Origin of the sequence: Shewanella marisflavi, assembly GCF_023283925.1 — a bacterium.
In the GTDB taxonomy this organism is placed as follows: domain Bacteria; phylum Pseudomonadota; class Gammaproteobacteria; order Enterobacterales; family Shewanellaceae; genus Shewanella; species Shewanella marisflavi.
In genome coordinates this window covers 1-57671 of record NZ_JAKIKX010000002.1, presented here as the reverse complement: position 1 = coordinate 57671, position 57671 = coordinate 1, and the positions used below count along the sequence as shown (strand labels likewise).

Annotated in this window: 52 protein-coding genes and 4 tRNA genes (1 of these 56 running past the window's edge); 24 read left to right on the top strand and 32 right to left on the bottom strand. The window is 49.1% G+C overall.

Annotation, left to right across the window (positions count from 1 at the left end; genetic code table 11):
* From crr to L2712_RS05085, 10 genes are all read left to right on the top strand, one after another.
* On the top strand, nt 1-317 hold the 3' portion of the coding sequence (crr, locus tag L2712_RS05130) for a PTS glucose transporter subunit IIA (RefSeq protein ID WP_033538384.1). The gene continues 193 nt to the left of window position 1, outside the view; only the last 317 of its 510 coding nucleotides appear in the window; its start codon lies off the left edge, out of view; it ends in the stop codon at nt 315-317.
* A 191-nt stretch (nt 318-508) separates the two neighbouring features.
* Entirely contained in the window at nt 509-850 is a 342-nt protein-coding gene (locus L2712_RS05125) for an ArsC family reductase (protein ID WP_487250777.1), read from the top strand.
* Entirely contained in the window at nt 850-1980 is a 1131-nt protein-coding gene (dapE, locus tag L2712_RS05120; RefSeq protein ID WP_088904705.1) for a succinyl-diaminopimelate desuccinylase, read from the top strand. Before L2712_RS05125 ends, dapE begins: the two co-directional genes overlap by 1 nt.
* Entirely contained in the window at nt 1974-2681 is a 708-nt protein-coding gene (locus L2712_RS05115; protein WP_248977092.1) for a M15 family metallopeptidase, read from the top strand. The genes dapE and L2712_RS05115 overlap by 7 nt, the downstream gene beginning before the upstream one ends.
* Nucleotides 2678-3511 carry an alpha/beta fold hydrolase gene (locus tag L2712_RS05110; protein ID WP_248977091.1) on the top strand — a complete coding sequence of 278 codons (834 nt, stop codon included), beginning with the start codon at nt 2678-2680 and terminating at the stop codon, nt 3509-3511. The genes L2712_RS05115 and L2712_RS05110 overlap by 4 nt, the downstream gene beginning before the upstream one ends.
* Nucleotides 3512-3617: 106 nt before the next feature.
* Complete coding sequence (gene can, locus L2712_RS05105) at nt 3618-4229, top strand: carbonate dehydratase (protein ID WP_248977090.1); 612 nt, start codon at nt 3618-3620, stop codon at nt 4227-4229.
* A 209-nt stretch (nt 4230-4438) separates the two neighbouring features.
* Nucleotides 4439-5626, top strand: a complete 1188-nt coding sequence (gene kdnA / locus L2712_RS05100; RefSeq protein ID WP_033538380.1) for an 8-amino-3,8-dideoxy-alpha-D-manno-octulosonate transaminase KdnA — start codon at nt 4439-4441, stop codon at nt 5624-5626.
* A gap of 89 nt (nt 5627-5715) precedes the next feature.
* A complete protein-coding gene (gene kdnB, locus L2712_RS05095; RefSeq protein WP_033538379.1) occupies nt 5716-6786 on the top strand; it encodes a 3-deoxy-alpha-D-manno-octulosonate 8-oxidase KdnB in 1071 nt (356 codons plus the stop codon).
* 87 nt (nt 6787-6873) lie between these two features.
* Nucleotides 6874-7611: an 8-amino-3,8-dideoxy-manno-octulosonate cytidylyltransferase KdsB gene (kdsB, locus tag L2712_RS05090; RefSeq protein ID WP_088904709.1), complete on the top strand. Its 738-nt coding sequence runs from the start codon at nt 6874-6876 to the stop codon at nt 7609-7611.
* Nucleotides 7612-7632: 21 nt separating this feature from the next.
* Nucleotides 7633-7875 carry a DUF2897 family protein gene (locus tag L2712_RS05085; protein WP_248977089.1) on the top strand — a complete coding sequence of 81 codons (243 nt, stop codon included), beginning with the start codon at nt 7633-7635 and terminating at the stop codon, nt 7873-7875.
* Nucleotides 7876-8022: 147 nt separating this feature from the next.
* Here the strand turns inward: L2712_RS05085 and L2712_RS05080 are convergent, their stop codons facing one another.
* The 6 genes from L2712_RS05080 to dapA form a co-directional block, all read right to left on the bottom strand.
* The gene (locus L2712_RS05080; RefSeq protein WP_248977088.1) at nt 8023-8340 is read right to left on the bottom strand and encodes a hypothetical protein; all 318 of its coding nucleotides are present in this window, start codon (nt 8338-8340) and stop codon (nt 8023-8025) included.
* 208 nt (nt 8341-8548) lie between these two features.
* Nucleotides 8549-11653: an efflux RND transporter permease subunit gene (locus L2712_RS05075; protein ID WP_248977087.1), complete on the bottom strand. Its 3105-nt coding sequence runs from the start codon at nt 11651-11653 to the stop codon at nt 8549-8551.
* Nucleotides 11650-12735 carry an efflux RND transporter periplasmic adaptor subunit gene (locus L2712_RS05070; RefSeq protein ID WP_033538375.1) on the bottom strand — a complete coding sequence of 362 codons (1086 nt, stop codon included), beginning with the start codon at nt 12733-12735 and terminating at the stop codon, nt 11650-11652. Before L2712_RS05070 ends, L2712_RS05075 begins: the two co-directional genes overlap by 4 nt.
* 163 nt (nt 12736-12898) lie before the next feature.
* Complete coding sequence (locus L2712_RS05065; protein WP_248977086.1) at nt 12899-15262, bottom strand: EAL domain-containing protein; 2364 nt, start codon at nt 15260-15262, stop codon at nt 12899-12901.
* A gap of 244 nt (nt 15263-15506) precedes the next feature.
* On the bottom strand, nt 15507-16628 hold the full coding sequence (bamC, locus tag L2712_RS05060) for an NlpB/DapX family lipoprotein (protein ID WP_033538373.1): 1122 nt from the start codon (nt 16626-16628) through the stop codon (nt 15507-15509).
* Nucleotides 16629-16632: 4 nt separating this feature from the next.
* Complete coding sequence (gene dapA, locus L2712_RS05055) at nt 16633-17517, bottom strand: 4-hydroxy-tetrahydrodipicolinate synthase (RefSeq protein WP_033538372.1); 885 nt, start codon at nt 17515-17517, stop codon at nt 16633-16635.
* 242 nt (nt 17518-17759) lie between these two features.
* Between dapA and L2712_RS05050 the strand changes: the two genes are divergently transcribed.
* Nucleotides 17760-18314, top strand: a complete 555-nt coding sequence (locus tag L2712_RS05050; RefSeq protein WP_033538371.1) for a glycine cleavage system transcriptional repressor — start codon at nt 17760-17762, stop codon at nt 18312-18314.
* Entirely contained in the window at nt 18311-18784 is a 474-nt protein-coding gene (gene bcp / locus L2712_RS05045; protein ID WP_088904716.1) for a thioredoxin-dependent thiol peroxidase, read from the top strand. The genes L2712_RS05050 and bcp overlap by 4 nt, the downstream gene beginning before the upstream one ends.
* Nucleotides 18785-18839: 55 nt before the next feature.
* On the opposite strand, the gene L2712_RS05040 is transcribed toward bcp, so the two are convergent.
* Nucleotides 18840-19451: a LysE/ArgO family amino acid transporter gene (locus L2712_RS05040; RefSeq protein ID WP_248977085.1), complete on the bottom strand. Its 612-nt coding sequence runs from the start codon at nt 19449-19451 to the stop codon at nt 18840-18842.
* Nucleotides 19452-19575: 124 nt separating this feature from the next.
* Between L2712_RS05040 and L2712_RS05035 the strand changes: the two genes are divergently transcribed.
* Nucleotides 19576-20463 (top strand): LysR family transcriptional regulator ArgP, encoded by an 888-nt coding sequence (locus tag L2712_RS05035; RefSeq protein ID WP_248977084.1) that lies wholly within the window; start codon nt 19576-19578, stop codon nt 20461-20463.
* A gap of 63 nt (nt 20464-20526) precedes the next feature.
* Here the strand turns inward: L2712_RS05035 and L2712_RS05030 are convergent, their stop codons facing one another.
* Nucleotides 20527-21612, bottom strand: coding sequence for an AI-2E family transporter (locus tag L2712_RS05030; RefSeq protein ID WP_088904718.1), 1086 nt, complete (start codon nt 21610-21612; stop codon nt 20527-20529).
* A gap of 112 nt (nt 21613-21724) precedes the next feature.
* Nucleotides 21725-21946, bottom strand: a complete 222-nt coding sequence (locus tag L2712_RS05025; RefSeq protein ID WP_033538367.1) for a sulfurtransferase TusA family protein — start codon at nt 21944-21946, stop codon at nt 21725-21727.
* A 181-nt stretch (nt 21947-22127) separates the two neighbouring features.
* Here L2712_RS05025 and bepA point away from each other — a divergent pair, with 181 nt between their 5' ends.
* The 3 genes from bepA to L2712_RS05010 all read left to right on the top strand — a co-directional run bounded on the left by bepA (nt 22128) and on the right by L2712_RS05010 (nt 24402).
* Entirely contained in the window at nt 22128-23585 is a 1458-nt protein-coding gene (gene bepA, locus L2712_RS05020) for a beta-barrel assembly-enhancing protease (protein ID WP_088904719.1), read from the top strand.
* Between the two features lie 85 nt (nt 23586-23670).
* Nucleotides 23671-24018: an arsenate reductase (glutaredoxin) gene (gene arsC / locus L2712_RS05015; RefSeq protein WP_033538365.1), complete on the top strand. Its 348-nt coding sequence runs from the start codon at nt 23671-23673 to the stop codon at nt 24016-24018.
* 12 nt (nt 24019-24030) lie between these two features.
* On the top strand, nt 24031-24402 hold the full coding sequence (locus L2712_RS05010) for a DUF2069 domain-containing protein (RefSeq protein WP_033538364.1): 372 nt from the start codon (nt 24031-24033) through the stop codon (nt 24400-24402).
* Between the two features lie 93 nt (nt 24403-24495).
* Here L2712_RS05010 and hda read toward each other — a convergent pair whose 3' ends face one another.
* Both hda and L2712_RS05000 read right to left on the bottom strand, forming a co-directional pair.
* Nucleotides 24496-25206 carry a DnaA inactivator Hda gene (gene hda / locus L2712_RS05005; protein ID WP_248977083.1) on the bottom strand — a complete coding sequence of 237 codons (711 nt, stop codon included), beginning with the start codon at nt 25204-25206 and terminating at the stop codon, nt 24496-24498.
* Nucleotides 25207-25272: 66 nt separating this feature from the next.
* Nucleotides 25273-26367: a DUF2066 domain-containing protein gene (locus L2712_RS05000; protein WP_248977082.1), complete on the bottom strand. Its 1095-nt coding sequence runs from the start codon at nt 26365-26367 to the stop codon at nt 25273-25275.
* A gap of 195 nt (nt 26368-26562) precedes the next feature.
* On the opposite strand from L2712_RS05000, the gene L2712_RS04995 reads away from it, so the two are divergent.
* Complete coding sequence (locus tag L2712_RS04995) at nt 26563-27792, top strand: uracil-xanthine permease family protein (protein WP_248977081.1); 1230 nt, start codon at nt 26563-26565, stop codon at nt 27790-27792.
* 74 nt (nt 27793-27866) lie between these two features.
* Here the strand turns inward: L2712_RS04995 and L2712_RS04990 are convergent, their stop codons facing one another.
* On the bottom strand, nt 27867-28217 hold the full coding sequence (locus L2712_RS04990) for a Grx4 family monothiol glutaredoxin (RefSeq protein WP_248977080.1): 351 nt from the start codon (nt 28215-28217) through the stop codon (nt 27867-27869).
* 231 nt (nt 28218-28448) lie between these two features.
* Here L2712_RS04990 and sodB point away from each other — a divergent pair, with 231 nt between their 5' ends.
* From sodB to L2712_RS04970, 4 genes are all read left to right on the top strand, one after another.
* Nucleotides 28449-29033: a superoxide dismutase [Fe] gene (gene sodB, locus L2712_RS04985; protein ID WP_088904723.1), complete on the top strand. Its 585-nt coding sequence runs from the start codon at nt 28449-28451 to the stop codon at nt 29031-29033.
* Nucleotides 29034-29342: 309 nt separating this feature from the next.
* A complete protein-coding gene (locus L2712_RS04980; protein WP_248977079.1) occupies nt 29343-31277 on the top strand; it encodes a PrkA family serine protein kinase in 1935 nt (644 codons plus the stop codon).
* A gap of 48 nt (nt 31278-31325) precedes the next feature.
* Nucleotides 31326-32594, top strand: coding sequence for a YeaH/YhbH family protein (locus L2712_RS04975; protein ID WP_248977078.1), 1269 nt, complete (start codon nt 31326-31328; stop codon nt 32592-32594).
* Nucleotides 32595-32602: 8 nt separating this feature from the next.
* A complete protein-coding gene (locus L2712_RS04970; RefSeq protein WP_248977077.1) occupies nt 32603-34123 on the top strand; it encodes a SpoVR family protein in 1521 nt (506 codons plus the stop codon).
* A gap of 60 nt (nt 34124-34183) precedes the next feature.
* Here L2712_RS04970 and rplY read toward each other — a convergent pair whose 3' ends face one another.
* From rplY to L2712_RS04895, 15 genes are all read right to left on the bottom strand, one after another.
* Nucleotides 34184-34471: a 50S ribosomal protein L25 gene (rplY, locus tag L2712_RS04965; protein ID WP_033538355.1), complete on the bottom strand. Its 288-nt coding sequence runs from the start codon at nt 34469-34471 to the stop codon at nt 34184-34186.
* A 133-nt stretch (nt 34472-34604) separates the two neighbouring features.
* Nucleotides 34605-35153 (bottom strand): peptidoglycan L,D-endopeptidase MepK, encoded by a 549-nt coding sequence (mepK, locus tag L2712_RS04960; RefSeq protein WP_033538354.1) that lies wholly within the window; start codon nt 35151-35153, stop codon nt 34605-34607.
* Between the two features lie 111 nt (nt 35154-35264).
* A complete protein-coding gene (locus L2712_RS04955; RefSeq protein ID WP_248977076.1) occupies nt 35265-36641 on the bottom strand; it encodes a L,D-transpeptidase family protein in 1377 nt (458 codons plus the stop codon).
* Between the two features lie 129 nt (nt 36642-36770).
* Nucleotides 36771-37337, bottom strand: coding sequence for a prepilin-type N-terminal cleavage/methylation domain-containing protein (locus tag L2712_RS04950; protein ID WP_248977075.1), 567 nt, complete (start codon nt 37335-37337; stop codon nt 36771-36773).
* A gap of 165 nt (nt 37338-37502) precedes the next feature.
* A tRNA-Leu gene (locus L2712_RS04945) sits at nt 37503-37589 on the bottom strand.
* 39 nt (nt 37590-37628) lie between these two features.
* Nucleotides 37629-37702: transfer RNA gene (locus L2712_RS04940), tRNA-Cys, on the bottom strand.
* Between the two features lie 12 nt (nt 37703-37714).
* Nucleotides 37715-37790 (bottom strand) — tRNA-Gly (locus tag L2712_RS04935).
* Between the two features lie 140 nt (nt 37791-37930).
* Nucleotides 37931-38488 (bottom strand): CDP-diacylglycerol--glycerol-3-phosphate 3-phosphatidyltransferase, encoded by a 558-nt coding sequence (gene pgsA, locus L2712_RS04930; RefSeq protein ID WP_033538351.1) that lies wholly within the window; start codon nt 38486-38488, stop codon nt 37931-37933.
* Between the two features lie 47 nt (nt 38489-38535).
* Nucleotides 38536-40365, bottom strand: a complete 1830-nt coding sequence (gene uvrC, locus L2712_RS04925; protein ID WP_248977074.1) for an excinuclease ABC subunit UvrC — start codon at nt 40363-40365, stop codon at nt 38536-38538.
* A gap of 29 nt (nt 40366-40394) precedes the next feature.
* Complete coding sequence (gene uvrY, locus L2712_RS04920; RefSeq protein WP_033538448.1) at nt 40395-41039, bottom strand: UvrY/SirA/GacA family response regulator transcription factor; 645 nt, start codon at nt 41037-41039, stop codon at nt 40395-40397.
* A gap of 267 nt (nt 41040-41306) precedes the next feature.
* The gene (gene prpF / locus L2712_RS04915; RefSeq protein WP_248977073.1) at nt 41307-42476 is read right to left on the bottom strand and encodes a 2-methylaconitate cis-trans isomerase PrpF; all 1170 of its coding nucleotides are present in this window, start codon (nt 42474-42476) and stop codon (nt 41307-41309) included.
* Nucleotides 42477-42533: 57 nt separating this feature from the next.
* Nucleotides 42534-45122 (bottom strand): Fe/S-dependent 2-methylisocitrate dehydratase AcnD, encoded by a 2589-nt coding sequence (gene acnD, locus L2712_RS04910; protein ID WP_198387034.1) that lies wholly within the window; start codon nt 45120-45122, stop codon nt 42534-42536.
* An 85-nt stretch (nt 45123-45207) separates the two neighbouring features.
* The gene (gene prpC, locus L2712_RS04905; protein ID WP_033538347.1) at nt 45208-46332 is read right to left on the bottom strand and encodes a bifunctional 2-methylcitrate synthase/citrate synthase; all 1125 of its coding nucleotides are present in this window, start codon (nt 46330-46332) and stop codon (nt 45208-45210) included.
* Nucleotides 46333-46436: 104 nt separating this feature from the next.
* Complete coding sequence (gene prpB / locus L2712_RS04900) at nt 46437-47315, bottom strand: methylisocitrate lyase (protein WP_088904730.1); 879 nt, start codon at nt 47313-47315, stop codon at nt 46437-46439.
* Nucleotides 47316-47327: 12 nt separating this feature from the next.
* A complete protein-coding gene (locus L2712_RS04895; RefSeq protein WP_033538345.1) occupies nt 47328-47996 on the bottom strand; it encodes a GntR family transcriptional regulator in 669 nt (222 codons plus the stop codon).
* A gap of 387 nt (nt 47997-48383) precedes the next feature.
* Here L2712_RS04895 and L2712_RS04890 point away from each other — a divergent pair, with 387 nt between their 5' ends.
* Nucleotides 48384-50093, top strand: coding sequence for a S16 family serine protease (locus L2712_RS04890; protein WP_248977072.1), 1710 nt, complete (start codon nt 48384-48386; stop codon nt 50091-50093).
* A 67-nt stretch (nt 50094-50160) separates the two neighbouring features.
* On the top strand, nt 50161-50676 hold the full coding sequence (gene fabA, locus L2712_RS04885; protein ID WP_033538343.1) for a bifunctional 3-hydroxydecanoyl-ACP dehydratase/trans-2-decenoyl-ACP isomerase: 516 nt from the start codon (nt 50161-50163) through the stop codon (nt 50674-50676).
* 57 nt (nt 50677-50733) lie between these two features.
* Here the strand turns inward: fabA and rmf are convergent, their stop codons facing one another.
* The 5 genes from rmf to rlmKL form a co-directional block, all read right to left on the bottom strand.
* Nucleotides 50734-50910, bottom strand: a complete 177-nt coding sequence (gene rmf, locus L2712_RS04880) for a ribosome modulation factor (protein ID WP_011865614.1) — start codon at nt 50908-50910, stop codon at nt 50734-50736.
* 185 nt (nt 50911-51095) lie between these two features.
* Nucleotides 51096-52949 carry a DUF3466 family protein gene (locus L2712_RS04875; RefSeq protein WP_248977071.1) on the bottom strand — a complete coding sequence of 618 codons (1854 nt, stop codon included), beginning with the start codon at nt 52947-52949 and terminating at the stop codon, nt 51096-51098.
* 24 nt (nt 52950-52973) lie between these two features.
* The gene (locus L2712_RS04870) at nt 52974-54893 is read right to left on the bottom strand and encodes an ABC transporter ATP-binding protein (protein WP_033538341.1); all 1920 of its coding nucleotides are present in this window, start codon (nt 54891-54893) and stop codon (nt 52974-52976) included.
* 1 nt (nt 54894) lies between these two features.
* Nucleotides 54895-55131, bottom strand: a complete 237-nt coding sequence (locus L2712_RS04865) for a glutaredoxin family protein (RefSeq protein ID WP_033538340.1) — start codon at nt 55129-55131, stop codon at nt 54895-54897.
* Nucleotides 55124-57259, bottom strand: coding sequence for a bifunctional 23S rRNA (guanine(2069)-N(7))-methyltransferase RlmK/23S rRNA (guanine(2445)-N(2))-methyltransferase RlmL (rlmKL, locus tag L2712_RS04860; protein ID WP_088904735.1), 2136 nt, complete (start codon nt 57257-57259; stop codon nt 55124-55126). The genes L2712_RS04865 and rlmKL overlap by 8 nt, the downstream gene beginning before the upstream one ends.
* Before the next feature lie 307 nt (nt 57260-57566).
* Here rlmKL and L2712_RS04855 point away from each other — a divergent pair.
* A tRNA-Met gene (locus tag L2712_RS04855) sits at nt 57567-57643 on the top strand.
* Nucleotides 57644-57671 lie beyond the last annotated feature (28 nt).

Sequence of the window (57671 nt, the reverse complement as noted above, 5' to 3'; positions counted from 1 at the left end):
ATGGCACCATAGGCAAGATATTTGAGACCAACCACGCCTTCAGTATCGAGTCGCCCCAAGGGCTAGAACTTTTCGTGCATTTTGGTGTTGGTACGGTCGAACTCAGAGGTAATGGCTTTACTCGCCTTGCCGAGGAAGGCCAGCAGGTAAAAGTCGGTGAACCCATCTTAGAGTTTGATCTCGAGTACCTAAAGGCCCATGTGGAAAGCCTGCTAACCCCAGTCGTGCTGGCAAACATGGAAGATATTCAGGGACTAGATAAGCGTCACGGCAGCATCGAAGCCGGTAAAGATGTTATCTTCTCGGTTCAGCTATAACCCTTTCATCAGTTACCGGCGCTTAGCCTTGCTATCGCCGGATCACTTATACCCTTGAGTGATTTTTTTTCAAATAACCACTCATCCCATAACCGTCACTTGAGACAGGCTCGACTCGGTGCCACAATGACGGCAAAGTGATGTTGGCCTTTGGCGTACAGCGAAACGGCCCAAACAAGGAGAATCAGATTGTGACCCTATACGGCATTAAAAATTGCGACACAGTAAAAAAGGCACTCAAATGGCTTGAAGCCAATCAACAGAGCGTGACCTTCCACGATTTTCGTGTCGATGGATTAACTCAGCAGCAGATTGAGTCATGGACTGAGCAAGTCGGCTGGGAAAGCCTGTTTAATAAGCGCAGCACCAGTTTTCGTAATCTAAGTGACGCAGAAAAGGCCGATATCGACCAAACCAAAGCAATCGATCTCATGCTCACCTATCCCACTCTCATCAAACGTCCTGTGCTGGAACATCAAGGCAAGGTGAGTGTCGGTTTTAAACCGGCGCAATATGAGGAGATCTTCCGCTAATGAGTCAGGATGTCCTTACACTGGCACAAGACCTTATTGCCAGAGCCTCAGTAACGCCCCTCGATGAAGGGTGTCAACCTTTAATGGCTGATCGACTTAAGGCAAAAGGGTTCAACATAGAATCTATGGTGTTTGAAGACACCACCAACATGTGGGCACGACGTGGCGATCAGGGCCCGGTGTTCTGCTTTGCCGGTCACACAGATGTAGTGCCAGTTGGCGATCTTAATCGCTGGCATACACCACCATTCGATCCCGTGGTGATCGACGGTTACCTTCATGGGCGTGGCGCTGCCGATATGAAAGGCTCTCTTGCTGCCATGGTGGTGGCCACAGAGCGATTTGTCGATAAACATCCTGATCACAAGGGCTCTATCGCCTTTCTGATCACCAGCGATGAGGAAGGTCCTTTCATCAATGGTACGACCCGAGTGATAGACACCTTAGAAGCGCGCAATGAGAAGATCACCTGGTCGCTGGTCGGTGAACCCTCCTCCACCCATAAGCTGGGGGATATCGTTAAAAATGGTCGCCGCGGCAGTCTGACAGGCAACCTGACGGTCAAAGGCATACAGGGACATGTTGCCTATCCACACCTGGCCGACAACCCTATCCATAAGGCCGCGCCAGCCCTTGATGAACTGGCGAAAATGAAGTGGGACAATGGTAATGAGTTTTTCCCGCCTACCAGTTTTCAGATAGCCAATATCAATGGTGGTACCGGTGCCTCTAACGTGATCCCGGGCAACCTAGAGGTGATGTTTAACTTCCGTTATTCCACAGAGGTTACCGCCGAGATCTTAATTCAACGTGTGCTGAATATCCTCGATGCCCACGGACTGGATTATGAGATCAGCTGGATTTTCAACGGCCTGCCTTTTCTCACCGATGCAGGCCCGCTGCTCGATGCCACTCGCGATGCGATCAAGGAGATCACAGGCACTGACACAGACCCTCAAACCTCAGGCGGCACCTCAGATGGACGCTTTATTGCCCCAACAGGCGCCCAGGTTATTGAGTTAGGCCCAGTCAATGCTACCATCCACAAGGTCAATGAGTGCGTTAAGGTTGATGATATCGAACAACTTGCCCTCGTTTATGAACGCATCTTGGAAAAACTGCTTTGTTAAGTGACAAACTTTATGGCGAAGGTGAATTGCCCCTGAACGATTATCAGGGGCATAGACTCGCCCCGGAGTGCGCCGAGCAGTTTGCTAAGATGCAGGCCGCGGCGGCCAAAGACAATATCGCCATCGCCATCTGCTCTAGCTACCGCGACTTTGAGCGTCAACTTGGGATCTGGAACGCTAAAGCCAGTGGCCAGCGCCCGGTACTCAATCACCAGTCCCAGCCCATTGCCATCGACGCCCTGAGCGAGGCTCAACTTGTTGACGCCATTCTCTGCTGGTCGGCGCTGCCTGGCATGTCACGCCATCACTGGGGCACAGATCTGGATCTATTCGACGCCAATACCATTACCCGTGAGAAGCTACAGCTCATCGCCAGCGAATATGACCCCCAAGGCCCTTGCCACAAACTGAATCTCTGGCTTAAGCAGTACGCAGCAGACTTTGGTTTCTATTTGCCCTATCAAGCAGGCCTGAGTGGCGTTAGCCCAGAGCCTTGGCACCTGAGCTATTTTCCACTTGCGGATCAATACCTCAAAGCCTTCGACAAAAAAAAGCTTGAGGCACAACTGCAAAAGGCACCTATTCTTCTTAAAACTGCTATTCTCGCTCGCCTTGACGAGCTGGTAGCCCAATACGTGTATTATGTAGCCCCCTCTCCTCATGGGTTCAATGCAAGCACACTGACGAGTGATCATCAATGAATTTAGAAACTTACCGACACAGTTTTACCCTAAAAGGCCAGCAGATGAGTTATCTGGATATCGGCCAAGGGCCGGTACTCCTGCTTGGCCACAGCTATTTGTGGGACAGCGCCATGTGGGCGCCGCAAATCGCCCACCTTAGTCAGCACTACCGCTGTATCGTGCCTGAACTTTGGGGCCATGGAGCGTCGGATCCCCTGCCAAGCGACTGCCGTTCTCTTAAACATCTTGCCGAGCATTATCTGGCGCTAATGGACAATCTGAGCATTGATGAGTTTTCAATCTTGGGGTTGTCGGTTGGCGGTATGTGGGGCGCAGAGCTGACCCTGATGGCGCCGCGCCGCGTAAAGACACTGGTGATGATGGGCTGTTTCCTCGGTTTTGAGCCTGAGGTTAGCCGAGCGAAATACTATGGCATTTTAGATACCATGGTGGCCGCAAAACACCTACCCACGCCACTCATCGAACAGGTAGCACCGCTATTTTTCGCCGACGATGTTGAGGCCAAACAACCCGCACTTATCGACGGCTTTAAGGCCTCACTGGCAAGCCTGCCACCGGAGCGACTCGACAGCATAGCGCGCCTGGGTCGCATTATCTTTGGTCGCCGGGATATCATGGAAGAAGCCGAGCAACTCACCCTGCCCGTACTGATTATGACAGGGACTCAGGATAAACCCAGACCTGTGCTGGAATCCTATTTGATGCACGATGCCATCGACGGCAGTGAATTTTTGCATATTCCTGATGCCGGCCATATTTCGACCTTAGAGCAGAGCGACTGGATTAATCAGCAATTAAGTAGTTTTTTTGCAAAACATTTGCGCTAACTCACAACACTGACTGACAAGCGATACTGAGTAGACCAGCAGGGAAAAATTTTGGTGCTAGAATGCGTTCCTGCAAAATCTTCTTCATAGACATGATTTTAACTAAATGAAATTACTTAAACCTTTGTTCGACAACAATCGCCGCTGGGCCAACCGCATCCTGGAGGAGAACCCTAACTTCTTCCAACAGCTCGCCCAGCAGCAAAACCCCGAGTATTTGTGGATAGGCTGTTCGGACAGTCGGGTACCTTCAAACCAGATCATCGATCTTATGCCCGGTGAGGTTTTTGTACATCGCAACATCGCCAATATGGTGATTCATACCGATCTTAACTGTCTGTCAGTGCTGCAGTATGCGGTGGAAGTGCTCAAAGTGAAACATATCATGGTGGTGGGCCACTATGGTTGCGGTGGCATTAAGGCCTCGATGGGCAATGAGAGACTCGGGCTTATCGACAACTGGCTGGGTCACATTCGTGATATCCACCGCTTGCATTCAAAGGAACTTGCCAAACTGGATGAGAAAGCCCGCTTCGATCGCCTGTGCGAACTGAATGTGGTTGAGCAGGTGCACAATGTCGCCAGTACCTCCATCGTGCTAGATGCCTGGGAACGAGGCCAGGATGTATCAGTACACGGCTGGATCTACAGTGTCGAAAACGGCCTACTCACAGATCTTGATGCCACCCTAGATATCGATTCTTTAGGTAAGCGTTAACCCGCTTTTGCTCCTAAAGCTCGTCTGCTTGGCGCATGATGGTTAAATCATGCGCTATCTTAAGTTCCCCTCGAACAAAAGCAAAAAAAAGCCGCTAAATTCAGTAAATATTCCTTAATAAACATCGCAGTTTTACACCCATCGCGTTTATAATTCGCATTGATTTATTTTTCGCGCCGCGGGCGCAGCGAATGCTAAGGAACTATTCCATGCCTGGTTTTGAATTATTTGGTCCTGAAGAGAAACAGGAAGTTGCTGACGTAATGGAAAACGGTTTTACCTTCCGTTACAACTTTGATCACATGCGTAATGACCGCTGGAAGACGCGTGAGATGGAGCAACTGCTCTGCGAGAAGATGAATGTCAAACACGCCCACCTGCTCTCTAGCGGTACCGCTGCGTTGCAAACGGCGATGGCCGCTGCAGGCATTGGTGCTGGCGATGAAGTGATCGTGCCTCCTTTTACCTTCGTCGCCTCTGTCGAAGCTGTCTTCATGGCTGGCGCCATTCCTGTGTTCGCTGAGATCGATGAAACCTTGTGTCTGTCGCCTGAAGGTATCGAAGCCGCCATCACACCTCGCACTAAAGCAATCAACCTGGTTCATATGTGTGGTTCTATGGCCAAGATGGATGAGATCAAGGCCATCTGTGAAAAGCATAACTTAGTGCTGCTCGAAGATGCCTGTCAGGCGATCGGCGGTAGCTACAAGGGTCAGGCTCTTGGCACTATCGGTGATGTAGGATGCTACTCGTTTGACTCGGTCAAGACCATCACCTGTGGTGAAGGCGGCGCGGTAATTACCAACAACGACACCATCTATGACCATGCCCACATGTTCTCAGATCATGGCCACGATCATGTTGGTAACGATCGTGGTGCCGAGGGTCACCCTATCATGGGTCTGAACTTCCGCATCTCTGAGATGAACTCAGCTATGGGTCTTGCCCAACTGCGTAAGCTAGACACCATTATCGAGATCCAGCGTAAGAACAAAAAGCTGTTAAAAGATGCCATGGCAGAGCTGCCAGAAGTCAGCTTCCGCGAGATCCCAGATCCTGAAGGCGACTCAGCAGGCTTCCTAAGCTTTATGCTACCAACTGAAGAACGTACCCAAGAGATCAGCAAAAAACTGGCTGAAAATGGCGTTGACGGCTGCTTCTACTGGTATGTAAACAATTGGCACTACCTGTCAAATTGGAAGCACATTCAAGAGCTTAAGTCACCAGCTGCTCTACCGATCACATTAATCGAAGACAAGCCTGATTATACTCAGGTGTCCGTGCCTAAGTCAGACGCCATCATGAGCCGCACCATTTCGATGCTGATCAAGCTGTCTTGGAGCGAAGAAGAGATCGCCCAGCGCATCGAAAACATTAAGCGTGCTTTTGCGGCCTAAGTCTCAAGTCACTCATTTTACCTGTCGCGTCGGCCACACGCCGCGCGACGTTACTTTTTACAGTAGAAGTCTCAACGGAGAATGTTGTAATGAGTTTTAAAAATTTCAAATGCGTACCAAAAATGATTTTTGGTCGTGGCTCTTTCGCTCAGCTAGATACCGTCCTGAGTGAAGAACGTCAGCAAGCAGACGATTTCGTGGTGTTCCTGGTTGATGATGTTCACCAAGATAAGCCGCTTGCCAAGCGCGTTCCAGCCCAACCCCATGATCTGGTGATTTACGTCAATGTGGACGAAGAGCCAACCACAGAGCAGGTTGACTCGTTAACCGAACAAGTACAAGCCTTTGCTGGCAAGCTACCTGTTAGCGTAGTCGGTTTAGGTGGCGGTTCTACCATGGACCTTGCTAAAGCCGTTTCTTTGATGCTGACCAACCCAGGCGGAAGCGCTATGTACCAAGGCTGGGATCTGATCAAGAACCCTGCAGTACACCACATTGGAATCCCAACCGTTTCGGGTACCGGCGCCGAGGCGTCTCGCACCGCGGTACTATGTGGCCCAGTTCGTAAGCTAGGTTTAAACTCAGATTATACTGTGTTTGACCAAATCATCATGGACTCTGAGCTGATTGCCGGCGTACCGACTGACCAATGGTTCTACACAGGTATGGACTGCTACATCCACTGTGTTGAGTCACTGCAAGGTACTTTCTTAAATGAGTTTGCCAAGGCCTTCGCCGAAAAGTCTATGGATCTATGCCGTGAAGTCTTCTTGGACGATCACCCAGAGAAAGATGACAAGCTGATGATGGCCTCTTACATGGGCGGCATGAGCATAGCTTATAGCCAAGTCGGTGCATGCCATGCGGTCTCTTACGGTCTGGGTTATGTACTGGGTTACCATCACGGTATCGGTAACTGCCTAGCCTTCGATGTGCTGGAAGAGTTCTACCCTGAGGGCGTTGCCGAGTTCCGTCAGATGATGGACAAGCACAACATCACTCTGCCAAAGAACATCTGTAAAGATCTGCCAGATGAAACTATCGCTAAGATGGTTGCCGTTACGAAGAGCATGGGACCACTATGGGCCAATGTGTACGGCGAAGGCTGGGAAGAGAAAGTTACCGACGAGATGTTGACTAAACTGTTCCGTCGTATCTAATCTGTAAGCTCAAGGAGTAAGGGGCTCTCAATGAGCCCCTTCTCTATATATACACTGTGCGAAACTGTAAATGGTAGGTATATCCAAATGAATGTGACTCTGTTAATCCCAGCTCGCTATGGTTCAAGCCGATTTCCCGGGAAGCCACTGGCGCCGATTAACGGTAAACCCATGATCCAGCACGTATACGAACGTGCGGCACTGGCAAAAGGCTTAACTGCCATTTATGTGGCAACCGACGATCTGCGTATTAAAGAGGCGGTCGAAGCCTTCGGTGGTAAGGTGGTGATGACAGATGAGAACGCCGCATCAGGCACCGACAGGATTGAGGATGCTATCACGCAACTGGGTTTGGCCGATGATGATCTGGTGATCAACCTTCAGGGCGATCAACCGCTGATCGATCCTATCTCCATCGAACAGATCATTACCCTGTTTGAGCGCCACCCTGGCGAATTCGCCATGGCAACCCTAGGCTATGAGATCACCGAAGAGCATGAGCTTAACGACCCTAAACACGTCAAGATGGTGTTCGACAACCAGTTTAACGCGCTTTATTTCTCACGGGCACGAATTCCTTTCGGTCGCGATACCCAGGATTACCCTGTGTATAAGCACCTTGGCGTCTATGCTTACACCCGTGAGTTTGTTCGCATCTTCAATAAATTACCACTAGGTCGCCTGGAAGATCTCGAAAAGTTGGAGCAATTACGCGCCTTAGAACACGGTTATAAGATCAAGGTCGCGATCAGCGCCTTCGACTCTCCAGAGGTGGATACTCCAGAAGATATTCGCATCTGCGAAGCCCGCCTGGCGGTCGACTAACTAACGTCTGGGAGATAGCGGATGTCGAGTCTCGAAGTTTGGCTCATAATCATCTTGGTACTTGGTGTCATCGCCAGCAACTTGGCGGTGCTCAAATACAGTAATAAGTTTAAGTTGCCGCCATTTGGTAAACCTAAACCAGAAGACAAGAGTGCTAAGCAGCAAAGCGTGCCAAAACCTGAGGACGCTTCTCATCCGGATGGGAAGCAGACAGACCCTAAGCATCGGGATGACGCCGCTGATACGGATAAACGCGACAAATAGCTAGGATAATTAAGCGCAGCCAATAAGATGAGCGATAATCGACTTTCCAAAAAAGATAAAGGCTTACCAAGGTAAGCCTTTTTTATCACTGTGAAACCAAACATTGGCGCTTGTGGTTACCCATGTAGCCAGATGTTATCATCCGTATTAGCTCGTGAGACTCTCGACCCAAGTTTCGGGGTTCGCCACAATAAACTGGTATTTGTCACCATTACTCAGACTCACCTGGATCCCATCTGGCGTAATAGGCAAGATCCCCGCGCCCTTACCCCAACAGGTCTCCACCTTAACTATCTCTTTGAGCGGTAAATGATAAGGACCATAGAGGCCGTCGGCACTAAAAGACTTAAAATCGAGGGTTTCTCGATTTAGGCTCAAACGTCCATCGACTCGAATGGCATTCTTCTGTAGCGTCGCCGGGCTCGATGTTACCTGTCGCTGTTCAGTCTCAATTGATAATCTCATTGCATATCTCCCTGCTGCAACTAAGTGTCACTCTACTCTACTATAGCCTGTACACCTTGTTAATAAGCCTTTGGTTGACAGAGGCTTTGTCACATCTATACGATGCCGTCGTCTATCGATGCTTAGGTGTTGGTGAAATTAAACACCTGAAGTCAAACTCCTAGACGATAGCGATAAAAAGGCCAATCTTGCGATTGGCCTTTAAGAACTAGTTGCGCATATCCTGTTTTAACTCCTCTTCGAGGCGCTGACTTACCGCCTCTGGGGAACCTGTATTACGGGCGATTAAGCCATAAGCGACAGGGATCACCAAGAGTGTAAAAAAGGTCGCCAGTATGATACCCGACAGCACCACTACCCCGATCACAAAACGAGTTTCTGCGCCGGCGCCCTGAGCCATAACCAAAGGTATGGCCCCCGCTGCCGTCGTGATCCCCGTCATCAGGATAGGACGCAGACGCTGGCTGGCCGCCTGAATGATCGCCTTGTCGAACTCGAGTCCTTTATCCCTTAATTGGTTAGCAAATTCGACAATCAAGATACCATTTTTAGCTGCAAGGCCCACCAACATGATAATCCCTATCTGGCTATAGATATTTAGGCTCTGCCCAGTTAACCAAAGGCCAATCAGTGCGCCCAGCGTCGCCAACGGCACGGTCAACATGATCACCATAGGGTGAATGTAGCTCTCAAATTGCGCCGCCAATACCAAGAAGACAATCCCCAAGGCTAACAGGAAAACGAAATACATGGAGCTACCCGATTCCTGATAATCGAGCGACTGACCCTTATAGCTGATCACCGCTTCGGCTGGCAGATAGGTGTAAGCCAGATCGTTGAGGTAGTTAAGTGCCTCGCCCAAACTATATCCATCGGCTAAGTTGGCTTCTATGGTGATCGCCCGCATACGGTTGTAGCGATTCAGCTGGCTGGCGTCGGCAAACTCCTCAACAGAGACAAGGTTTGCCAGCGGGATCAACTCGCGACTACGGTCAGAGCGAACATAGATGTTACTCAGATCGCTGGCGGTATTTTGATTATCCCGGTTACCCTCGATGATCACGTCATACTCTTCACCATCGCGCATGAAGGTGGTCACCAGACGCGAACCCAGCATAGACTCCAAGGTTCGGCCGATGTGAGAGATAGATACCCCGAGATCCGCCGCTCTATCCTTATCGATCACCACCCTGAGCTGTGGCTTGGTTTCTTGATAGTCATGATCTAAACCGACAAGGTTAGGGTTTTCCTTAGCCTTCTCCAGCAAGATATCACGCCATTTGGCGATCTCTTCATAGCTTGGGCCGCCCAGAACGAACTGCACAGGTTTTCCCACACCTCGGCCGAAGGCCTGGCGCATGACAGGGAATGCTCTCACCCCAGCCAGATCAGACAGGCGACCGCGTATATCGCCTATGATCTCAAAAGCACTGCGACGTGTTGCCCAGTCTTCGAGCACGATAATGGCCATACCATTAGAGAAGTTGGCGCTGCGACCAAAACCACGTGGTGCACGAATCAGCAGTCGCTTAATCTCACCACTCTCTACCAGCGGCATCAGGCGTGCTTCAATCTCATCCATATAAGGCGTGATATATTCAAAACTCGCCCCCTGCGGACCGTTAACGATCAGGAACATAGAGCCCCTATCTTCCCTCGGTGCAAACTCCTGAGGTACCTTAGTCATCAGGTAGCCACTGAGACCTAACGCAATAACCACCAGAGAACTGACGATAAAGGGATGGGTCATGGCGCGCTTTAAGGTCGCCTGATAACCATTTGACAGCCAGTCCATCCCTGCATCGATTTTGCGCACCAACCAAGGGTCTTGCCCTGCCGGTTTAAGCAACTTAGAACACATCATGGGGCTTAGGGTCAGCGCCACTAAGCTTGAGAAGATCACCGCGGCGCTCATCGCTACCGCAAACTCTTTAAAGAGCTTGCCCAGATCCCCTTCAAGGAAAGTGATCGGCATAAATACGGCCACGAGGACTAGCGTCGTTGCCACTACGGCAAACGCCACTTCGCGGGACCCCAAGTACGCGGCCTTGAGGGGTGAGTCGCCCTCTTCGATACGTCTGTGAATGTTCTCCAGCACTACGATGGCATCATCCACCACCATACCGATGGCTAAGATCATCGCCAGCAGAGTCAACAGGTTAATGGTATAACCCAAGGCATAGAGGACGATAAAGGTGGCCATTAAGGACACAGGCACAGTTAACGCCGGGATCAACATAGCGCGCACACTGCCAAGGAACAGATAGATCACGATTATCACCAGGAACATGGCGATAAACAGTGTCTGATACACCTCCTTGATAGAGGCCTCGATAAACACAGAGCTGTCGTAAGAGCGTTTGATCTCCATCCCAGCAGGTAATGTGGGGTTGATCTTATCGACCAGTGCATTAGCGACGCGGGCCACTTCCAAGGTATTAGAGGTAGATTGCTTGGAGATCCCCAGACCAATCATAGCCTCACGGTTACCACGGAAGGTGATACGTTCCTCTTCTGAGCCAATCTCTACCCTGGCCACATCGCCAAGTTTGATAAGATAGCCATCTTCCCCTTCAGCCAGTACCAGATTGCTAAAGTCTTCTTCCGTCTTAAAGGTGCGCTCCAAACGCACGGTGAAATGACGGTCTTTCGACTCTACCGAACCGGCCGGCAGCTCGACGTTTTCTGATCTCAGTACAGATTCAATATCCGACACTGTCAGGTTACGAGCTGCCAAGGCTTGACGGTCTATCCAGATCCGCATGGCGTAAACCTTGCCGCCGCCGATACGGATGTTTGCCACGCCGTCGATCACCGAGAATCTGTCGACTAAATAACGGCGGGCATAATCGGTGAGCTGCAAGGTACTCATCTGATCTGAGACCAGGTTGAGCCACATGATCACCTCATCACCACCATTAGCCTTTTGCACCTCTGGTGGATCGGCCTCTTCTGGCAGGTTGTTGAGTAGCCCTGAGATCCTGTCTCGCACATCGTTAGCCGCCGCTTCAATATCGCGGCCCACATCGAACTCTAAGGTTACAGAGGAGCGACCATCGCTACTCGAAGAGTTGATGTTACGGATCCCCTCAACACCACTGATCCTGTCCTCTACCAATTGAGTAATACGACTCTCTACCACGGCCGCACTGGCGCCGCGGTAGTTTGTTTGCACCGACACTATCGGCGGATCGATATTGGGATATTCCCTTAAGGGCAGTTTATCAAAAGAAACCAGACCAAAAGCGATCAATAACATGCTGATGACGGACGCAAAAACCGGTCGTTTTACCGACAAATCCGTCAAGATCATACTAGGGGCTCCACCTTAGCTTGTTGACTAAAACTAAAATTTTCGCTGAACTGCACCTTAACGGTATCGCCTGGACGCACTTTAAGAATACCGCGCACCATCACCTGCTCACCCACGTTTACGCCGCCGACAATCTCGACCCAACCGCGTTTACGCAAGCCGATTTGTACCTGACGACGCTCGACCACATTCTCATCATTAACCAAGTAGACGAAATGATTCTTCTGTATCGGAATAATCGCCGCTTCAGGAATAATGAGCGCATCTCGGCTCTGCTTAATAAGCTTCACCTTCATCAACATACCCGGCAATAGACGTAGATCCTTGTTAGCGATCTCAGCGCGTACCATCACCGCGCGGGTGATGGGATTAACGCGGCTGTCGACCGACACAACCTTGCCGGTAAAGAGTTCACCCTCAAAAGCCACAGCGCTGGCTTCAACCGATTTGCCTATGGCCAAGGACTGTAAGAAACGCTCAGGCACCGAGAAGTCGAGCTTGATGGTGGAGATATCATCCAGGGTGGTGATCACAGTACCAGGTGTCACTAGGCTTCCCTGGCTCACTTGCCGTAGACCCAAGCGTCCCGAAAATGGCGCTCGGATCCGTCTGTCCTTAAGGGATGACTCCGCCTGCTCCAGCTCTGCCTTAGCGGTGTCGATAAGGGTTTGCAGCCTGTCACGCTCCAGGGCGGCAACGGTCTGGCTGGTCACCAAAGAACTAATACGAGCCAGTTCGCGCTCATGATCTTTCATCTTAACTTTGGCGACTGTCACTCTGGCGATCTGCTCTCTATCTTGCAAACGCACCAGCAATTGGCCCTTTTCCACCAGTTGACCGTCTTCAAAATTTAACTCGGTGACCATGTCAGTCACCTTAGGCGTCACAGTGATAGACTCATTCGCCTTGCCCGTACCCAGGGCTTCGACTTCGTCGCGAATAGGCTGCATCTCAGCCTTAGCAACCACGACATTTGGCGTCGGCCTGGCACGTGGTTTAGTTGTAGATTCCGTCTGTTGATTGAAATAGTAGGTGGCGGCGCCTGCCGCTAAAAGTATTGAGATTATTATCGTTTTTTTCATCAATCTTCCGAATGAATACACATTATGTTAACGGTAGTTTACCTAGTAATCTAAGTGCTTCAAGGCGTTTTACTTTTGCTTACAAACTTAACGCTTGGTTTACACTCAGGGCGATTTTCCAACACCAGAGAGGATTCCCTATTCCTCGTCACACTCGCACATATCATCTATAAAAGGGTGACTCTTTCAGCATAAGCAATAGGTTTTCTGCGCTCATAGAGGGATTCATAAACTGTCCCTGACCATAGTCGCAACCTAAGCTCTGCATCGTTTGATACTGCTCTTGTGTTTCAATTCCTTGCGCTACGGTTTCAATATTGAGTGTATTGGCCAGGTTAATAATGGTTTCAAATATCACCTTGTTGTCATAAGCCATCACCATGGGACTAATCAGGCTGCGCGCAATCTTTAGGCGATCGAAGCGGAAACGCTGCAGATAATGAAGGCTTGCATGGCTTGCGCCAACATCATCCAAACTAACTTGAATGCCAAGGCGTTTCGCTCTGGCTATCAGCGCCGACACTTCCCCCATCTCGGTGGCTAGACTCGGTTCAGCCACTTCTATTGCTAACAAGCTTGCAAGCTTAACCCCCAGCTCGCCTTGCCCTTCTAAACTGTCGAGCAAATAGCGCCCATCACAGGCAATATTCTGACTGATCCTAAAACCCTGCGGAAAAGCGTCATGGTGATCTTGCAGCAGCGCCAGTAATTGTTTCGCCACATAGTTATCTAACGAATCTAACCCTTCCTGGTGCCTCAGTTGAGGCAATAATCGCTTTGCCGAGATAATTCCAAGTGTAGGATGTCGCCAACGCAGCAGCGCCTCGGCGCCAAACAGTTTTCCATCCTTAAAGCGATACAGGGGCTGAAACTCCAAATAAAGTTCACCGTTTGCAATTGCCTCCATGAAGGCTTCTGCCAATTGCTCCTCATCACAACTCTCCTGCTCCGTGTCAAACTGACACATTTGCGCCCGCCCCTGCAACTTAGCACTTAGCAGCGCCTGGTCGGCCTGGCGCATCAGCGACGATTCACTCTGGTGCGGAGAAAAACAGGTCACCATCCCCAAACTAAACGAGAGAGAAATAGAGATCCCCCCCAAATCATGCACCTCCATCATCTGCTGGCGCAGCGCCTCAACCCTGTCATAGCATTCAGAGGGAGAGCTAATGCCTTCGAGCAGCAACGCAAACTGGTCTCCCCCAAGGCGGCTGAGGGTATCATGGGCTTGCAATGCCCCTCTGACGCGATTAGCAACCAACTTAAGCAACTCATCACCAATTTGATGGCCGTAAGCATCATTTACCGCTTTAAAATGATCGATATCGAAGAACACCAGGCCGAAGCCAAGGGGCGCATTTTCTTCTGGCTGAGTGATAGTACGTAACGCCTGGCCTAAACGATCAATGAATAAACTGCGATTAGGCAACTTGGTTAAACTGTCCTGCAGGGCTAATTCGGTTAGACGAGACTTAAGCTGCATTCTGGCGATGGCGTTACAGATATGTTTAGCGACAAAAACCAATAACTGCAGATCCTCTTCACGATAACGGTAATCACCATGATAACTCTGCACCACAACAATGCCGCGACAGGAATCACTGTCAAAAGGAACACCCAGCCAGGCAAGGGGGAGCGCGCCGTTGATCACTATATCCCCATCACTCACCATCTGCTTAAGCCTGTTTTCATCTGCCAACAAGGGCTTATTTTTCAGCAGCACATACCCTGTGATACCGAGTTCCCCCGGCGACATGGCGAACTGGGCATCTTGAGGCACCTCATCATACTCATCCACATGATAGGGGAAATGTAAGAAGTGACCATCATCGCTCATTAGCGCGACATAGAAATTGTCCGCCAAAATAAGCCGAGAGATACATTGATGTAGCTTGCTATAGAAGTGTTTAATCGAATCTGTCTCAAAGATGATCTCGGCGATCGCAAACAGGGTATCCTGGATCTTACTGGTGTACTCCAGCGCCTCTATCCGCTTTTGCAAGCTAACCAGATTATTCGCTCGATGGATCTTCAGCGCCGTGATAGTCGCCAGTGCAAATAAAATATGCTCATGCTGCGCCGTGTAGAAATTCTTCTTGGGATGCTCAGTGTCTATTACTCCTATTACCTCACCGTCTACCAGCATGGGCACGGCTAACTCAGATAACCTTGGGGCATCATCGACAATATAATTAGGGAATTGGCGAGTGTCGGCGACGATCAGAGGCTGCTTTGTCTTGGCCACAGTGCCGACAACGCCCTCGCCGATTTTGAGCTCTATGGGCGCGAGGATCTCGTGAGCTGTGGGGTTTTTCGCACCGAAGGTGGCCTTTTGCACCAGCAATCCACGCTCTTGATCCAATAGATAGACCACCACATCATCGAACCCAAGTTGTGACACCACGTTTTGTGCCAAATGCCATAGGATCTCTTCCACGCCACTCAGTGAAAGCATGTCGATGGCAAATTCACTAATCACCTTTAAATACTTAGCTTCGACATCCTGCAGTTGAACCTTAGATCCCATGCCTACTCCGGCGCTATTGTGGTATCAGACTAATGAATGACAATCTCAATAACTATATGGCATAGATGGCTGACCCGCCATTTTCGCCACTACCAAAGAGGTAGTTGTTTCGTCTAACGACTCACTATGTTTCTGTCTTAACGGATCAGGTTTTCCGCAATCTTGGCTTCCTTCGGCCAACAGCCTTTTCAGGCCCAAAAAAAAGAGGCCTAAGGCCTCTTTTCTAGTTTATATCTGCAATGGATTATCTGACTTTTCGATCTTCGTTCATCAGCTCTGCTAAACCGCTATAAACGGCCTCGACCACCTCGTTAGATACAGGCTCATCTTCTTTATCTTTTAGATAGATGCGTGTCTTACTCACATCTACTTTATCTTGCTCAATTTGCAAGCGATAAGAACCCTCTTCTATCGGCAGCTTCTTCTCGCTCCACAGTGAGCTCCAGAAACCTGAATCATCATTGACATTGATATAGTAAAGCCCCTTGTTATTGTCCATGTCGACAATTTCAAAGCCCATCTCTGGCAGTACCAGGCGTAATCGCTCCCAAGTACGGCTGAAACTAGCATCGGCTAACCAGTAACTTATCTCGGCTGTCTCAGCATCGCTCGTTTCTGACGCCTTCACCATCTCAACATCTATGCCCAGGCTATCACGTAAGCGTTTGGCCTTAATCGCCTTAGCACGCTTAATGCTCATGTAGGCGATGGTGCTGTTAAGCATATCAACGGTGTAACGACGCTTATCTTCACCAGTTAGCAAGATATCCTGCGCCTTACCATCGAAGCTCTCTTCGTGATCAATTAATTCGATAGCAAGATTACCATTACGGCCATGAGGACGCACATTTACGCTGAATCGATAGCGTTGACGCACAGAGTAAACCTCATCGGCGCCCCACATAGAGGTCTCAATAACTTCTTGATTTTCTATCCAATCAGTCTCGATGATGCCACTTTCTCTGTCTTCTTTTACCAGCTTGATATTATGCTGATTAAAATATTCATCCAAGATACCAAAAATTTCAGTGCGCAGATCGATATCATTGTCGATAGACTCGACCACGATCTTAATGCTGTCACTGGATTCTTCTACATGGGTACCTTCTGCCATAGGCAATACTTGCAGCGGCGGACGAATATCCAGCTTCTTACCCACCAGGTTTTTATCAGCCTTGCGACCGACCTGTGGGATCTCGTATTCGGTATTGTACTTAGGCTCATTCAATCCCGCCGGGATCACCAGCTTAGGCTGTACAGTCACGTTAGCATAGTCGTCATCGCCATTGGCCTGGCGTCTGTCGATAGGTGTACTGCAAGCCGTTACGGCGGCAACCAGTAAGATTGGGGTTACTTGCTTTAGCATTTAATTATTGAACCTCTATTCGGGCATTTTTCATCGCTTCTAGCAACAGACCATGATATTCATCAGAAAGTTCCGTTAACGGCAAGCGAATATGTCCTTGGCTAATCAACCCCATACGATGAGCGGCCCATTTAACCGGAATGGGATTGGCTTCGCAAAACAGTGCTTTGAACAGATCTTTCATCGGTGCCTCTGCCTGCAGAGCAGCGTCAACATCACCTTTTAGCGCAGCATCACACATTAACTTAAACTGCTTAGGCACTATGTTGTTAGCCACCGAAATAACCCCATTACCACCTAAGGTTAGAAATTCCCGCGCCGTAGCATCATCACCGCTGTAAAGCATAAAGTCGTCACCACAAAGCTGACGCAGCTTAGCGACACGACTCAGGTCGCCGGTGGCTTCCTTAACACCAATGATATTGGGCACTTCAACCAACTGAGCTACGGTTTCTGGCAGCATATCGACTGCAGTACGTCCGGGCACATTGTAAAGAATTTGCGGAATATCAGTAGACGCCGCTACCGCACGATAATGAGCGATAAGCCCCTTAGGCGTGGGTTTGTTGTAGTAAGGCGTTACACCTAACATGGCCGCAACCCCAAGGTTGGCTTGAGCCTTGGTCAGTTCGATCGCTTCTGCGGTCGCATTGGCACCGTTACCGCCGATAACGGGTACCCTTCCTGCGGCAAATTTAACCGTGTGGGCAACCACCTCTATATGTTCTGAAATAGGTAAAGTGGCAGACTCGCCAGTCGTACCAACGGCAACAATGGCGTCAGTACCTTGCTCAATATGGTATTCAACCAGCTTCTCGAGACTGGCGTAATCGACAGAGCCATCACTATTCATGGGAGTGATTAAGGCTACGATGCTTCCGTTTATCATGTGATTTCCCCAAGGATTCAGGACTGGCTATGGTACTGATGCTAACAGGTAAAAACAAGCATAAGTATCCCAAGATCATTGAGAATGATAACAGCAGGCGCTGTAGGTCAATTGTTTGACTCTTTATCACGACAGGGATCTCAAAACTGATAACATGTGTTAGCATAACCCTCCTTAAAAACGACGAATTATTCAATCGACGTTTATTTGTACAACGAGTTACCAATCAACGGGGGAGTTTCATGTCCAATCATCTGGTCGTTACCGCACTGGGTTCAGATCGTCCTGGTATCGTCAGTAAATTTGCCAGACTCGCAAGCGAATGTGACTGCGATATTGTCGATAGCCGAATGGCTCTCTTTGGTGGCGAGTTTACACTGATCATGATGATTTCGGGCGCCTGGGCATCGATCACTAAGATGGAAGCCAGCTTGCCAGCCCTGAGTGTAGAACTCGGCCTGCTGACTGTTATGAAGCGTTGTTCACAACACACGCCGCCTAACTATATCTCTCGTCTCGAAGTCACCTTCAACGGTAAAGACCAACGCGGCACCATGAATCGAATCACCCAGTTCCTGGCGGATCGTTCGCTCGATCTTGCCGCCGTTCGCTCCCACGCCGAAGAAACGCCAGATGGCGAGCCTGTGCAGAATGTGTTCCTCACTATCAATGTGCCAGAAAAGGTCGATATCGAAAAACTCGAACAAAATATCGCCTCTCTCGCCGAAGAGATGAACCTAAGCTGCCATATCGAACGTATGCAGGGTATCGAAACACAACCTAAGGATGATCTATGAAGACCTTAATGAAAGGCGATGTCGCGCCAAACTTTACCTTGCACAATCAAAATGATCAGGCCATCAGTTTGGCAGATGCCCTTAAACAGGGCCCTGTGCTTGTCTATTTTTACCCCAAGGCACTCACCCCTGGCTGCACCGTTCAGGCCTGTGGCCTGCGAGATACCAAGCCTGAGCTAGACAACCTTAAGGTAACCGTATTTGGGATTAGCCCAGATCCTGTTGCTAAACTTGGCCGTTTCGCTGACAAGCATGAACTTAACTTTAGCCTGCTCAGCGATGAGGATCACGCTGTCGCCGACGCCTTTGGCGTTTGGGGAGAAAAGAAGTTTATGGGTAAAATCTACGATGGAATTCACCGTCTTAGTTTCCTCATCGGACAAGATGGCAAGGTGGCCCATGTATTTGATAAGTTTAAGACCAAAGATCACCATGAAGTAGTGTTGAACTATATTCAACAAAACAGTTAATCATTGACTTACGAAAATCAAAAAAGCCGGCGATGCCGGCTTTTTTTAGATTAAATTATTTGATGTATGGCCATAATAACGCCGCCGCTATGCTCCACATGGTGAGACAGATAAAACGATCCAGGTAACACCATGCCTTAGGTTGTTTAAATAGCGGACTTAAATATCTCGCCCCCAGGCTCAGACCGAAAAACCACACAAATGACGCCAGCACCGCACCGGCTCCAAACAGTTGCCTATCCTCTTGCTCAAACTGAGTACTGATACTACCCAGCAGCACCACGGTATCTAAATAGAGATGAGGATTAAGCAAGCTTATACCGAGCGTCGTTAAAATCGCCGCCCTCAGAGTATCTGCTCCTTGCGTTGCCTCCGTATCCAGTCCCTGGGCATGAAACGAAGATCGTAAAGCCCGGGCTCCATAAGCCAGTAAGAAAATGGCGCCGCCAATGCTAGCGATATCCTTAATTAACGGAAATGCCAGGATAAGGTGGCCCAGACCAGCAACCCCGGCGGTGATCATCACCGCATCAATAAAAGAACACAGGGCTGCAATAGGCAGCGAATGCGACTGCTTTAACCCTTGTTTCAACACAAAGGCATTTTGTGCCCCCACGGCGATAATTAAGCTGCTGCCAACGCCAATCCCCTGAATAAAGGCTTGCACTTTTTACACTCCATCAATTTGTCACTGCTCAATGGCGGCAAGCATAGCCAGTCTGGATAAATAAACACAGCTAATAATTTTAATGTATCATTAGCAACGCTTATTAAACCTATTGAGATCATTTATGCTGGATTATGCTCATTTAAAAGCCCTGAGTGTGGTGATCACCGAAGGGGGATTCGAACGCGCCGCCAAGGTACTCTTCATTACCCAATCTGCGGTATCACAACGAATCAAGGCTCTGGAAGAGCGTGTGGGACAAACCTTGCTGATCCGCAGTAATCCGGTGCAGGCAACCCCCATGGGTAAACGTCTGCTGCGCCACTATGCTCAGGTGAGTCTGCTTGAGAGTGAGCTTAGCGCCGAGATAGATGCCGACGATCCGTCCCTGCCCACAGTGGTTAAGATAGCCGTAAATGCCGATAGCCTGGCCACCTGGTTTCTACCCGCCATTGCCGAACTGTTTAAGCGCCACCGTTGGTTGTTAGAGTTGATCGTCGACGACGAATCCTATACCCATCACTTGCTTAAAAGCGGTGAAGCCGTAGGCTGTGTCACCACTACAGAGGCACCGCTAGCGGGCTGCTCCAGCGAATACCTGGGACAAATGGAGTATCAATGTGTTGCCACCCAAGCGTTTATCCAGCGTTACTTTGCCGATGGCGTGACCCCACAGAGTCTGCGACAGGCACCGGCGGTGGTGTTTTCCACTAAAGACAAGTTACATGAGAAGTTTCTCGGCGAATTTTTCGCCATCGAGCCAGAGCAGTGGCGCGAACATCAAATTCCCTCATCTGAGAGTTTTCTTGAGGCCATCATACAAGGCATGGGTTATGGTTTGGTCGGCCACCTGCAGGCTGAGCCTTTGCTACAAAGCGGGGCTCTGAAGGTTATAGCGCCAAATTGCGCCATGAGCGTGCCCCTTTTCTGGCAGCACTGGAACATCAAGGCCAAACAAACCACGCTCGTCTATCGCGCCTTAGCGGCTACCGCTAAACAAGCCTTAAAGTAAAAGGGAACCTAAGATACAAAAAGGGAGCCAACTGGCTCCCTCTTAGGTCTAGTCAATCGGCGACTAACTGGCTGTCTGCTCAGTATTCTGGTCACCTTTATCGACCTTAGGCCAGGCATTGACCACAGCCTTTACCAGGGAGGCGAGCGGAATCGCAAAAAAGACGCCCCATACCCCCCAAAGACCACCAAATATCAATACCGCAGCGATAATAAACACAGGGTGCAGATCCACCGCATCGGAGAAGAGGATAGGCACTAAGAGGTTGCCATCAAGCGCCTGAATGATGCCATACCCCAACATCAGGTAACCAAACTCAGGACTCAGGCCCCACTGAAAAAAGGCCACCAGCGCAATAGGCAGAGTTACCAAGGTCGCGCCCACATAAGGGATGAGTACAGAAAATCCCGTTAACACGCCAAGCAGGGCTGCATAACGCAGGTCCATCACCGCAAAGAAGATATAACTGGCCGCGCCGATGATCACTATCTCAATCACCTTGCCGCGAATATAGTTAAAGATCTGCTGATTCATCTCTACCCATACCTTACGAGCCAATTGACGGTTGGAAGGAATAAAGCGCTTACTGCCTTTTATCAGCTCATCTTTATCTTTTAAGAAGAAAAACACCAATAGCGGCACTAGAATCGCGTACACCATAAGCACCAACAGAGAGGCCGAGTAGCCGAGGAGTTGTTTGCCCAGATCAAAAATATGTTGGGTATCAAGCAGCTTTTTAATCTCACCAACCGAGGCATCAAGCTGTTCTACACTTAAAAACTGTGGGTAGCGCTCGACAAAACCTTTGAGTGTAATAAAACCTTTATCCAGCATGGTGGGTAGGTCTGTCACCAAGGCGACCCCCTGCTTCCAGATACTAGGCACCAGCCCGAAGGTAATAAGCAACATCACTCCCACAAACAGCACCAATACCAAAGAGGCTCCCGTCGTGCGGTTTATTCCTATTCTCACCATTTGTGCCACGGGCCATTCAAGCAAAAAAGCCAACACTAATGCCACTAGCAGCGGCGCCAATAAGCCCCCCGCAAAATAGATGGTCAAGGCGATCCCTAGCAAAATAAGTACTAAGGTCACTGCCTGGGGATCGCTAAATCGCTCTTTATACCAATTGGTAATTATCGAAAACATCTACACTTCCTAATTAGAAACCACTGCAAACAGAGCCTTATCTAGCCTCTGTTGTTAAATGACGCCATAAAAAACGGTTTAACTTACATTCATGCCTATCATCCAAATGAGATTAGGCGCCTTTCTTGATAGATAACACTAAAGCTTGTGCATCATTTTGTATCTCGGCAAATTGCCACTGGGCCTTCACCAGATACCTGGGCACATCTTGCCGTGAGCCTGCATCAGCCAAGGAAACCTTGAGTTCACCTTCATCTGGCAACTGTTTCAACGCCATCTTTAGCTTAACTAAGGCTAAGGGACATCGGTAGTGGGTTAAGTCAATAAAAGTCATAATGATCTTGCTAAAGGCAAACTCGCGCTATTATCCTAAGTCTCCAGTGAAACCACAAGCTAACAATCTCGACATGCTGTACTGACTCGCTAGTGTCAGATTTTGCCAGCAAGCTGAACTAATTAGTGGCTTTGGGCTCCAATAATCAAAGTAAGTTACATATTAACCGCTAAGGATAAGTTTGAGTAAAGTAAACAAAGCAAAATCCCTGGTTGCCGGTGCACTGTCAATGGCGCTTTTTTTTAACCCGCCCTTAGGTTTTGCCAACAATGACCTCCCAGATCTTGGCACGGCAGCGGTTAATACCTTCAGTTTGGAAAAAGAGAGCAGTTATGGTGACGCTTATATGCGGGTGATCCGCTCCTCGGCGCCCATGCTAAACGATCCTGTATTAAATCAATATCTCACCGAACTGGGTAACAGACTGGTGGCTCACGCCACAGGGGTGAAGACCCCCTTCTATTTTTTCATGCTGCGTAATGATGAGATCAACGCCTTCGCCTTCTTCGGTGGACATGTTGGCGTACATACGGGACTATTTCTCAATGCCGACAACGAAAGCCAACTAGCTTCGGTGTTGGGACACGAAATCACCCACGTTACTCAAAGGCACTTAGCGCGATCGATAGAGGCGCAGCAGAAAAGTTCACCCGCCACCATTGCGGGTTTATTAGGGGCGATACTGCTCACTATCGCCGCACCTCAAGTCGGTATGGCCGCCATGGCCACCACTCAAGCCTTAGCAACCCAAGCGCAAATTAACTATACCCGTCTGCATGAAAAAGAAGCCGACCGCATCGGCATGCAGATCTTGGTGGATGCCGGTTTCGATCCTAACGGTGCGTCAGATTTCTTTGCCAAACTCGCGACCCGATACCGCTTTACCACTAAACCACCTCAAATGTTATTGACTCACCCTCTCCCCGAGTCTCGTATCGCCGAAGCCAGAAACCGTGCCGCTCAGTATCCCCACAGATATATCGCCGATAATCTGGACTTCCAACTCGCCAAGGCCCGTATTCAGGTGCGCTTCTCCAGCTACAGTGAAGAGGCCGCACTTGCCTTATTTAAGGGGCAATTGAGGAAGAACAGCTATCAGTTTAAAGAGGCGGCGCAATATGGCCTCGCCCTCGCCTTACTTCGCGCCGATAAGGCCGAGGAGTCTGAGAAGATCATTGATGAGCTTCTGACGAACGACCCTCACAATCTCTTCTATATCGATACCAAGACAGATCTGCTACTTGAAAGGGAGCAGCACCAGCAAGCGATTGATCTATTAACTCAGGAACGCAAGTTAAAACCCACTTCGCAGGTGATTAATATCAACCTGGCCAATGCACTGATTGAAGCGAATCAAGCTCGCAAGGCTATTCCCTTGCTGGAGGATATGATCTTCCTCGACAAACAAAATCAGTTGCCACTGCTACTGCTCAGTGATGCTTATAAGCAAACGGGTAATCGCGCCATGGAACATTTTGTTAAAGCCGAGTCTATGGCCTTGGCCGCCGACTACGACGGCGCGATCGATCAACTCAACTTTGCCTATCGTTTATCCGAACAAAACCCGCTGCAACTGGCAAAAATTGAGGCCAGAATTCGCCAATTTAAACAGTCCAAGAAGGCACTTGATCTACTTTAGCCCAGGAGGGTGAGCCAACTCCCTGTGACTCGGCTCACCTTTTCAAGTAGAATATCGGCAAATTTCTCTAACGGACCGAACAGTCATGACGCAAGTAAGCATTATTCATAACCCTCGTTGTTCAAAAAGCCGTCAAACCCTGGCACTACTCGAAGAACAAGGCTGCGACATCCAAGTCATCGAATACCTAAAAACCCCCCTGACTAAGGTTGAGATCCGCAGCATCTTGGATAAGTTAGCGATCTCCCCACGGGAATTGATGCGTACCAAAGAAGAGGAATACAAAGCTCAAAACCTGGCGACAGTCGAAGAGGACGAGGCGCTTATCCAAGCCATGGTCGATACCCCTAAGCTGATTGAACGTCCTATCGTACTGGCCAATGACAAAGCGGCCATCGGCAGACCGCCTGAAAGCGTGCTGGCTATCCTATAGGTGCCTCCTGATATGAGTTCAAAGACACTGTTTCAGATCAGCCGCGCCGCTTATGTTGCACTGCTTTTACTTATGATCGCTTGGTTTGGCAACCAGGGCCTCACCGGACAATACTCCTTAATCTTTAGCCTACTGTGGATCTTGCCACTGTTAGCACCGCTTAAGGGGATCTTAACCGGCAAGCCATATACCTATGCCTGGGCCAGCTTTATCATCTGTCTCTATATGCTGCATGGCTTAACCTTGCTCTATGTCACTGAGACCGCCCGTTTGTTTGCCGTGGTAGAGGTGCTGCTCCTGAGCCTGCTGATGGTCACTCTGCCCTTCTACGCCCGTATTCGTGGCCGTGAGTTAGGCTTGGGCCTTAAGAAACGTCAAAAATAGCAGGTAGCAAATAACACAGTAATACAGACAGCAAAAAGGCACCTTAAGGTGCCTTTCTTATGCCTGATGAACAGCAACATTTTACTGCTGCAGTTATAACCTAAGCATCTCTTTAACAAAGGGGATGGTTAACTTACGCTGATGAACTAAAGAGGCTTTATCCAAGCGGTCGAGTACATCAAACAGGGTGCGTAGATCTCTGGCTAAGCGGTTCAGCAAAAAGCGCCCCACATCTTCTGGTAACTGCAGGCCTCTCATCGCGGCACGCCTTTGCAAGGCAGCCAATTTCTCTTCATCGGCCATAGATTGCAGTTGATAGGTGAGCCCCCACTGCATGCGCGATACCAGATCTGGCAAGGCAAAACCACTCTCATTGGCCGAGGCGCTGGCGCTGACCACTAGGGCGCAACTCTTCTGCTCTGCGACTCGGTTATACAAATCAAATAGGGCTTCTTCCCACAGCGGATGGCCGGCAATGGCATCGATATCGTCAATACAGACAAGATCCACCTGCTCCAAGCCTTCTAAAAGCTCAGTAGAGATACTGGCATGTATCCCCAACGGCAGATAGAAACTGTTGCGATTAAGCTCATTGGCTCTGGCACAGGTAGCATGCATTAAATGGGTGCGGCCCGACTTAACCGGTCCCCAGAGGTATACCGCATTATTGGCGCTCCCTTCGGCACACCCCTGCAGGCTCTGGATTAGCTCGTCATTACCTGCCGCCGGATAATAACTGTTAAAGGTTTCATCGTCGGGCAGATAAACAGGTAAAGATAGCTGTAACGGTGAATGGGGTGACACGTATTCTCAATCTCGATGTAATTAGTACTATGCATGGGCAAGCAAACAATGGCCGCCCAGCTTACATTAACGGCCTTGCCAGATATACTCCTGAGGCGGAGTCTGTGACGATGATAACGGATCTAACATTGGCTCAGCATTCAACTTATCCTGGCTATGGATCCTTGGCTCTAGGCTAATGAGACGATAAAGATCTTCCTCACTACCAAAAAGTTGCAATGAAAACTCCGCGGTGATCCCTTGCAAACGAGTCAGGGAAACAGACTTCACAGCACTGAGCTGGCGCAGATAGCTTTCAATATCCAGCAACTGCTGGCGGTCAGTAATGTCGATAAAGGTCACCTGTGTAGTGTTAGCCTCACCGCTATCGGCAATGGCATAACGCTCAACATAATACTGGCTAATGGCCTCAAAGATAGCGCTTAACGCGGCACCGACATCCACCACTTGAGCCGTTTGAGTGACCAATGGATTGAACAGAGGCTGTTCGCTACTGGCCGGATATAAGGTTAAGTTATAACTGAACTGACCGTCTGGAGTGCTATCAAGAGAGACCATCGCAAAATAATCGCTGTGATAACGCTGACTGGCCTTAGCGACCTGATCGGCAAACATGCCTCTGACATCATTTACACTAATGGCCATTGAATCATCCAGATCCATAATAGGCAGCATCATAGGTAAACCTCGAGCCTGGGAAAAATCGGCTATCGAGGCGCGGTTTTCTGACAGGGAGGAGTCATTTAACAGTTCACGCTGACCGTCATTTTCTTGTGCCAACCAAAGCAAGGTCAACGGACGCTGCTTACCCCATACTGGGAGCTGGGCTTGCCTTAACAGATTGATGATCTTGGTATGATCAAACGATGCTTGCAGATATTGCTGGCCTTCCCGTTCTTGATAACCAAATTGACGTATATAGGCGGTAGGCTCGGCAATAGCTTGTTGAACCAGGGGGGCGTCGAGGGCCTCTCTATTACCGGTATTCTTCAATACCACATCTTGCATCGCCTGTTTTAAGGCTTGATTTTTCTCTTGCTGGCTGCGATCGGCAACCTTAACCGCACTCTTGTCGAGCTCGGCCACTTCAACCGCAGACGCCTTCAGACTCGATGCACACACAAGGGCAAAGATCACGACAGAAATAAGACTCTTAAACATCCGTATCTATTCTATTGACGAACACAATGGCGGGAGTGTAACACATAAGCCTTAGCCATGCCTGTGTTCGATAAGGGTCAAAAAGGCTTTTTTTGCCTCTTTGGCAAAGGCTCGCCGCAGAATGTGATCAAGATATGTGCAAACATCTTAGCAAAACGATAACATTGAACGGTTTAGCCTAAAAAGAGAATAACAATGAAACGTTTAGCAATTCCCCTACAGGGCGCACAAATGCTATTTGTCGCCTTTGGCGCACTGGTATTGATGCCGCTTCTTACCGGACTCGACACCAATGTTGCCCTGTTTACCGCAGGTATAGGTACCCTGCTATTTCAACTGGTCACAAAGCGTCAAATCCCCATCTTCCTTGCCTCCTCGTTCGCCTTTATCGCTCCTATCCTCTACGGCGTACAAACCTGGGGGATTCCAGCCACTATGGGCGGATTAATGGCGGCAGGCTGTGTCTATTTGATATTAGCCAGTCTGGTGAAATTAAGAGGTGACAGCTTTATTAAGCGCCTGTTGCCCCCTGTAGTTGTTGGCCCGGTGATCATAGTTATCGGTCTGGGTCTGGCCCCCGTAGCCGTTAACATGGCCTTAGGAAAGAGTGGTGACGGCTCGCTGGTTTTGGTGGATCCAGAACATGCCCTAATCATCTCTTTAGCATCACTGCTGACCACCATCGCCGTGGCAATCTTTGCTAAAGGCATAGTCAAACTCATGCCAATTTTAGCTGGAATCATAGTCGGTTACGGCCTAAGCCTCTTCTTCGGAGTGGTGGACTTCTCTCCAGTTGCCCAGGCAAGTTGGTTGGCCATGCCTAACTTTGTTGCCCCCGAATTTAACTGGCACGCGATCGCCTTCATGATCCCGGTCGCTATTGCTCCAGCGGTAGAGCACATCGGCGATATTCTGGCTATATCTAACGTGACAGGCAAAGACTACATGAAAAAGCCCGGTCTGCACCGTACCCTAAGCGGTGACGGCATTGCAACTATCGCTGCATCAGCCTTAGGTGGACCGCCAAACACGACCTACTCTGAAGTGACTGGCGCCGTTACCCTAACGAAATCCTTTAATCCTGTGATCATGACCTGGACCGCGATTACCGCCATCTTACTGGCCTTTATTGGTAAGCTTGGTGCCCTGATGCAAACCATTCCAGTTCCTGTGATGGGTGGGATCATGTGTTTGCTGTTTGGTTCAATCGCCGCAGTTGGTCTGAACTCCTTGATCAAAAATCATGTTGATCTCAGCGAGCCAAGAAACCTTTGCATCGTTGGTGTCACTCTGGTCTTTGGCATTGGTGGCATGGCATTTGGTATTGGTTCATTCAGCCTCACAGGTATCAGCCTTTGCGGGATTGTGGCCATTACCATGAACCTCCTGCTTCCTCAGAGTAAGCCACAACAAGAAGTAGCCTAACCTTTTGCTTTAGACACAAAAAAGCCCTTCTTAAGAAGGGCTTTTATCTATCGCTTGGTTAGGCCTGAGGCTGATTAAGCTTCGCCTTCTTCGCTCGCGTATTTCGCGGCGGTATCGGCGATCAAGGTTTGTAACTCACCCTTTTGATACATTTCAGTCAGGATATCACAACCGCCAATCAGCTCGCCTTCAACCCACAGTTGTGGGAAAGTTGGCCAGTTAGCATACTTAGGCAGCTCGGCACGGATATCTGGATGCTGCAAAATATCAACATAGGCAAATTGTGTACCGCAGTTGATCATGATCTGCGCCACTTGTGAAGAAAATCCGCAGCTAGGTAGCTTAGGAGAACCTTTCATGTAGAGGATGATAGGATTTTCAGCGATTTGCTGTTTGATTTTTTCTACAGTTTCGTTTGTGTCCATCTTCTTTCCTAAATTTTGCAGCAAAGCTACGTCAACAAATTTAGCCTATTGTACGCTAGGTTCTATCATAACAAAAACCTACTTTTTTCAGGGATATTGGTTAAGTTAGATTACCGATTGAATTAATCTAAAAAATCAACCAAACAATGATTCACATCACAATTTTATCAGGTAGAATGTGCCCTTGTGAGCAAACCTAAAAAGACAATTGAATGTCAATGGAGAAAAAACATGGCTTTTGAATTACCAGCACTGCCTTATGCGAAGAACGCACTCGAGCCCCATATTTCCCAAGAAACCATCGAGTACCACTATGGTAAGCATCACAACACCTATGTAGTGAAACTAAATGGTCTTGTTGAAGGCACTGAACTTGCCGAGAAGAGCCTAGAAGAGATCATCAAGACTTCTACTGGCGGCATCTTCAACAATGCAGCTCAAATCTGGAACCACACTTTCTACTGGAACTGTCTGTCACCTAATGGCGGCGGCGCAGCCACTGGCGATATCGCTGCTGCAATCGATGCCGCTTTCGGTTCATTCGATGCATTCAAGGCTCAGTTCACTGACGCAGCTGTTAATAACTTCGGTAGCGCTTGGACTTGGTTAGTTAAGAAGGCTGACGGTAGCGTTGCAATCGTGAACACCAGCAATGCTGCAACGCCTCTGACAGAAGAAGGCGTTACACCTCTGCTGACTGTAGACGTATGGGAACATGCCTACTACATCGATTACCGTAACGTTCGTCCAGACTACATGGCAGCGTTCTGGAACCTGGTTAACTGGGATTTCGTAAACAGCAACTTCGCTGGTTAATCCTCATTAACTACCTTAATTAAGGAGCCTTAGGCTCCTTTTTTTATGGGATTTTATCTATCGGTCTAACCCGGTTTCACTAAAGCTCCCTCAAGCACTCTTCATGCCTTATGACTAAGCCTTGTTATCTAAAGCAATCCACTGTCACCTGCTCACTACAGTTGCAACAATTGCATTTGCAATGATTTGTCATTGTTTTTATTGTACTTTTTTGATACCCAGATCTCATATTGCGACTATTATAAGTAGTAGGTCACTGATTTTCAGTTGTCCCTAAAGACATATCGTTGGCTTTTCAGGGGGTGGAACATGGGCATTTTCGAGCATTACCAACAGCGCTATGAAAAAAAACTAGACGAAGAGTATTCACTGCAAGAGTTTCTGTCTATTTGTAAAGAAGACAGGATCGCTTACGCCTCAGCTGCAGAGCGTCTATTAACCGCGATCGGTGAACCAGAGGTAGTAGACACATCGAAAGATCCGGTATTGAGCCGCATCTTCTCTAATCGGCTAATCTCCCGCTACCCTGCCTTTAAAGACTTCTATGGCATGGAAGACGCTATCGAGCAGATAGTCGCCTACCTCAAGCATTCTGCTCAGGGGTTGGAAGAGTCCAAACAGATCCTCTACCTGCTTGGGCCTGTAGGTGGTGGTAAATCCTCTTTGGCTGAGAAGCTAAAGTTTCTGATGCAAAAGGTGCCCATCTATGTCCTCAGTGCCAACGGTCAACGTAGCCCAGTCAATGACCATCCATTTTGCCTGTTCAATCCCGAGGAAGATGGCGAGTTACTTAAGAGCGAATATAATATTCCTGAGCGTTACCTGAAGACCATCATGTCCCCTTGGGCAGTTAAGCGTCTGCATGAGTTTGGCGGAGACATCTCCAAATTCAAGGTGGTTAAAGTCTTCCCTGCCATTCTGGATCAGATAGGTATCGCCAAGACAGAGCCTGGTGATGAAAACAATCAGGATATCTCCTCCTTGGTGGGTAAAGTCGATATTCGTCAACTAGAACACTTCGCCCAGCATGATGCTGACGCCTACTCCTATTCTGGCGCCCTTTGCCGCGCTAACCAAGGTTTGATGGAGTTTGTCGAGATGTTTAAGGCGCCCATTAAGGTGCTACACCCGCTACTCACGGCCACCCAAGAAGGTAACTATAACGGTACCGAAGGTTTATCCGCCCTCCCCTTTAACGGCATTATTTTGGCTCACTCCAACGAATCGGAATGGACCACATTTAGAAACAATAAGACTAACGAAGCCTTCCTTGATCGTGTCTATATCGTCAAGGTGCCATACTGTCTCAGGGTCTCTGAAGAGATCCAGATCTATGAGAAACTGCTAACCAACTCAGAGCTATCCCAGGCGCCCTGTGCCCCTTACACCTTAGAAACACTGGCACAGTTCAGCGTGTTGTCGCGCATCAAGGCGCCAGAAAACTCATCGATTTACTCTAAGATGCGCGTCTATGATGGCGAGAGCCTCAAAGATACCGATCCTAAGGCGAAATCCTATCAGGAGTATCGAGACTACGCCGGTGTCGATGAGGGAATGCAGGGGCTGTCCACCCGATTTGCCTTTAAGATCCTCTCTAAAGTGTTCAACTTCGATCACAGTGAAATCGCCGCTAACCCTGTGCATCTCTTCTATGTGTTGGAACGGCAGATTGAGCAAGAGCAGTTCCCGCCCGAAACTGCCGAGCGCTATCTGGAGTTTCTCAAAGGTTATCTAACACCTAAATATATTGAATTTATCGGTAAGGAGATCCAAACCGCCTACTTAGAATCTTACTCTGAATATGGTCAGAATATTTTCGACCGCTATGTCACCTATGCCGACTTCTGGATCCAAGATCAGGAGTACCGGGATCCTGAAACCGGCCAACTGTTCGACCGCGCGGCCCTAAATGCCGAGCTGGAAAAGATCGAGAAGCCTGCCGGGATCAGCAACCCTAAAGACTTCAGAAATGAGATAGTCAATTTCGTGCTGCGGGCGAGAGCTAACAATGAAGGGTCCAACCCACTTTGGACCAGCTATGAAAAGCTGCGTACCGTCATCGAGAAGAAGATGTTCTCTAATACCGAAGATCTTCTCCCTGTCATCTCCTTCAATACCAAGACATCTACAGATGATCAGCGTAAACACGATGACTTCGTTAACCGTATGATGGAGAAAGGCTACACCAAGAAACAGGTAAGACTCTTGTCTGAGTGGTATCTACGGGTTCGTAAATCATCTTGATCACCCGTAAACGGGGAGCTTGCTCCCCGCTAGTCTTGGGAGGTGCGCATGGCTAATTTTATAGACAGAAGATTGAATACTAAGGGAAAGAGTACAGTCAATCGTCAACGATTCATTAACCGATATAAGCAGCAGATCAAAAAGGCCGTCAGCGATGCCGTTACTCGCCGCAGTGTCACCGACATAGATAAAGGCGAGAAGATCAGCATTCCGACCAAGGACATTAGCGAACCTTCGTTCCATCAAGGCCAAGGGGGGATGCGTGAGCGCGTGCATCCTGGAAACGATCAATTCTCCCGTGGTGATAAAGTGGAACGCTCTCCCCAAGGTGGTGGGCAAGGCAGCGGTCAGGGAGATGCTTCAGATTCTGGTGAAGGTCAGGACGATTTCGTATTTCAAATCTCGAAAGATGAATATTTGGAACTGCTTTTTGAAGATCTTGAACTGCCAAATCTGCAACGCAATCGACTCAATAAACTAGTGGAGTATCAAACCTATCGCGCAGGTTTTACCAATGATGGGGTTCCCGCAAACATCAACATAGTGCGTTCGCTACGCTCGTCATTGGCTCGACGTATCGCCATGTCCTCGTCGAAAAAGGCCCTGCTGGCTGAGTTGAAAGCCGAACTTGAATTACTGGAGCAAACACCGGGTTCCCAGGCAGAAAAGATCATCGCGCTGAAAGAGCAAATAGCAGAACTTGAAGCCAAGATCGCCAAGGTACCCTTTATCGATACCTTTGACCTACGTTACAACAATTTTGCCAAACGCGAGGTTCCCTCAAGCCAGGCAGTCATGTTCTGCCTCATGGATGTTTCAGGCTCCATGGATCAAGCCACCAAAGATATGGCTAAACGCTTCTATATCTTGCTCTATCTGTTTCTTACCCGTACCTATAAAAATTTGGAGGTGGTCTATATCAGACATCATACCCAAGCTAAAGAGGTAGACGAGCACGAGTTTTTCTACTCTCAGGAAACCGGCGGCACCATAGTCTCCAGCGCGCTAAAACTCATGCATGAGATCCAGCAAGAGCGTTACCCTGAAAGCGAATGGAACATCTATGCGGCTCAGGCATCAGACGGCGACAATTGGGCGGACGACTCGCCAACCTGCCGACAACTGCTAGACAAGAAGTTACTGCCCGTGGTGCGCTATTTTAGCTATATAGAGATCACTAATCGCGCCCATCAAACCTTATGGCGCGAATATGAAGGACTACAAAAGACTCACGATAATATTGCAGTTCAACACATCAAACAGGCAGAAGACATTTACCCTGTATTTAGAGAACTGTTTAAGAAACAAGCTGTTTAGGGGGCCTTATGAGTTCAAAAAAGCGCACTGTATTAGATGACGGTCCAGATTGGACGTTCGAATTGCTGGAATCTTACCTCACCGAAATTGAACGCGTGGCGGGCCACTATCGACTCGATACCTATAAGAATCAAATCGAGGTGATCACCGCAGAACAGATGATGGACGCCTATGCAGGCATAGGTATGCCTATCGGCTATACCCATTGGTCTTTCGGAAAGAAATTCATCGAAACTGAACAGGGGTACAAACGCGGCCAAATGGGGTTAGCCTACGAAATAGTCATTAATTCCGATCCCTGTATCGCCTACCTAATGGAAGAAAACACCATCACAATGCAGGCGCTGGTCATGGCTCACGCCAGTTTCGGTCACAATAGCTTTTTTAAGAACAACTACCTATTTAAAACCTGGACTGACGCCGGCTCCATCATAGATTATCTGGTCTTTGCCAAGAACTATGTCAGGGAGTGTGAAGAAAGATACGGCGCCGAACAGGTGGAAATCATTCTCGACTCCTGCCATGCCTTGATGAGTTATGGCGTCGACCGCTATAAGCGTCCCAGCGAGATATCCCTGAAGGAAGAGAAGGTCCGCCAAAAAGAGCGTGAAGCCTATCTTCAAAGTCAGGTCAACGATCTCTGGCGCACTATCCCGCTGTCACCTGATGTCAAAAAGCAGAAGGATGTGCCCAACTTTCCAGCCGAACCTCAGGAAAATATTCTTTATTTTATCGAGAAGAATGCACCGTTACTCGAACCCTGGCAACGGGAGATCGTCCGTATCGTACGTAAGATGGGACAATATTTCTATCCCCAGAAACAGACTCAGGTGATGAATGAGGGATGGGCGACCTTCTGGCACTACACCATACTCAATCACCTCTACGATGATGGCCTGGTCACCGATAGGTTTATGATAGAGTTTTTAAAAAACCACACTAACGTGATTGCTCAGCCCAGTTATAACAGTCCCTACTACTCAGGCATCAACCCCTACGCCTTGGGCTTCAATATGTTTGTCGACATACGTCGTATCTGTGAATCGCCAACCGAAGAGGATAAGCGTTGGTTTCCGGAGATCGCCGGCAGCAACTGGCTAGACACGCTTCACTTTGCCATGGAAAACTTTAAAGATGAGAGCTTTATTAGCCAGTACCTGTCACCCAACATCATACGTCAGTTCAAGTTTTTCAGTATCTTAGACGATGACAAGAAAAACTACCTCAGTATCTCGGCGATACATGATGATATCGGCTATCAAGAGATACGTCAGGCACTGTCGCAACAGTATAATTTATCGAACATCGAACCTAATATTCAGGTGCAAAGCGTAGCTATTTCCGGCGATCGCTCCTTAGTCTTAAGGTATATTCCAATCAATCGTATCCCGCTACATGAGAGCAGTCATGAGGTCGTAAAACACCTACACAGGTTATGGGGCTTTAATGTCACCTTGGAAGAGATCAATGAACTAGGGGAGCCAATTGTTATCGCGAGCTGCCCCGTAAAGCCAAAAGAGACCGAATAGACTTGCTACAGACATAAAAAAAGCGCCTCTCGGGCGCTTTTTTTTATTTCAAATACGCGATTAAGCGTAAACGAAATCCACGTGCTCAATCATAGGCTTGAACGCGTGACGTTGCATAGCTTGAACACGAACTTTAACTTCTTTACCGTCTAGAACGATAGTGATGTCGCTGTTGTAAAAATCATCATTCGCTTGAATGTTGATGATTGAACGGTGTTCGAATTCAATAGAAACGGCTTCTTTGCCCGCACCATAAATAACAGCAGGAACTTTACCAGCATGACGTAGGCGGCGGCTCGAACCTTTCCCTATTTCAGTACGGGTTTGTGCGGTAATTGTGTAAGACATAATTTACTCACTTAATAAATAGTAATGTAGGTGGTCACCGTTTTCGACCAACAGTGACCTCATTTAAAGCGAGCGAATACTAGCACAGTGTATCGGCTTTAACAAACATAAGTTGTTAAGCCTGTCCTTTTGACTACCAGGTCCGCACTGGGCCTGTATCGACATGAACGAAACCAGAGCTTGGATAATAGCCGACACCGCCAAGTTTCAGAGAAACCGCTGCATCACGTAAATCCTTAAGGTTCACGTCAGGCAATGCAATATCCATCGCCATTCCCTTCATGTGATAACTCTTCTTCGCCACACCTGAGCTTTTGTTGGCCAACATCTGATTGGTCCTGGGCGAGCGATAGCCAGAGATCACATGAAAGTCCTCATCGACCTGCAATGTTTGCTTTAACGAAAACAACAGGTCAAACAGGCGCTTATCCATCGGCGCTGCTTCATTTTGACGATGATCGCGCAATAAATGATTAAAATCACTTAAGGTATTTGTTTGATAATCACCATCGATCCAATAGCTTCCCTGCCCCCGCTCTCCAGTATGCCGGTTATAAAACCCTAATGACCTCACACCTTGAGTCGAACGACTCGCTCGTGCTTTAGACGGCACCATAGAAAACATTGCTACACCACCCAAGCCTAATAACAACTGCCTACGTGCAGGACAAACTATCGTCACATTAACACCACCGATTACTTTTTGAACAAAACAGCGGACAAATTACCCGTTATTGCCAAGGAGATCAAGTATTAGTTTTTGCTGGAGGCCAGATAAACACTGGGTTAGCGGCTATTTTGAGGCTTGTAGATCGAGGCTAAAATTCTGATTCTTTTTATATATATCTTCTCTAAATTGGGCGATGTTGTTTCCATCAACCCAAGAGGTCCAATAGACAAGGTGGATAGGCAAACCCGAGTCAAAAGCAAACCACTGTGTTTTTTCGCGCTCTATCTGCATCCGTACCCAGGTCTGTTTATCTCGCACTAAATGAGACGCCATCCAGTTGGCCAGTTGCTCAACCTTCTCAACCCTAATACAACCCGATGACAGCGCCCTATCGCTGCGGGCGAACAGCTCCTTGTCTGACGTATCGTGGAGATAAACACTGTACTCATTGGGAAAGAAAAACTTATAACGTCCAAGGGTATTCCCTACACCTGGCTTTTGCACCAAGCGATAGGGAAACTTACCTTTGGCAATATCCGCCCATTCATCATCGGACTTGGTAACCCGATCCCCCTGATAGTCAAACACCTCAAAATTTCGACTGGTGATATAACTGCCATCTTCACGCACCTTAGGTAAAAGATCATGGGTTAACAGCCTTCGCGGAACCCGCCAACTGGGGTTGAGCACCAAGTTTTTTATCTCACCGCTGATAATAGGCGTTTGACGATAAGGTTTGCCGACAATCACCTTAGAGCGCAAGGCCACTCTGTTGTCATCCACCAGTAGCATCTCGTAGGCGGGTATATTGATCAGCAGATAACGGTCGCCAAGATTGGCCAGAAATTCGGCGCGACGAATAAAATTATACGCCAACAGCTGCGCGCGCGCCTTAGGGTCGCGATTTAGCCATCTCAAGGTTGCCGGGCCTATGATGCCATCTTGCTTGAGGCCATGGCGCGCCTGAAACCTCAGTACCGCCTCTTCGAGTAATGCATCATAAAAGTACGAACCAGTCTCCCCTTGAGGATAGTCGCCTAACGCCTGCAAACGGCCTCTAATCTCACTAATCGCTCCATGAGTGTCTCCGGGTTTTAACCAACCTTGAGGAGAGATCATCCCCCAGGGCTGATGCTGAGCCAACCATAAGAGATAGCGCACTCGATTACTTAACATCAAATAGTCAGGAACTTGAGGCTCACTGGCGATAACCGCCGCATAGGGATCATTTTGTGTCAGTGGCAGAATGCCTGTAGCAATGCCTTGTTGATGCCAGAACTGAGAGACAGCTTCGGCAATGGAATAAATACGTGCAGGAGATAATGACTGCTCATCACTTAGCTGTTGACGATAAGCTGAAAACTGGCTTTTACCACTCGCCAAAGTGATCACCTCAAGCTGATTGAGCAGTGATTCATTGGCCGCGGCAAGGCGCTCATCGGCAAAAGCTTGAGGTGGCAGACCTAATAAAAGCAATATGCAAAGCAGTCTAACAACCATAATGACCTCCTTGGGTAATTATGGCTCATAGATTTAACGCCAACCTAGCCGACTAAAGACGGATTTTTTATAAGCTAATACCCAATCCAAACAAATCGGACACTCATAACTGTATTTTTGAGATGCTGGTTAACTGAGAGTCGAGCGTGTTATTAAGGTTTTTCCCGTGCCAGGGTAATATCTTAGCTGCCAATTCTCACTACCCTTGGCCCGGTTGTCACGAATATAATTAAAGTAGCAATAGGTGTTACTCTCATCGATCTTTCCGCCTGAATACCAGTAAACAATATCGTTACTGCCACCAAAAGCTGCATCACCATGTAAGGCTAACTGGTATTCGTTATTATCGAGTAAGCCTTGCCAAAGTTGACGGCAAAAATCCCCTTGCAACTGTGTGCCATTGTTTCCACCGGTCTGAGTTGCCTGCCCTAAAGGATAGCCTGTCGTGGTCGAGTCTAGAGTGCCATCCCCAAAACAGGCCAGATCCACTACATGACCACTGGCCCCCGAAGCGGCCCAACAGCTGTGATAAAGAGATACACCGGAAGTAAAGGCGGCAAATGCTGCCTTAGCTGCACTGTCATGAGCATCCTGGCTGACCGAAATAAATCTAGGCACAGCAACCACAGCAAGAATCGCCAAAATGACAATTACCACCACTAATTCAACCAGAGTAAACCCACTTACTTTACGCATCTCGCTTATGATCCTTATTAAGCTGACTCAGATAACTATTGTATAGCTTTGTTGTAAAAAGCCGATCGGTTAAAGTTATAAAATGAGATAGAACATTGATTTTTATAGAATAAGAACAAACAAAAAGGCCTCAACATAGGTTGAGGCCTTTTTGTCATCAATTGATGGTACCCGAGGCCGGACTTGAACCGGCACGCTGTTACCAGCGAGGGATTTTAAATCCCTTGTGTCTACCAATTCCACCACTCGGGCAAAGTGTGTTTTATCGCAAAGTTGCATTAAAACATAAAGTGGAGGCGCGACCCGGAGTCGAACCGAGATCGACGGATTTGCAATCCGCAGCATAGCCATTCTGCCATCGCGCCTTAGGCTAAGATTGGAGCGACATATCGGGTTCGAACCGATGACCTATACCTTGGCAAGGTATCGCTCTACCAACTGAGCTAATGTCGCCTATTCATCTTATTTCGCGTCAGTGTCTTACAACTTGTTTCCCCTGACTGCGGATTGGCATTCTACCGATTTACCCTCAAGTGTCAACGCTCTATTTCACCTTAATTTGTCGTTTGCACACTTAGTGATCGCATTGCATTTTAATTGTGCGATTCGTCGGTAAGATCAGACCAAGCCGCCATGATATAACTCACCATCGACCAGAAGGTTAACACGGCCGCGACATAAAACAGTGCAAATGCCAAATAGGTCAAAAAGGGATTGGGCTGCCAAATAAGCCCTATGATAGCTATCATCTGAGCTGCCGTCTTATATTTACCGATCCAGGAAACGGCAACGGCGCCCCTTTTTCCTATTTCAGCCATCCATTCCCTTAGCGCAGAAATCACTATCTCACGACCAATCATGAACAGCGCAGGCAAGGTTAACCAGATACTCTGATATTCAGCCACGAGCAGCACCAGCGCCGTGGTCACCATGATCTTATCGGCTACTGGATCGAGGAAGGCCCCAAAACGGGTCGATTGCTTTAATTTTCGAGCCGCATAGCCATCTAATGCGTCAGTCACAGCAGCCAACCAAAACACCAAAGCGGCCGCAAGGGGTGACCAAGAATAAGGCACATAAAAAAGCACTACGAAAACAGGTAGTAATATTAATCTAAAAAACGTGAGAGCTATCGGTACATTAAACGGCATGTGAAAACCAATTATCTAAAAGCAGCGCCAATCTTGCCTTAATTTTCTCACCCTCGCAACGCATCATGTATTGTTTGTGCCATTTCTAGGCTAATACCCGGCACTTTTGACAATTGCGCTACGCTGGCCCCTTTAACTTGCTGTAATCCCCCCAGGTATTGCAACAAGGCCTTGCGACGTTTTGGTCCAACACCGGGTATGGCTTCAAGTGTCGATGTATTACGCGTCTTTTGGCGTTTATTGCGATGACCCGTTATCGCAAACCTATGTGATTCGTCGCGAATATGTTGGATAAGATGCAGCGCCCCTGAATCTGCTGGCAGGTGGAAGGCTATCTCATTTTCGCCATAGATGAGCGTCTCAAGTCCTGGTTTACGTCCCTCCCCCTTGGCGACACCTATCAGCGTGGGAGCTACGTCCAAGTGCGCAAACTTTTCATTAACGACTTTCTGAGCGATCCTGAGCTGACCCATACCGCCGTCGATAAACAAAATATCAGGGATCTTGCCATCGGCCTCAATCTTATCGAAACGGCGACTGATCGCTTGCTTCATTGCAGCGTAATCATCCCCAGGGGTGATCCCAGAAATATTATAGCGACGATACTCACCTTTGCTTGGCCCTTCTCGATTAAATACCACACAAGAGGCCACGGTACTCTCGCCCATGGTGTGGCTGATATCGAAACACTCCATGCGAGTAATAGCCTGAGTCTGCTCAAGCGCCTCTTCTAGCAACAAGAAACGCTCTTCCACGGTATTTTGATGAGACAGGCGGGTTTCCACTGCATTCTTGGCATTGGCATCGGCAATACGCAAAAAGCTGGCACGCTCGCTGCGCACCTTAGTCTTGATCAGCAGTCGCCTGTTTGAGGCCTGCTCGATCGCCTGCTCAAGTTCATGGATATCCTCAAACTCGTGACTGACGATTATCTCTTTTGGCAGGGTTCTCTGGCTATCCAGATTAAGGTAAAACTGCAACATAAAGGCGCGTAGCACTTCACTCACTTCAGTTTCATCAGGTACTGCCGGGTAATAGCTGCGACTACCGAAGATCTTACCGTTTCGAATAAACAGCAGATGAAAACAGGCGATACCCGAGGCGTAATAGGCACCAATGACATCCATATCCCCCGAATCGTTTGACACCTCCTGCTGCTCGGCCACGCGGCGCAGTGCACTTATCTGATCGCGAAAGCGGGCCGCCTCTTCATAGTGCAGCGCTTGCGCCGCCTGCTCCATCTTGGCCACTAAAGTCGCTATTACCTGTTGATCCTTACCGCGAAGAAATAGCATTGCCAACTTAACCTGCTCGGCATAATCTTCATCGCTAATCTTGCCCACACAGGGCGCGCTGCAGCGGGCTATCTGATATTGCAGGCAAGGACGCGAACGCGCTTTATAGTAAAGATCGTCACACTGACGAATAGGAAATAGCTTCTGCATCAGATGCAGGCTCTCTCTTACTGCACCGCCATTCGGATAGGGGCCGAAATAGAGTCCCTTCTCCCGCTGAGGCCCACGATGATAGGCCAGACGAGGATGGCGGTGACCACTTAAGAAGATATAGGGGTAAGACTTATCATCACGCAGCAGCACATTGTATCTGGGCATATACTGCTTGATGTAATCGTTTTCCAGGATCAGTGCATCGGTTTCACTGGGCGTCAGGGTCACATCGATATTGGCGATATGGGACACCAATGCCTGGGTCTTCACATTAGGCAAATTACGCCTGAAATAGGAACTCAGCCGCTTCTTAAGATCTTTTGCTTTACCCACATAGATAACGACGCCTTGAGCGTCATACATGCGATAGACGCCGGCTGAAGAGGAAACGGTTTTTAGAAATTGGGACGCATTAAAAGTATCTGTCACATCAAGGCCATAACACAGGGGTTAACACACTAAAATTGGCCTGTATCTAACATCTTGTAGCGAATCGCCAGTCGGGTTAGTTCCACATCGCCACTGATCCCCAACTTAGCAAACAAACGATAGCGATAGCTATTGACTGTCTTGGGACTCAAGTTGAGTTGCTCAGAGATATCACTCACCCGCTCGCCGCTGGTGATCATCATCATGATCTGCAGTTCGCGTTCAGATAACGACTTAAACGGATTTTCTTCCGACTGATTAAACTGACTCAGCGCCATCTGCTGAGCGATCTCTGGAGATAGATAGCGTTGCCCGTGAGCCACCTGACGAATGGCCTGGATCACCTCGGGCGGTGTGGCTCCCTTGGTCAGATAACCAGACGCCCCCGCTTGCATTACCTTGGTAGGAAAAGGATCTTCGGTATGTATGGTCAAGACGATGATTTTAGCATGGGACTGATAGCGTAAGATTTTGCGCGTCGCCTCGAGGCCCCCAATACCCGGCATATTCATGTCCATCAGGATCACGTCAGCCTCATTGTTTCGACACCACTGCACCGCTGACTCACCATCCCCTGCTTCGCCGACAACCTTGATCCCGCGCTCATCTTCTAAGATGCGGCGGATTCCTGTTCTTACTAACTCGTGGTCATCAACTAAATATACAGAAATCAACTTCAATCTACCCTGTCAGCGAATACCTAACCTACATGAATGGCGCGTAGGAACACTCTGTAATTTAGCCCAAATGGGGTAAAGAAGAAAGCGGAAAATAAATTCAACTAAGCATATGAATTATAAGTGAACTATTTTTACTCGCTTTCTCACTAATGGGAACATTCGGCTATTTTACTTCCCATAGTCATCAGCGCTCATACTTAAGAATGAGCGAATAAAAGTAAAAAAGGATGCCTTGCATCCTTTTTATAGCTTGTGTTGCGCTTAGCCTAGGGATTCAGGCACACAGACCCACCCCTGCATCAAGACTCGGGCGCTGCGACTCATGCTCACCTTTTCTACCTGCCAACGGCCAGCTTGTTCTATGGCCTTTGCACCCACCTTAAGCGTCCCAGAAGGATGGCCGAAACGCACGCTTTCGCGCTCGCCGCCACCGGCTGCCAGATTCACTAAAGTGCCGGGGATAGCTGCTGCCGTGCCAATGGCCACCGCGGCGGTTCCCATCATGGCATGATGCAGTTTCCCCATGGACAGGGCGCGCACATGCAGGTCTATCTCATCGGCCGCGATCTGCTTACCGCTAGAGGAAATATACCCCTTAGCTGGTGCCACGAAGGCTATTTTTGGCGTGTGCTGGCGTGTTACCGCCTCATCGAGCGACTGGATCAGCCCCATCTGCAAGGCACCGTGGGCACGAATGGTTTCAAAACGCTCAAGCGCGGCTGCATCACCATTGATCGCCTCTTGAAGTTCTGTGCCTTCGTAACCTAGCTGCTCCGCCTTTAAAAAGATGGTCGGGATCCCAGCATTGATAAAAGTCGCATCAAATACTGGCTCTCCTGGCACAACTAAGGTATCGACCAGATTACCTGTAGGGAACATATCGCCCTCGCCATCGGCGGGATCGACAAAATCCACTAACACTTCTGCCGCAGGAAACGTAACGCCATCGAGCTCAAAATCGCCCAGCTCCTGCACCTCGCCATCCACCATAGGCACATGGGCGATGATGGTCTTGTGAATATTTGCCTGCCAGATACGTACTATTGCGATACCGTTATTAGGCACCTTGGCACTATCCACTAAGCCCTGAGTGATCGCGAAGGCGCCAACCGCCGCGGTCAGGTTACCGCAGTTACCGCTCCAGTCGACAAAAGGCTTATCTATCGCCACCTGACCAAAAAGGTAATCGACGTCATGATCACTACGCTCACTCTTAGCAAGGATCACTGTCTTACTGGTGCTCGATGTCGCACCTCCCATGCCGTCCGTGTGCTTACCATAAGGATCTGGACTGCCGATCACGCGAAGCAGTAAGGCGTCACGGGCCGGTCCGGGTTCCTGGGCATTTTTAGGCAGATCCTTTAACGCGAAAAAGACACCCTTGCTGGTGCCGCCGCGCATATAGGTAGCCGGAATTTTCATCTGTTTCATTGGGTTATCCTTTAAAAAGCGGGTAAGACGCACTTGCCCTACCCGCCATTAACTGCCCTAAGCGTTCGCTTCGAGGAAGTCCTGCGCGAAGCGCTGCAACACGCCGCCCGCCTGATAGACCAACACCTCATCGGCAGTGTCTAGGCGACAAGTGACAGGCACTTCGATACGCTCACCGTTTTGACGGGTGATCACTAAGGTGAGATCAGCCCTCGGCGTCGGCTCGCCTAATACATCGAAAGTTTCGCTACCGTCGATACCGTAAGTGTGACGGTTTTCACCGGCCTTAAACTCCAGCGGTAGCACGCCCATGCCGACTAGGTTGGTGCGATGAATGCGCTCGAAACCTTCGGCAACAATCGCCTCAACACCTGCCAGTCTTACGCCTTTGGCTGCCCAGTCGCGAGAAGAACCCTGACCATAGTCGGCTCCAGCAATGATGATCAGTGGCTGCTTACGATCCATATAGGTCTCGATGGCTTCCCACATACGCATCACCTCACCTTCTGGCTCGAGGCGGGTCAGTGAGCCTTGCTTGACCTCACCATCCACCAGCGCCATCTCGTTGAGCAACTTAGGGTTAGCAAAGGTCGCACGCTGGGCCGTCAAATGATCGCCCCTGTGAGTCGCATAAGAGTTAAAGTCCACCTCGGGCAGCCCCATCTTCGCCAGGTATTCACCAGCGGCGCTGCTGGCCAGAATAGCGTTTGAAGGCGACAGATGATCTGTGGTGATGTTATCCCCAAGAACCGCCAACGGACGCATGCCTTTAAGGGTACGTTCACCAGCTAAAGCACCTTCCCAATAAGGGGGACGACGAATATAGGTGCTCTGTGGACGCCAGTCATACAGTGGGCTAACCTGCTCGCCATAGTCCACCGCTAGGTCGAACATAGGGGTATAGATATCCCTAAACTGCTGAGGCTTCACGCTCGCCTTCACGATAGCATCGATCTCTTCGTCACTTGGCCAGATATCCTTAAGACGGATAGGCTCACCCTTGTCATCATGGCCTAAGATATCTTTTTCGATATCAAACCTGATGGTACCGGCGATAGCATAGGCCACGACTAGTGGTGGCGAGGCCAAAAACGCCTGCTTAGCGTAAGGATGAATACGGCCATCGAAATTACGGTTGCCCGACAGTACCGCCGTAGCGTATAGGTCTCGGTCGATCACCTCTTGTTGGATCACAGGATCCAGAGCGCCGCTCATGCCGTTACAGGTGGTGCAGGCAAAACCGACGATACCAAAGCCCAGCTGTTCCAGTTCAGGCAGGAGTTCGGCATCTTTAAGATAAAGCTCTGCCACCTTGGAGCCTGGCGCAAAAGAGGTTTTCACCCAAGGCTTACGCACTAAGCCAAGCTCATTGGCCTTCTTGGCTAAGAGGCCCGCTGCAATCACGTTTCTTGGGTTACTGGTATTAGTACAGCTGGTGATGGCGGCGATGATCACCGCGCCATCTGGCATCAGCTTCTCATCTTGCTCGACCACACCGGCAATGCCTTGACTGGCCAGTTCACTGGTGGCCACCCGGCGGTGCGGGTTAGACGGCCCGGCGATGTTACGCACAACGCTTGAGAGATCGAAGGTCAGCACACGCTCATACTCAGCATCTTTCAGGCTATCGGCCCACAGACCCGTCGTCTTGGCGTAATTTTCCACCAGTTTGACCTGCTCGCTGTCACGGCCTGTGATGGTGAGATAGTCTATGGTTTGCTGATCGATATAGAACATACCGGCCGAAGCGCCAAATTCTGGCGTCATGTTGGAGATGGTGGCGCGATCCCCAAGAGTCAGATCCGCGGCGCCTTCACCAAAGAATTCGAGATAAGCCGAAACCACCTTCTCTTTGCGTAAAAACTCTGTCAGTGCCAGCACGATATCTGTCGCCGTAATGCCGCTTTGACGCTTACCGGTCAGCTCCACGCCAACGATATCGGGTAGACGCATATAGGAAGGACGCCCGAGCATGACGTTTTCGGCTTCCAGACCGCCAACACCAATGGCGATAACGCCCAGCGCATCCACATGAGGCGTATGGCTGTCAGTCCCCACCAGAGTATCTGGAAATGCCACGCCGTCACGAGCCTGGATCACAGGCGACATCTTCTCCAGATTGATCTGATGCATGATGCCATTACCGGGCTGGATCACATCGACGTTTTTAAAGGCGGTCTTGGTCCAGTTGATAAAATGGAATCTATCTTCGTTGCGGCGATCCTCAATGGCGCGGTTTTTCTCGAAGGCATCTTTTTCAAAGCCCGCATGCTCCACCGCCAACGAGTGATCCACAATTAACTGAGTCGGCACCACAGGGTTCACCTTGGCAGGATCGCCCCCCTTCTCGGCGATGGCATCACGCAGACCAGCCAGATCCACTAAGGCAGTCTGACCGAGAATGTCATGGCATACCACACGCGCCGGATACCAGGGAAAGTCGAGATCGCGCTTGCGTTCAATCAGCTGACCCAAAGCATCGTTAAGTAATTCGGGTTCGCAGCGCCTGACTAGGTTTTCTGCCAGCACCTTAGCGGTATAAGGCAGTTTGTCATAGGCACCTGTGCTCAAGGCTTCGACGGCGCTGCGGGTATCAAAATAATCAAGAGAGCTGCCGGGAAGCGGTTTACGGTGTAAAGAGTTCATAGGGTTATCCACGGTGTTATGAATTAAAGCAACCAAACCAAAAACAGCCCCTGAGCCTTAAAGACAGAGGGGCTGATATCTAGGCTTATCTTTCGCTGATAGGAACCACTTTACGTGGCTCAGAACCGATATAATCCGCGCTTGGTCTGATGATGCGGTTGTTCGCACGCTGCTCCATCACGTGAGCCGCCCAGCCAGTAAGGCGTGAGCAGACAAAGATAGGGGTAAACAACTTAGTTGGGATCCCCATGAAGTGATAAGCCGATGCATGGAAGAAGTCGGCGTTACAAAACAGCTTCTTGGTGTCCCACATGTACTCTTCACAGGCCACAGAGATATCGTAAAGCGAGGTATCACCAAACTCTTTAGCCAGCTTTTCTGACCAGGCCTTAATGATCACGTTACGCGGATCGGATTCGCGATAGATGGCGTGGCCAAAGCCCATGATCTTCTCTTTACGCTCCAGCATACCCGCCATCTGCACCTTGGCATCTTCTGGCGAACTGAACTTTTGGATCATCTCCATCGCCGCCTCGTTGGCGCCGCCGTGAAGTGGGCCGCGAAGCGAACCGATAGCGCCGGTAATGCAAGAGAACATATCTGACAGGGTTGAAGCACAAACGCGTGCAGTGAAGGTTGACGCGTTAAATTCATGCTCAGCATAAAGGATCAAGGACACATCCATGACGCGGCGATGTTGATCCGATGGCGTCTTACCATTAAGCAATTTCAGAAAATGACCGCCTAATGAATCTTCATCGGTGACGCAGTCGATCTCAACACCGTCATGACTGTAGCGATACCAGTAACACATGATTGCCGGAAACGCCGCCAGCAGACGATTAGCTGCCTTATGCTGTTGACTAAAATCAGTTTCTGGCTCTAGGTTACCCAGGAAAGAGCAGCCGGTACGCATCACATCCATAGGGTGGGCATCGGCTGGGATACGTTGTAATACCTCTTTAAGTAACTGAGGCAGGTCACGCATAGACATCAGCTCGCTCTTGTAGGCATCCAGCTGAGCCGCGGTTGGCAGTTCGCCATTAAATAGCAGGTATGCGACCTCTTCAAAGGTGGCGTTATCAGCCAGATCAGATACATCGTAACCACAGTAGGTTAAGCCTGAGCCTGATTTACCCACTGTACATAATGCTGTTTCGCCCGCACTCTGTCCGCGTAGTCCGGCGCCGCCTAATTTCTTATCTACCATAACGTCTTCCTATTATATTTTTGTCTATCCCTAGTACTGCATCATCTAGGTTGTAGGGTGAATGTGCTGTCTAGGATGCCCCTTTACCGAGGCACCTGGCTGTATTACTTATTCTTACCTTCGGCAAACAGGCTATCGAGCTTCTGCTCATACTCGTGATAACCAAGATAGTCGTATAACTCCATGCGGGTCTGCATGGTATCGAGTACCGCTTTCTGATCTCCATCGCGCAAGATAGTTTGATAAACGTTCTCAGCCGCCTTATTCATGGCTCTGAAGGCACTTAGTGGGTAAAGCACCATGGCTGCGCCCCACTGACCAAGTTGCTCACGATTCCACAGCTCGGTTTGACCAAATTCGGTGATGTTGGCCAGGATTGGCACATCTAACGCCTCGGCAAAGGCGCGGTAATGCTCTTCAGTCTTTACCGCCTCGGCGAAGATACCGTCGGCGCCGGCTGCCACATAGGCCTTGGCACGTTCGATAGCCGCTTCCAATCCTTCCTGCGCGAAGGCATCGGTACGGGCCATGATGAAGAAATCAGGATCCGTTCGTGCATCTACTGCCGCCTTGATACGATCCACCATCTCATCTACCGAGACGATCTCTTTGTTGGGGCGATGACCACAGCGCTTTTGAGCAACCTGATCTTCCATATGTACGGCTGCGGCACCGGCTTTTTCCATATCTTTGATGGTCTTGGCAATATTAAATGCGCCACCCCAACCGGTATCGATATCGACAAGTAGTGGGAGATCACACGCCGAGGTGATGCGCTGCACATCCACGATCACATCGTTTAATGAGGTCATGCCCAGATCCGGCAGACCATAAGAGGCATTTGCCACGCCGCCGCCAGAGAGGTAGATCGCCTTGTGACCGATCTGCTTGGCCATCATGGCCGTGTAGGCATTAATAGTACCGACGATTTGCAACGGCTTATTGTCGGCCAATGCCTGACGGAATTTCTTTCCTGCGCTCATGCTCGCTTCCTCTTATGACTGAATGGGTGAAAGTTTGTTTCGAATATTATTTCGTGAATAGGTGATATGCCTGCGCATCAAGATCTCGGCTAGCTCTTCGTCTCGATTGGCGATCGCCTGGACGATATGCCTATGCTCATCATAGGCTGTGGTGACCCTAGGCCCCGCCATGCCAAGCTGTACGCGGTACATACGCACCAGATGATAGATACCCTCGAACAGCATAGAGATAAGGTGCTTATTCTTGCTGCCGAGTATGATGCGATAATGAAAATCCACATCACCGGCTTCCTGATAATAGGACTCCCCCTGTTTGACGTCGTCAAAATGACTTCTGAGCAGGGCTTCCAGCTCAGCAATCTCTTCATCACTCATGTTTTTGGCCGCCAGACGTGCCGCCATGCCTTCGAGGGATTCGCGGATCTCATACAGGGCCATTAAGCCCTCTTCGCTCAGTGCCACGACTCTGGCACCGACATTGGCGCGCCGTTCGACGATATGGCATGACTCGAGACGATTAATCGCTTCGCGGATCACGGCTCGGCTCACACCATAAGTTGTCGACAATTCAGTCTCACTGAGTTTTGACCCGGATGCGATCACCCCTTCGACAATATCCTGCCTAAGTTGGTAGAAGGTTTTATCTGCCGTGGTGACCGGCGTTTGGCTGTATCGCGTCATGAATTATGTGATCGTCATCAAACATTTGGTTGTCGACAATATAGCCATGAAATAGGATTTTCTCAAGCCAAAACCCGATAATTGTCGACAAAAAGACTGGATTATCGACTAAAGTCTTAAGTGGCCCACCTTAAAAAAGTCGATCTTTATGCCTCAAATGCTCGCCCCCTCTCAGCGGAAACTAACGAGTTGAGGTCGACTAAGCGCACAAACGCCTTGATAGGGCCATAAAGCAAGTAGGACGTACTCAGCAAACGAATAAACAGCGGCCCGCCTCCAGGATTGTCGACAAACTGGCTTGAATAAGCCAAAAACAGCGAAACTTAGAGAGAGGCTGAGCGAAACTGTGCTAACATCAGGCCATGTTTACATAATTCGCCCCAATTAATGATCGCACACTCAATCGACATTGCCGCTTTATCGCCTCAATTTCAGTTACCTCAGGTAGACCAGCTTAACGCCAATCCACACAGCCGATTACTGGGTCAGGAACGCACCCTGGATGCGTTTAACCTGCTTGCTAATACTCAGGGGCAACACATGTACCTTGCCGATCACAGCGGCATAGATAGAGAGCAGCTGCTCAAGGCCTTAGTTGACCATCAGGGATACAGACCGGCCCACTACCTAAACCGCCTGGCACCAGACGCTAAGTTGCAATGGCAAACACAAGCCGGCGAAGACTGCGTCTGTGTTGCCAACACTCCCTATCGCTATCTGAGTGGCGCCATAAAGCGTCGCGATCTTATCGGCCACCTCGACGCCCATGATCCCAGTGTCTACCATCCGGGCGCCCTAGCCGACTGCGATTACCTGTTTATCTGCGCCGAATCTCTCTGGAAACGTGAGGGCCTGTGGGAACTTGTAATGGAGGCCGCCCATAAGGGTGAATATCAACTACATTCTCGCTGGTCTTCAATTCCGCTGCACAGCAAGATAATCTTAGTGGGCAGCAGCACGCTTTATAGCATCAGTTATTTAGAAGAGCGTAACTTTCCCGCCGCCTTTCCCCTGCTGGGTGAGCTAGTAGATGAAATTTCATTGGCAGAGTTTAGCGAGCAAGATTATGGCAACTGGCTGGTCACTATCGCTGCCGCCAACCAGCTCACCTTAGATCAGTCTGCCCTGCAGCCACTGTTTACCCATAGTGCACGTCTAGCCGAACATCAACGCCACCTGAGCCTCGAAACCATAGGCATTAGTCAGCTGATGGTACAAGCCAGCCTTTATGGCAAGAGCTCTCAACTGAGTGGCGACAGCATCGAGATGGCACTGGCTCGCCACAAGGCGAGGCACAATGCCTCACAGAGTCTGTCGGCGCAGAGCTTCGACGATAACTTCATTAACCTGCCCACCCAAGGCGCCATGATTGGCCAGATCAATGGCCTGACCGTGCTGGACGCCGCCGAGTACACCTATGGCGAACCGGCGCGCATCACTGCATCGGTGCATTATGGTGACGGTGAAGTCGCCGATATCGAGCGTAAGTCAGAACTGGGCGGAAACATACACGCAAAGGGTTTGATGATCCTCTCCTCTTGTTTGTATCGCATATTCGGTAAAGATGCCCCGCTGCACCTCAATGCTAATATTGTTTTCGAACAGTCATATCAGGAGATCGATGGTGACAGCGCGTCACTGGCCGAATATTGCGCGCTAATGTCTGCCATCGCCGAGCACCCCATAGAACAAGGCATTGCCGCCACAGGCGCCATAGATCAATTTGGCCAGGTGCAGGCCATCGGCGGTGTAAATGAAAAAATTGAGGGCTTTTTTGACCTGTGTCAGCGACGCGGCCTGACGGGCACCCAAGGGGTTATCATCCCAAGCTCAAACGTACAGCAGCTAAACCTGGATCCCCAGGTCATTAAAGCCGTTGAAGATAAAGCGTTCCACCTGTACCAGGTAGAACATATCGATCAGGCCGTGGCCATCCTAATGAACAAACCTGCCGGCAGCCGTGATGAAAATGGTCAGTTTCCTGAAGAAAGCCTCTATGGCATGGTGCAGGCGCGATTGGAAGGCTTGGCGGGCTATCCCGATGAGGAACGCTCATTTTTTGCCAACTTGCTCGATAAATTGAAACTTTCTAGCTGATCGGAGTTGTTTGGCGTACACGTGTTCGCTAACCTTGGCGACTCAAATTGCTAGAGTGAAGTTAACAATGAATAAAGCTAACAGTTTCAGTAAAGAAGAATTAGTCGCCTGTGGACACGGTAACCTATTTGGCGCCAACTCGCCTCGTCTGCCTATCGACAACATGTTGATGATAGATCGCATCACTAAAATTAACGATAACGGCGGTGAGTTTGGTAAAGGTGAAATTGTTGCTGAGCTAGATATCGACCCGTCACTTTGGTTCTTTGGCTGCCACTTCGAAACCGATCCTGTTATGCCAGGTTGCCTGGGCCTAGACGCCATGTGGCAGTTGGTTGGCTTCTTCCTTGGCTGGGAAGGTGCGGAAGGTAAAGGTCGTGCACTGGGTGTTGGTGAAGTGAAATTTACCGGTCAGGTACTGCCAGATGCCAAGAAAGTCACCTACAAGTTGACTATCAAGCGCAAGGTCTATCGCAAATTAGTGATGGGCATCGCTGATGCCGTGATGGAAGTAGATGGCCGCGAGATCTATTCGGCGACAGATCTAAAGGTGGGTATCTTCACCGACACATCAAGTTTCTAAACATTTTGCCTGTTCCAGATATGAAAATGCCCTCTTAACAGAGGGCAAATATCTAAATCACTTGTTAAATAATCCGCTAAGTCGGCCATCGACACCTTCGCGCCATCCTCCGAGCCAGTGTGATTTAGAGTCCAATGTAGAATAAGGACAGTTATCCTTAGAGCGGCCACCTATCCCGGCCTGGAATCCCTTTGAAAAAGCTCTATCTAGACGATCTCGTTTTTGTCTTTTCATGCAAGCATCCTCTGTTCTTAAATCCTAAAGGCCGAAGCCTCATTGATAGAAATAGAACTTTTTCAGCACGAGATCAATCAAAAATTTCGCTTTACGCCTGGTTATTTTTTAAACTCATGAGATCATTATTTAAAAAAAATCGGGGCAAAAACCCCGACTTTTATTTCGATATGTTCTAACGAGCATTAGCCTCTAAAACGACGCCTTAGCCAAACGAGTGGAAGTACAAATAACCAAGCGAAACTTGCCGCACCTTGGCGTTTATAGTTACCATCACTTGAATTGTCATCCTCTACCACTTCACAAGCACTGCCTGAAGTGGTTGGCTTAAGTACTACCATACGTGGCAGAAAAGCCGTCACAGGCTGACCATTAGCATTAAGCAAGAATAAAGGCTTACCATTCTCACCTATCACCAGATTACCTTCAGTATCAAACTGATAAGAAGGCTTACGAATAAATGCCGTGCCGACTATGGTGCCATCATCGTTAATGCTGCTCGCCTCAACGATACGAATTTCACTGTCATAAAAGAGCACATCGCCGTTGCCATCGACCACTTCAACCTTATTGCGAGCCCATTTACCTTCGCCGTCCTGTACATAGCCTTTTGACTCACAGACCAAGAGATCGTCGATAACATTGAATTCATCACTGTTCTTGTCATACAAGAAGGCGCCTTTCATGCGTGGCTTTTCCTTCTCACTGGTGACTTCAACAAAACCGACAACCTGATCTTTATTGTTGATATCCCTTGGACGAGAGCTGCGATCGGACATCACAGGGTAAAAATCATTCGGGGTTACAAAAGTGGGGTCCGCGGCATTGGTGTCTAAGTAGAAGAACTTGTCGCGCTGATAACCTTCTATATAACGACGATAGCTACCCACTAAGATACCATTATCATTGATATCATAGGCCACAGAGGAGAGCTGATCATTGGTCATCTTCACCCAGTGGTACTGGTATTGACCTTCGCTGTCCTTGGCCCAATAGGCCGCATCGAACGCCAACTTATCTTTGTCATTGTTACGATAGACGTGAGAACGACCAGCAACAACACCTTGACTGTTTATCCCTAAACCCTGAGCAGTAAACACACTGTCGGAAGTCGATTCAAGTCCCAGAGGCAGCTCGGTTGGAGTCACATCTGTGCCATCAAATTGCCACACAAAGGCGCGTGTCTGATAGAGAATACGGCGGACATTGTTACGATCTGGGTATTGTTCGTTTTGCACACACACATCTATAGGGAACTTGTCGCCTGTAATACAGTTATCGACACGAGTCTTACTGCTCTTGGCCAAATCAGTAGTGGCATAACCTGTCACCAGGTTACTGTCGTTAATCGCCGCGGCCACCGAGACGCCGCCCACGACAACATCGGTATCATCTTTGGTGTATACAGTGTAAGGCGGCACCAAAGAGATATCTGTACCATCGGCTGCCTTTAAGAAACCACGTTCCTCAAACTCACGGTAGTACCAATATTCCTGATCTTGATTGTTGTCGTTACGCTCACCGGTAAATTCAGTTTTTTGCTCCGGTGCCGTATAGGTACCCACCTTGATACCATTGTTGTTAATGCCGTAGTAATAGGCATTGACTGAGTTAATGGTTTCAGGTTGCTCTTCATTAGTATCTTTAGGGTGCGTGGTCCCAAAAACGGAATCGAAGGTGGGAAGCCAGCTACCTGCTGCGCCGTTACCGTCAGCAGTAAAGGTAAAGTTGTTGGCTAAAATAGGGAGATTGATTGAGTAAGAGACTAACTGCTCAGGCGGAATCCCGTCTTCGATATCAATAGGGCCGTCCGAGTCTTCGTCGACTTCGAGCTTTTTCTTACCCTTAGAGATCCCAACCAGCTGATCTTGCTGATTCACAAACATACCATAACCATTAATGGTCGACTCTAAGGTGCCATTTAAGTCATAGTCTTCAATATTCTGAATCTCATAGACAGGTGCTGCGTGAGCCGTTTGCAACGCTGTGATCACCCCGGCAGCGACTAACGATAAGGCTCTATCAAACTTCAACTTCATTTATTTTTCCTATTATTCTATCGTCTATTTGAGGGCTTCAAGCTCTTCCCAACGTTCGAAACAAACTTCTAATTCCTGCTCAAGTGACGCCAACTCACTTAAACGACTGTTCACCACCTCTTGCGCCTGCGAATAGAAATCGGGCTCATTTATGACAGTTTGTAAGGCTTCTATGTCGGCTTCGAGTTGCTCCATCTTAGCCGGCAAGGCATCCAGTTCTCTTTGCAATTTATAAGACAGCTTCTTCTCAGCCTTTGCTGCGGCCTTAGTCTCGCGCTTGACTGGCTCGGCAACCTTGGGTTGGACAGCGTCCTTGGCAACTGGTTCCTCAGAATAAAATTTTGCCCCTTGCGAAACAGCATCTTGGTAACCGCCGACGTACTCGCTCCAACCGCCATTACCGGTAAACCACCAGGAACTGGTGACTGTGTTATCGATAAAGGCACGATCGTGACTGACTAACAGCAAGGTCCCCTGATAATCGGTCAGTAGCGACTCTAGCAACTCTAAGGTCTCAATATCAAGATCGTTTGTCGGTTCATCGAGAATGATCAAGTTGGCGGGTCTTAGCAAGAGACGAGCTAAAAGCAGTCGGTTTTTCTCTCCACCCGAAAGTGCCTTGACTGGCGTACGGGCACGCATAGGCGAAAACAGGAAATCTTGCAGATAACTAAGAATGTGTCTGTCCTGACCGTTAATGGTCACGGTTTTCTTACCTTCGCCGACGTTGTCTTCGACAGTTTTCTCTGGATCAAGTGCCTCTCGATACTGATCGAAATAGGCAACTTCCAACTTAGTGCCAACCTTAACTTCTCCTGATTGGGCCTCAAGTTGGCCAATCAACAACTTGATAAGCGTCGATTTCCCGCAACCATTAGGACCGATAAGTGCAATTCGATCGCCTCGCATCACAGAGGTGGTAAAGTTCTTGACCAGGTTTTTATCAGGCAGGTTGTAGTTAAGATCTTTGATGTCAAACACCAACTTGCCCGAACGCTCGGTATCGGCGACGGCCATCTTGGCCCCGCCCTGACGGTTAATACGCGCCATGCGCTCCATACGTAGCGCCTTAAGTGCCCGCACGCGTCCTTCATTACGTGTTCGACGCGCCTTAATCCCTTGACGGATCCAGGTTTCCTCTTCGGCAAGTTTCTTGTCGAACTGAGCGTTTTTCTCCTCCTCAACCCTGAGCCATTCAGCCTTGCCATCAAGATAGGTCTGATAGTCGCCGGGCCAAGAGGTGACCACGCCGCGATCAAGATCCACGATACGCGTCGCCATGCGCTGAATAAACCCACGGTCGTGACTGATAAACACAATCGCGCCACGATAGCTGAGCAAAAACTCTTCGAGCCATTCGATGGTATCGATATCCAAATGGTTAGTCGGCTCATCAAGCAGCAGCAGATCGGGCTCGCTCACCAAGGCTCTCGCCAAGGCAACCTTACGTTGCCAACCACCCGATAGGCTGTTTAGGCTGGCATCGGCGTCCAGGCCGAGCATCTCACAGGTCTGATTAATGCGGGTATCTAGCTGCCAGCCGTTAAGGTGGTCAAGATCAGACTGAAGACGTTCCATCTGTTTGAGCATACGCTCCATCTCATCAGCGCTGGCGCTAGCGACGTCATGGGAGAGTTGATGATAGCGCTCTAGCTTTTCGCCGACCTCTTGCAGACCAGCCGAAATATAGGCATATACCGTCCCCTGTTCTGCCTTAGGTGGATCTTGCTGTAAACGGCTGACCTTAACATCTGTTGCGATATTAAATTCGCCATCATCGAGCAGCACTTCACCACCAATGACCTTCATCAAGCTAGATTTACCTGCGCCATTTCGCCCTACAATACACACTCGCTCGCCAGCTTCTATGGTGAAATCGGCATTTTGTAATAAGGGGGTGTAGCCATAGGCCAGTGAGCCGTTATTTATACGAACCAGACTCAATTTATACTCCTGTAAACTGTTGCAGCTGCTCTCGATCGAAAGGCCAATCGAGCTCTGAGCCATCTTCTTGGTTGCGCAGCACCGGGATACGAACGCCGTAACGCTCGGCTAAAACGTCATCATCACAAATATCCTGCAAGGCATAGTCGATATCTAAAGTGGCGATGATCGCCTGAGCCTGCTCACACAGGTGGCAGGCCTCGGTATGAAATAAGGTATAGGCACTCACTTTAGGCATGGGTGATCAACCAAGTATTATGAATATGGGGATTGCGTTTGTAATCCAGCGGTAGTGTCTGCTTATCCAGGTTGCTTACCGTGACCCCAAGGGCACACAAGGCGTCGATTTCCATCTTGAACTTACGCTTATTGTTCGAAAACAGTATCTCTCCGCCCGGACGAAGCAGCTTCACCAAGGCGCTCAGCAGCTTGACATGATCCCGCTGTACATCGAAGGAGTCTTCCATCCGCTTAGAGTTTGAGAAGGTCGGCGGATCGATAAAGATAAGATCGTACTGCTCCTGGCAATCATCTATCCACTGCAGGCAGTCGCCTTGAATAAACTGATATTGCTTGCCTTTAAGGCCATTTAATTCGAAGTTGTCTTGCGCCCAATTAAGATAGGTATTAGACATATCCACGGTGGTCACCGACTTAGCGCCGCCCAGCGCGGCATGCACAGAGGCACTGCCTGTGTAGGCAAATAAGTTCAGTACGTCACGGTCTTTGGCTTTCTCGCCCACGAGTTTACGGGTTAGCCTGTGATCCAGGAACAAACCTGTATCCAGATAATCTTTCAAGTTCAGCTTAAACTTGGCGCCATATTCGGTAGTGACTAGCTCAAGCTTGGTGGCATCCAGTTTTTGGTACTGATTGGTTCCCTTTTGACGCTCGCGGGTCTTTAGAATGATCTTGTCTGGGTCGACGCCAATCGCCTGCGGCAGCACCAAGAGGACATCGGTTAGACGCCTTTTCGTCACCGCCTCTGGAATCGTCTTAGGCGCCGAATACTCCTGAATCACCACATGATCCAGATAAATATCCACGGCGACATTATACTCAGGGATGTCCGCATCATAGAGACGATAGCTGTCTATGCCCTCTCGCTGCGCCCATTTGCTCAGCTGTTTATGGTTTTTCTTAATCCGGTTAGCAAACGCGCTGGCGACCTCGCTTACCTCACCGCCTTGGCTCAATACCTGACCTGGGTCGATGCGTCGAGTGCTATTGGCGTGCAGCGTATAAAGGTTAAAAGCACATTCGAGCGCGCCATTATACATCTTCATCTGCTTGTCAGCTTTGAGCTTAAGGGCTGATAACAGCTCGATATCGCTATTGAGTACTGCCACCTGCCAACCACCGAATTCGGCCTTTAGCTTGTCGCCCAACTGATAGTAGAGCTGCAAAAGCGAGGTGACATTCCCAAGGCGTTCACCATAAGGAGGGTTAGTGATTAGATAGCCCTGCTCCACAGGTGGGGTGACATTAAGCGCATTGGACACCGAAAACTCAATAAGCTCAGCCACACCTGCATTTTGGGCATTACGTTTAGCCAGTGCCACCAGGCGCGAATCGATATCCGAGCCATAAAATTTAAGGTCACAGCGCTTCACACCCATAGAGGCGCGAGCCTTGGCTTCACTAAGCAGTTCCTGCCACACGCCATCTTGATGGCGCAACCAGTGGTCGAAACCAAAACGACGACGCTGCAGCGCCGGTGCGATATCACAGGCCATCATTGCCGCTTCAATCAAGATAGTACCGCTGCCACAAAAGGGGTCGAGCAGATCTTTAGGAGCTTGCTGCCAACCACTACGAACTAACATATTTGCTGCCAGATTTTCCTTGAGGGGCGCCTCACCTGTTGTCGCGCGATAACCACGTTGATGCAACGCAGGGCCAGAGAAGTTAACCCCTAAGGTGATTTGACCCCGGCGAAAATGGGCGTCTATCTTGAAGTCTGCATCGACACGAGCCACATCTGGTCGCGGGCAACCATCGTCACGAAAACGGTCAACTACCGCATCTTTAACCTTTAGCGCGCCAAATTGTGAGTTTTTAATAAAACCACCGACACCATGAAAATCTATGCTAAAGCTGCTCTTATTAGAAAAATGTGTTTGCCAGTCTATGCAATAAGCCGCGTTATAAAGCTGCTCAGGTGTTTCACACGGGCCTTTGTAGATCACTAAGATGATACGGCTGGCCAGGCGTGACCAAAGCGTAATGCGGTAAGCTAATTCCAGCGGCGCTGTAAAATAAACGCCGGCAACACTTTCTTTTATTTCCGTGGCGCCAAGTTCTGCCAACTCAAGGGACAACGCGTATTCATAGCCTCTTGGGGCTGCAGCAAAAAAATTTAACATGGATAGATAGACACACTTCAAAAATCAATCCGTCATTATACCTTGTCCACAGATTAAATGATAAAAAGTTCTGTCAGATGAGTGCCTAAAATTTCGCTGCGTGATCAATAAGCCCGCACTCTGTTGGATAAATAAACGCTTAACACCAAATCCTCGATTGTTACTTGCATTGCTCGCCTCATATCGATATAGTTCGCCCCGCTTTGACGCAGAGAGCACTGACTTAACCCAGGTAACATGAGTTAACTTAGCATCAAGTTCGAAAGTCAAAGTGTGTTAGAGAGGATAATATCGCTCTCAATACGGACGCGGGATGGAGCAGTTTGGTAGCTCGTCGGGCTCATAACCCGAAGGTCGTCGGTTCAAATCCGGCTCCCGCAACCAATTTCTTTTGTAGCAAGAATCAAAACAA

Coding starts and splice junctions, on each gene's coding strand:
- dapE (WP_088904705.1), top strand. CDS start 850: ATGAGTCAGGATGTCCTTACACTGGCACAAGACCTTATTGCCAGAGCC.
- L2712_RS05110 (WP_248977091.1), top strand. CDS start 2,678: ATGAATTTAGAAACTTACCGACACAGTTTTACCCTAAAAGGCCAGCAG.
- can (WP_248977090.1), top strand. CDS start 3,618: ATGAAATTACTTAAACCTTTGTTCGACAACAATCGCCGCTGGGCCAAC.
- kdnA (WP_033538380.1), top strand. CDS start 4,439: ATGCCTGGTTTTGAATTATTTGGTCCTGAAGAGAAACAGGAAGTTGCT.
- kdnB (WP_033538379.1), top strand. CDS start 5,716: ATGAGTTTTAAAAATTTCAAATGCGTACCAAAAATGATTTTTGGTCGT.
- kdsB (WP_088904709.1), top strand. CDS start 6,874: ATGAATGTGACTCTGTTAATCCCAGCTCGCTATGGTTCAAGCCGATTT.
- L2712_RS05085 (WP_248977089.1), top strand. CDS start 7,633: ATGTCGAGTCTCGAAGTTTGGCTCATAATCATCTTGGTACTTGGTGTC.
- L2712_RS05080 (WP_248977088.1), bottom strand. CDS start 8,340: ATGAGATTATCAATTGAGACTGAACAGCGACAGGTAACATCGAGCCCG.
- L2712_RS05075 (WP_248977087.1), bottom strand. CDS start 11,653: ATGATCTTGACGGATTTGTCGGTAAAACGACCGGTTTTTGCGTCCGTC.
- L2712_RS05070 (WP_033538375.1), bottom strand. CDS start 12,735: ATGAAAAAAACGATAATAATCTCAATACTTTTAGCGGCAGGCGCCGCC.
- L2712_RS05065 (WP_248977086.1), bottom strand. CDS start 15,262: ATGGGATCTAAGGTTCAACTGCAGGATGTCGAAGCTAAGTATTTAAAG.
- bamC (WP_033538373.1), bottom strand. CDS start 16,628: ATGCTAAAGCAAGTAACCCCAATCTTACTGGTTGCCGCCGTAACGGCT.
- dapA (WP_033538372.1), bottom strand. CDS start 17,517: ATGATAAACGGAAGCATCGTAGCCTTAATCACTCCCATGAATAGTGAT.
- L2712_RS05050 (WP_033538371.1), top strand. CDS start 17,760: ATGTCCAATCATCTGGTCGTTACCGCACTGGGTTCAGATCGTCCTGGT.
- bcp (WP_088904716.1), top strand. CDS start 18,311: ATGAAGACCTTAATGAAAGGCGATGTCGCGCCAAACTTTACCTTGCAC.
- L2712_RS05035 (WP_248977084.1), top strand. CDS start 19,576: ATGCTGGATTATGCTCATTTAAAAGCCCTGAGTGTGGTGATCACCGAA.
- L2712_RS05030 (WP_088904718.1), bottom strand. CDS start 21,612: ATGTTTTCGATAATTACCAATTGGTATAAAGAGCGATTTAGCGATCCC.
- L2712_RS05025 (WP_033538367.1), bottom strand. CDS start 21,946: ATGACTTTTATTGACTTAACCCACTACCGATGTCCCTTAGCCTTAGTT.
- arsC (WP_033538365.1), top strand. CDS start 23,671: ATGACGCAAGTAAGCATTATTCATAACCCTCGTTGTTCAAAAAGCCGT.
- L2712_RS05010 (WP_033538364.1), top strand. CDS start 24,031: ATGAGTTCAAAGACACTGTTTCAGATCAGCCGCGCCGCTTATGTTGCA.
- L2712_RS05000 (WP_248977082.1), bottom strand. CDS start 26,367: ATGTTTAAGAGTCTTATTTCTGTCGTGATCTTTGCCCTTGTGTGTGCA.
- L2712_RS04995 (WP_248977081.1), top strand. CDS start 26,563: ATGAAACGTTTAGCAATTCCCCTACAGGGCGCACAAATGCTATTTGTC.
- L2712_RS04990 (WP_248977080.1), bottom strand. CDS start 28,217: ATGGACACAAACGAAACTGTAGAAAAAATCAAACAGCAAATCGCTGAA.
- sodB (WP_088904723.1), top strand. CDS start 28,449: ATGGCTTTTGAATTACCAGCACTGCCTTATGCGAAGAACGCACTCGAG.
- L2712_RS04980 (WP_248977079.1), top strand. CDS start 29,343: ATGGGCATTTTCGAGCATTACCAACAGCGCTATGAAAAAAAACTAGAC.
- L2712_RS04975 (WP_248977078.1), top strand. CDS start 31,326: ATGGCTAATTTTATAGACAGAAGATTGAATACTAAGGGAAAGAGTACA.
- L2712_RS04970 (WP_248977077.1), top strand. CDS start 32,603: ATGAGTTCAAAAAAGCGCACTGTATTAGATGACGGTCCAGATTGGACG.
- rplY (WP_033538355.1), bottom strand. CDS start 34,471: ATGTCTTACACAATTACCGCACAAACCCGTACTGAAATAGGGAAAGGT.
- L2712_RS04955 (WP_248977076.1), bottom strand. CDS start 36,641: ATGGTTGTTAGACTGCTTTGCATATTGCTTTTATTAGGTCTGCCACCT.
- L2712_RS04950 (WP_248977075.1), bottom strand. CDS start 37,337: ATGCGTAAAGTAAGTGGGTTTACTCTGGTTGAATTAGTGGTGGTAATT.
- pgsA (WP_033538351.1), bottom strand. CDS start 38,488: ATGCCGTTTAATGTACCGATAGCTCTCACGTTTTTTAGATTAATATTA.
- prpF (WP_248977073.1), bottom strand. CDS start 42,476: ATGAAACAGATGAAAATTCCGGCTACCTATATGCGCGGCGGCACCAGC.
- acnD (WP_198387034.1), bottom strand. CDS start 45,122: ATGAACTCTTTACACCGTAAACCGCTTCCCGGCAGCTCTCTTGATTAT.
- prpC (WP_033538347.1), bottom strand. CDS start 46,332: ATGGTAGATAAGAAATTAGGCGGCGCCGGACTACGCGGACAGAGTGCG.
- prpB (WP_088904730.1), bottom strand. CDS start 47,315: ATGAGCGCAGGAAAGAAATTCCGTCAGGCATTGGCCGACAATAAGCCG.
- L2712_RS04895 (WP_033538345.1), bottom strand. CDS start 47,996: ATGACGCGATACAGCCAAACGCCGGTCACCACGGCAGATAAAACCTTC.
- L2712_RS04890 (WP_248977072.1), top strand. CDS start 48,384: ATGATCGCACACTCAATCGACATTGCCGCTTTATCGCCTCAATTTCAG.
- fabA (WP_033538343.1), top strand. CDS start 50,161: ATGAATAAAGCTAACAGTTTCAGTAAAGAAGAATTAGTCGCCTGTGGA.
- rmf (WP_011865614.1), bottom strand. CDS start 50,910: ATGAAAAGACAAAAACGAGATCGTCTAGATAGAGCTTTTTCAAAGGGA.
- L2712_RS04875 (WP_248977071.1), bottom strand. CDS start 52,949: ATGAAGTTGAAGTTTGATAGAGCCTTATCGTTAGTCGCTGCCGGGGTG.
- L2712_RS04865 (WP_033538340.1), bottom strand. CDS start 55,131: ATGCCTAAAGTGAGTGCCTATACCTTATTTCATACCGAGGCCTGCCAC.
- rlmKL (WP_088904735.1), bottom strand. CDS start 57,259: ATGTTAAATTTTTTTGCTGCAGCCCCAAGAGGCTATGAATACGCGTTG.